The sequence below is a fragment of the Methylophaga sp. UBA3603 genome, assembly GCF_002375335.1.
In the GTDB taxonomy this organism is placed as follows: domain Bacteria; phylum Pseudomonadota; class Gammaproteobacteria; order Nitrosococcales; family Methylophagaceae; genus Methylophaga.
Map to the genome: position 1 here is coordinate 212,052 of NZ_DFMC01000002.1, position 57,671 is coordinate 269,722.

Genomic DNA, 57,671 nt, shown 5'->3' on the forward strand with positions numbered 1-57,671 from the left:
GGTTGAATAAGCAGAATGTCCTCTCTGAGGAGGCCCAGACACGTGCCATTGCCTGTTTGGAGCGATTTGGTGAGCGTATTCGCCATTTACCGGCAGGCAAGGTGAGGGTCGTCGGAACCAATACCTTACGCATCGCTGAAAACAGTCGTGAATTTCTTCGCAAAGCCCGTCAGGCCTTGGGGCATCCTATTGAGATCGTCACTGGTGAAGAAGAAGCCCGACTGATTTACATGGGCGTTTCCCGCTCACTGGCGTTTGATAACACCCGTCGCCTGGTCATGGATATTGGTGGGGGCAGTACCGAATTTATCATTGGCGAGGGCCTGGAAGGGCTACGCCGCGAAAGTCTGGAAATGGGCTGTGTCAGTTTCAGTCAACGGTTTTTCAATGATGGCAACGTCAGTCAATTACGTATGCAGGCGGCGTTACTCACTGCAGCAATCAAATTACGTTCTATTCAACGGCCTTATCAAAACCTTGGCTGGGTCGAGGCGGTAGGTGCTTCTGGAACCATTCGCACTGTGGCCAGTATTGTCACGGCGCAGAATTGGAGTGAAAACGGCGTTATCACGAATGAAGCGCTGGATAAAATCATTGCTCACATGGTGGAAGCAGGTCATCAGGATAAGTTTCAACTGGAAGGTTTGAGTCCTGAAAGGGCCAATGTGCTGGCCGGTGGTGTCGCGGTTTTGAAAGCCTCATTTGATCGGTTAAAAATTGATCGCATGATCGTCTCGGATGGAGCATTACGTGAAGGTTTGCTTTACGATCTGCAAGGTCGTATTCAACATGACGATGAACGTGATCGCACCGTAAACTCCCTGGCACGACGTTACCATGTAGATGAAGCCCATGCCGAGCGCGTCAGTAAAATGGCCACCGAATTATATGAGCAAGTGGCTGCTGAGTGGCAAATTAATACCGAAGAACAGTTACACCGTTTGCAATGGGCGGCCAAACTCCATGAAGTTGGACTGGAAATTTCGCATTATCAATATCATAAACATTCGTCTTATTTAGTAGCGCACTCAGATTTACCGGGTTTTTCCAGAGAAGAACAGCAGGCACTCGCAGCGATGGTACGAGGCCAGCGACGGAGTTTTCCACGTAAACATATCAAGCAGTTATCGGATGATATGCAGCAGGCTACGTTGCGATTAACGATTCTGTTACGTTTATCACTGGTATTCAATCGTGGGCGTAGTGAAAAAACCGATACCCATGTTGGCCTTAGTCTGCATCGTAATACTTTAATATTGACCCTGCCTTCCGGCTGGTTGGAAGAACATCCATTGACCGAAGCCGATCTATTGCAGGAAAGGCAGGAACTCAAGGAAATTGATATCCGTCTGAAAATTCGGGATTAAAATGGAATTTCGCCTCACAGCAACAGTCAATTATTTACAAGTGAGGGCAGGGTTATGTGGAAATCTCTATCGATAATGGTGTCAGCGGTGATGCTGGCGTCACCGCTTTATGCTGAAGAAATGCGTTATCAGAGCGAGACAGGTGATCACTTTACCATCAGTCAAACTCCGGATGGCAAGCACTGGGGCACGTTAATCATCAGCGACAGACACACGGCCAGTTTTGCCCATAATGAACTGATTCTGCTGCAAATTGATGATCAAACGCCCATCTCACTTGAACATGGAAACCTCAGCTGTGGCTCACCAGCTAAAGCAGAGCAAACCGTGTTTTATGATTTTTCAGAATCTGCCAGTGATTTACTGACAAAGGTTGACCCTCAGCCTTTGCCGAAGGGTTTTCAACAGGTCAGACAACGTGATGTGTTTACTTCAATCATGGCAGACCGCCGGGCTGAAACCGTTGATTTTCTGTTAAGCGATGTCACGCTTAATGCTCAGCAATTGCGCTCTGCAGCGACATTGAAATTCCGGTTTGTTACCGATGATGGCCAGCGTCGCCAGGCTACTTTCCAACTGCACTAATCCTTGTGACTGGCTCTAGGTCTAGGGTCTGAATGTTCAATAGACCCTAGACTTAGCAAGAGCCGGTGGAGTGAGCCTATTTGGCTTTTTTGGGCTTGACTTCGCCGATGGCACCATCAGCACGGGCTTTAAGGTAGGCATAAATTTGATCCATGCCTTCCATCACTTTTGGGTTACTTTCCCAAGCTGGCATCATGCCGATCTGTCCCATCTTGCCATGGCTTACCGTAGCAATGAATTCCTCCTTGGTGATGACGTTTAAACTATCCGCCAGATTTGGCCCTACCATTCCTTGTCCAACTGTGCCGTGACAGCGGGCGCACCAGTTGCGGTAGAGCTTATAACCATTATAGGTTTCACTATCCAAGAACTGTCCATCCGTGACGGTATACGGTTTATCTTCGGCAAAGCTAAGCGAGCTGAAAGCTAACACACCTGCCATCAGAATAAAAAAGCTGTGTTTTTTAACGTTTTGCATCGTGATTCTCCTTAGAAACAACCGATTACCAGGACATCGACAGTGTGACGTAAGCATTTCGGCCTACTCCCGGTATGCGATCACCAATGGCAATATCCGGATTGATTACCCGGTTATAGCCCCCCAAATGATCGTCATATCGACGATCAAAAACATTATTCACCCCAGCATAAACAGTAAGTTGCTGGGTAAACCGGTATTCGCCGGTGAGATTAATTAAACTGTAACCACTGGTTTTAGCTTCCTCATTTTCTGCTGAAACTTTTGATTGGGCGGCGACATTGACCAGTTCCACCCCAAGCTGCCAATCAAGTTCAACGTAGCTGAGCTGTGTGCGGGCCGTTAATGGTGCAATACGATAGAGGTTATCGCTGGTATCACGGCGTTCACCACGAACATAGCTTATTGTTCCATCCAGCTGCAAGTGATCATTCAAGGCGGCAAACCAACTGGTATCCACACCATAAAGCTGAGCATCCACGTTGCTGAACTGCAATGGTGTGCTATCACCCATCATGGTGCTGGCGGCAATCGCCAGCGGATCGGTGGCAGCGACACCTTGAATATAATCATTGATATGGTGGTAAAAAATTCGTGGTGACAACGCAAAATCGGGCTGATGCCAGTCCAGCCCCAGTTCAAATTGATAAGCTGTTTCTGGATCCAGATTAATATCACCCAGATAATTGTTGCCATCTGCCAGACCCGATGTGGATTGAAACGGTCCCCACAAATAACGTTCTTGATAACTAGGCGCACGCTGTTTGCGGGCCACACCCATTTGTAAATCCAGATCACTGGATAATTTACGGGTCAGGTTAAATGCCAGATCCACAAGATGTTCAGTCTGGTCACGATCCGCATCATTAAAGCGTTGCTGTAAGGCCAGCATGGCGCCCATTGGGCCATTCGCTGTCACAGCATCAGCATCCATATCGACCAGGCTGTAACGCACACCGGTCTGCATACGCCAGGCATCATTCAACTGACCATCCCACTCGGCAAAAAGGCTATAGCGATCGCGCTCTATATTATTGAAATTCTCGACCAGAAAAGCCGGGTTATTGGGGTTAAAGATAGTGGCATTATGCGTAGCATTATCGGCATCAAAGCCAAACATCCAGTCATCTTGCTGATAATGCAATTGATAGCCGTGGGAGATTACATCGGCATAGGTTTGCCTGTATTGCATCGGACTGACCGGCGCCTGTCGCAGACTGAAGTTATTCATCAGATGATCGGCATCTTGATAATTCAACCGGACGGAGACGAGACCACCATTGGTTAATTGCTGACTGATTTCGGCTTTATAACGCTCACCGCGGGCAAACAGAATGTCCATTGGCAATGCAGGCGTCCCGGTGTGGCCAGTATCATGGTGTTCGGCATCCAATGACATTTCCAATTCATCCGTTTGATAGCCATAGCCCAGAGCAAAACTGTCACGTTCATGTTGACTGGGTAGAATCTTACCGCCATCAAAGCGTTGATCATCGCCTTTGTCGCGGGTTAAGCCTAATTGAAGACGATGATTCTGGTTTGCCAATCCACCCAGAAAACCTAATTGGTAACTATCATTATTGTGCGCATAGCCCGAAGTCGCCTGACCATGAAATTCAACTTCATCACTGTTGGTAAAACCAATCTGTTTTTTACTGGCCTGAATGGTGCTGCCAATGGTTTCAATACCTGAGCTTACCGGCGCAATCCCACGGTATAAAGTGAGATTGTCGAGTTGTGATGCAGCAATATAGCTGAGTGGCGAATCCATACTGTTTGGCCCTGCCTGACTAATGCGTACACCATCAACCAGCGTATTTACCCGGTCACCAAATAAACCACGATATTGTGCGATACTGGTCAGCGGTCCATTGCGATTTATGTTGGCTCCCGGCAGTTTCTTCAGCCATTCAGCACTGTCACTACTGGCCTCAGCATGAGCAGGTAATTCCAAAGGAGTGCCTTCTCCGGCAGTACCTTGAACCGACATTTCCGGTAAGCTGAAATGCTCTGCCATCGCTGGCTGATTTAACGCCAGCAATAACGATGAGACTAAAATTGTTTTTTTGAACATAATCCTCTCCAAGCTGTTTAAAACTATTTTAGAAAAGGCTAATGGATGGGAAATGGGTTATTTGCAGAATCACTATGGCAAATCACACAATTATTACAGGGTTAAAATGTTAATCTGTCCGCAAGATGATTTTCAGGCCATATAAATGGATGCGCTCACAACTTCTTTAGTTACTGCTTTTCTGCTGGGCCTGTTCAGTTCGGCGCATTGCATTGCCATGTGTGGTTCGGTGATTGGCGCATTAACATTGACCTTGCCCGCCCATATTCGCGAGCAGCCACGCAAAATGCTGCCATTTGTTTTGAACTACAATATCGGTCGTATCCTGAGTTATTCCATTGCGGGTGGACTGGTCGGTCTACTTGCCTCTCCTCTGGCGCAAATCAATGGTTTGCCCTTTTTACGTTATCTGTCGGTTTTGGTGATGATTGGCATGGGCCTGTATCTGGCTGGCTGGTTTCCCAAATTTGCCCACGCGGAGAAAATCGGCGCGCCCATCTGGCGCAAGCTGCAACCCATTGGTCAGAAACTGTTACCAGTTCGCAGTCTGAAACAAGCCTTTTTATTAGGTGCGGTTTGGGGCTGGTTGCCGTGTGGTCTGGTTTACGCCGGGCTTGCCGTTGCTGCCACTACGGGTAATGTTGTGTATGCCGCATCAGTGATGCTGGCGTTTGGATTAGGTACTTTACCGGCGGTGATGGGGGCAGGTATGTTTGCTGGCATGCTGGCGTCATTGGCGCGTAATCAACTGTTTCGCAAACTGGCCGGTGCCATGATTATTCTGATGGCGCTATTGGTTTTACTCTGGCCACAGGGCGAACATCATCATGGGACGATGGAGTTGAATCCGGTCACTGATTCAGTAACAGATGATTCGTCTGACGGACATCAGCATTAAGGTGAGCATGCCCACATGACGACAGAAATGATCGGCCACTCTCCACAAATCACGCATATTCAGCGCGTATTGCCAATGATTGCATTAAGTGATGCCAGCGTATTGATATGTGGTGCGACCGGAACCGGTAAAGAGCTGGTCGCACAACGACTGCACCAGTTAAGTCGACGTGCTGATAAACCGATGGTTACTATTAATTGTGCCGCATTACCGGTGCATGATGCCGAAGTGGATTTATTTGGCCGGGCCAATGCGGATGGTGAGGTGATAGAACCGGGTCGCTTATTGGCGGCGCAGGGCAGTTCAGTGTTTCTCGATGAAGTTGATGCTTTGCCATTAACGGTGCAGGCAAAAGTACTGCGATTTCTCGAAGCCGGTGAATGCCAGCTGGCCGGCAGTCATAAGCTGCATCTTATTGATGCACGTATTCTGGCCGCTACCAGTGTGGATTTACCTGCCGAAGTCAAAGCCGGACGGTTCCGCGCTGATCTCTATTATCGTCTGCAGGTTGTGCCACTGGAATTACCACCGTTGAATCATCGCAGTGAAGATATTCCATTGTTATTAACCTATTTCGCCAAACAGTTTGCGGGCAACAATGCACCGTTGCGGTTTTCCAAAGAAGTGATTCAACAATTGCAGCGATATAATTGGCCCGGTAATGTGCGTGAATTATCGAACTTCTGCCAGCGCCTCAGTTTGTTACAACCGGGAAGCATGCTGCAACTCACCGATTTGCCCCCGGAAATGCTGCAAAATTCCGCTGTCACACCTCAGCAGTTCTCTATTCCACCAACCGGAATTGATTTGGCACAAATTGAACTTGATTTGATTGAACAGGCATTGGAAATGGCCGCTGGTAACCGCTCCAAAGCCGCAAGACTATTAGGCATTACACGCGATACCTTGCTATATCGTATGCAAAAATATGGCCTCTCAGACGACGCAAAATAAACTTTAGAGGTTGAATGTTTTTAAAAAGGGTTTTGATCCGACAAACTAACCCGCAGTCAGTGCGAAAAAAGCGCTTATGGTTTACAGTAGCGGCACGGCAATAAACGAGTAATCAAGCATGAAACAATATCTCGATTTACTTCGCGATGTGATGGAAAACGGAACTGACAAAGGTGACCGAACCGGTACCGGAACCCGCTCAGTATTTGGTCGGCAGGTGCGTTATGATTTGGCGGAAGGTTTTCCGTTACTGACCACAAAAAAACTGCATATTCGCAGCATTCTGCACGAACTTCTGTGGTTTCTCAGTGGCGAAACCAATATTCGTTATCTCAAAGAGAACGGCGTCTCGATTTGGGATGAATGGGCCACTCCAGAGGGTGAACTTGGGCCAGTATATGGCGCACAATGGCGTAACTGGCAAGGTGCTGATGGTAAAACCTATGATCAGATTCTGGCATTAGTCGAGGGGCTGAAAAGTAACCCCGATAGCCGTCGGCATATTATCAACGGCTGGAATGTCGCCCTGTTACCGGACGAAAAACAAAAGCCCTGGGAAAATGCCGCAGCAGGCCGAATGGCGTTGCCACCATGCCATGTTCTTTACCAGTTTTATGTCGCCAACGGCAAACTCAGCGCGTCGCTGTATATCCGCTCCAACGATTTGTTTCTTGGCAATCCTTATAACACGGCTTCATTAGCCTTTCTAACGCATATGCTGGCTCAGCAATGCGATTTAGATGTTGGCGAAATCGTGCTGAGTATTGGCGATGCACATATCTACAGCAATCACTTCGATCAGGTCGAAACGCAGTTACAACGTACTCCAGGTCCGTTGCCAAAACTGAAAATTCATCGAAAACCGGCCTCTATTCTGGATTACCGTTTTGAGGATTTTGAAATAGTTGATTATGTGGCACAGCCACATATTAAAGCGCCCATAGCGGTCTGAGATGGAAAAACTGACAAAACCACTCTATATCGTCTGGCAGGATGCGTTTCAGCAAGGCGAGCCGATCATTGATGAACAGCATCGTGGAGCGGTGGCGATAATCAATTCACTGCATTATTTTATTCAGCAGGGCTATGGGTTGCGAGATCTGATGCCTACCGTCAATGTATTGAAAAGCTATCTGAATTTTCATTTCAAAACTGAAGAAGGTATTTTGCACGCCTTGGAAAGCCCTTTGCTTAAGCAATATCGGCTGGATGAAGCAAAAATAATGGATGAGTTTGATATTCAATGCCGTCTGGGCTTGAGAGATAACGAACCGCAGATATTGCTGCTATTTCTCAAAGACTGGTGGCAGAACCATCTGAAGCTTCATAAAAAAATCACGCCATTTTTACAGAAATGGGAAGGTGATTACTGTCGTACAAGCTGATTTAGTACACTTTAACGTAGTTAATATTAATTTAAGTAAACAAGCTTAAGCTACGGGTTAATTGATAAATGTAAGGAACATAATAATGGCACAATCAACCTTAAAAGCTTATCCGGTATGGGATGGAGGCGTTCGTTTATTTCACTGGATAAATGTGCTGGCGATTCTGGGATTACTGGCAATTGGTTTAGTGTTGATGTTCAGTAAGGATTTGGGCGTTACTGATGATGGCAAAATCCTACTTAAAGCCACTCATATCTGGGTGGGTTATGTGTTTGTGATCAACTTACTGGCCCGATTTGTCTGGGCTTTTTTGGGTAACCGTTTCGCCCGTTGGAAAGCCTTTTTACCGTTTGGCAAAGTGTATAAAGCGCAATTCCAGGCTTATATGCAAGGTCGTAAAATTGGACAAAATGTGCATTTTCTCGGGCACAATCCATTAGGTCGCTGGAGCATTTTAGTGATGTTTCTGTTGATGATAGGCCAAGGCATCACCGGCCTGATGTTAGCAAGTACTGACTTATACATGGCCCCATTTGGTTCTCAAATGAAAGCCTGGGTCGCGGAGGATGAAGCGGCTATCGCGATTGTTCAGCCCTATGAAAAACAGGGTGTCGACCCCATCGCCTACCAGGAAATGCGCGATTTTCGGAAACCTTTTCGCACGCTGCATACCTATTTGTTTTATCTATTGATGTTGTCGATCGTGATTCATATCGCCGCGGTTATCGTTGAAGAAAAACGCAGACGTAATGGCCTGACCTCAGCGATGATTACCGGTGAGAAAGTCTTTAAAGAAAAACCCTTTGATGCGGATTAACTAAATCGTTAAGCCTTATGGCGACTGTTCAACAGTCGCCGGGCCCGGCGCTTTTGTGACCAACGGATCAAACCGGTCACAAATAATATCAGCGGTAAAAGGCCAGCAATAAACACCAGAATCCGGCCGGTCATGCCAAACACTTCACCGTTATGCAATGGATGTAACCAGTGCATGAATACATCACCACCAGTGTCTTGTTTAGTATCACGAATCCCTAAAATTTCCCCATTAATTGGATCAATCCACACCTGAGTTCGGGGAAAGCGCCGACTGGGTTCTCCCTCTTGATACAACGCAATTCGCCAGGCTTTTTGGTTATTTAATCCGGGCGTTTCAATCCAACGTAATTCCGCGTCAGGAAACCGGTTTTTGGCAATCTCAACAGCCTGATCCGCCGTAATTCGATCATCACTTTCGCCATGGTCTAATGCAATCTTCGGTGCAATGGTTAACGGTGAAAATGGCTTCACCAATATGGCCGTTTCATCAGGCAGAGCGAGTGCTGCCCCGGTCAGACTTAAAATCAGCAAAAACACTAATCCATAGCTGCCCGACAACACATGTAGATCGTAATTGAGTCGAGCTTTGCCAGAGCGAAGCTGCGGTTTTAATGCGTGTTTCAAGCCAGCCCAACCCGGCCACCACAGCCAAATCCCTGAAATAAACGAGATCAAAGAAATCAGCCCGATAATGCCGATAATGATTTTGCCAGGTTTTTCCAGCAGCAGACTGTAATGCAAATCGTAAATCCAAGTCATTGCATAATCGCCCCATAAACGGGAGCTGGTAACTTCCAACGTGACCGGATCAACTGTCAGCATCAATGGTGCGAAGTTTTTACCAACTGATTCAATCGGGGTGTAATAACGCGCCATAATTGGCCTGTCTGTATGCATCGGCTGTTCGATTCGCCAGGAATTTTGGCGCGTCGGATGTGCTTGTTGCAAGGCATCCAAAATATCCTGTTGGGCTGGCATCTTGTAAGGAACGCTGGTGGGTTCCATTTGCGGATTGAGGATTTGATCGATGTCCAGATAAAACACCAGAATACTGCCAGTCAACCCCAGCAATACCAGCACGGCGCCGATACTTAAACCGAGATATAAATGAATGCTCAGCCAGATGCGGCGGGCGTTTTTCATGGTGGGCTTTTATCCGAATGACGTAATTGATTCGCTGCCAAATATCGACAGCGAATCATGTGGGCCTAAAAGTCTACCTGAACCGAGCCATACACCGCACGACCATCGCCGGGGGAGTGCATGCTTTCGGTATTTAACCAAACGTATTCATAATCGCGATCAAATACATTTTTGAGTTCCATTGCCAGTTTTACTTTGCTGGTGAGCGCATAACTGGCCGAAGCATTGACCAACACATACTGACCAAATTTTCGTGTGTCATTGTCGACAGTCAGATAGTACTCATCTTGTGCGCTGACCCAGCTCGACAGTTTCAGTTTGGGGTTGGCCTGATAATCGATACCGGCATCAATTAAATAGTTCGGCACATGATCAATTTCATTGCCTTTAGAACCTGGTTTATCTGAGCCAGCTTTAAGTATTTCCGAATCCTGAAATGCAGCGGCAAACCATAACCCTAATTTTTCGGTGGCTTGTGCATTAAATTGAATATCGATCCCACGACGTTCGGTTTTACCAATATTCTCACTGTCATTATTGGCATCACCTAACTTTGTTTTGAACTCTCCCGAGGCAACCTGTTCCCAGAGTGCAACACGACCATTTAGCCAATCAGTTGGGGTAAATTTTAGCCCGATCTCCCAGCCTTCGTTAATAGACGCATCCAAATCTTCGGAGAAAACATTTTTCTGGTAGCTGGCTGCACCTGAAGCAACTTGAAACGTTTTACCCCAGTTACCATAAACCGCATAGCGGTCGGTCAGCGAATACACCGCACTGAATTTTGGCTGGCTGATATTGCCATAATCATTTATATCACGATGCACACCAGCATCGTTCAAGCTGCCGCGAACGGTATCCACCCGATAAGCTGGTACCAGTTTTAACTTTTCAGTCGGTTTATAAATGGCCTGAACAAAGCCGCCATAGATATCAAAGTCAAAGTTCTGATCCCGTGTCTGCGAGGTACGATTTCTAAAATCATCCACAATATAACGGCGGCTTTCATTGGCCTGAAACTCGGCGCTCAATCCACCCATCAAGGCGAACTCATGCGCCCAGCTCACTTCAGGCCTCCAGGTTAACGTACTTAAAGCGCCTTTATGATCTTCCTGGGTGATGCGTTCATTATGATTACCACCTGCGGCAAAGGTCACATAGCGATATTCATCAAGTTGATTCAGATAGGCTTTGGTATTCCAGAATAAGTTATCGCTGAGATCAACATCCAGATGTGCACTGAATTGATTCATCGAGCGATCCCCGCCATCAGGCGCATTGTGAGGACGAGATTGTTCTGGATCTTCGCGGGCTTCAAAACGGGTTAAATAACCTGCTTCTTCAGCATCGGCCTGACCATGACGGGCGATAAAACCAATCTGAGCGCGTCCGCTTTCCGGGGTATAAAACCATTTACCTGAAAACGTGCTTTTTTCAATATCACTATGATCACGATAACGATTTGAATCTAAATAACTGACGGCATAGTTTTGTGAAAAACCGTTGCTTTCAAGGCCACTTACAAATTGAACATGACGTGTGTCAAAGCTGCCGTAGCTGGCCCTCGCTTTGTTATAGTTGCCACCTTGTTGGGTCAGTATGTCGGCATTGCCAGCAATATTATGTAATCCGTATCGCGGGTCATTGGTGCCTCGAACGACTTCAATACTCTCAATTTCAAGTGGCGTCAGTAACTCCAGATAAGGCATGTTTCCTGAATTCTGGTTACTCGGAACGCCATCAATCAGCAATTTAACGGCATTAATTTCACCTTCACCATTAAAGCCTCGAAACGAGATTTTTCCGGACTCATTACCCATCCCATATTGTGTGAGCATCACACCGGGCATTTGATCAAACAACTGCCAGGTGTAATTCACGTTTTGATCTTCAATGCGATCCTGGCTTAATACATCAACCGATGTAGAGAGATTACGAGAAGTCAGAGGACCGATATTGTCTGAAGACACCACCATACTGCCCAGACTCAAGCTGGCATCATCCAGCAAATTGGGCGTTTCGGCATATACGCCATTAGCATAAATGACAGCTAGAGCAATGCTAAGAGGTTTGAGCGTTTTGCTTATCGTCATGATGTGGGTCACGTCTTATAAATGGTTAGGTTTTAAAAAACCAAAAGCATAACGATCTGATTGCCAACAAAAATGGGTGATATGCATTAATGGTGTGGCAAAAGCCACAAATGGGGCTTAACAATGCCCCAATTCAGCCAATGATGTAGTTTCAGCATCACCAACAATAATATGATCCAGCACCCGAATATCCACCAGCTCCAAAGCACTGCGTAACCGTTTGGTGATCTGAATATCCGACTGACTCGGTTCAGCCACACCGGAAGGGTGGTTATGAGCAAAAATCACTGCCGCCGCATTGTGCTTCAATGCCTGCTTCACCACCTCACGCGGATACACACTGGCACCATCAATCGTGCCCCGAAATAACGGTTCAAAACTGATTAACCGATGTCGGGTATCGAGAAACAGACAGGCAAATACTTCATGTGGAAAATGTCGTAACTGACGTTGCAGATAGAGTCGGGTAGTGACTGCATCAGTAAACGCATTACCTCGAGTCAGAGTTGATTCAAGATGACGCCGACTCATCTCCAGCACCGCTTGCAACTGCACAAACTTCGCTGTGCCCAAACCATGCTGCTGACAAAAGCTATGATGATCTGCTTCAAATAAAGCTCGTAAACCACCAAAGTCGGAAAGTAGTTTTCGAGCTAAATCGACAGCCGAAATGCCGGTCACACCAGTTCGAAGAAAGATTGCCAAGAGCTCTGCATCCGATAATGCTGCGGCCCCTGATTGAAGCAGTTTTTCACGCGGCCGTTCATCTGCCGGCCAGTCCTTGATTGCCATGATTCGCTCCCTGCGATTTTAGATTTTAATGAAGCTTAAATTTAATGATGGAGAATCATAAATACAAATGAGATTGATGATTCTGTGAACTGGTACGAGTAGTTGTGGTGATTGGGATAAAGCAAGTATCTCCTCCAAATCACCAATAATTAATCGTTAATGATTCACGATTAATTTTTTCGGTTATAGTTAACCAGCTATAAGAGATTAATTTTCAATCACTTAACAAAGGCAGATGGATATGCAAAATAATTATGATCCATTCACATTAATAATTATTATGAGGTCGCAGACCTCATTAACAGACTGTTATAAGGCATGGATGACTTTTCGTAACGGCACAACATCCGCTTTCGACCTTACTCGGTTCTCTTGATGCATCCGGAGCAGCCTATGCGATTAAGCCTTCTCAGAACACTGGGTTACTTCACCGACGGGCTCTGGACAGCCTGGGGCGGACGGGAGCGGATTGAAGCCAAACAGCTCCGAAACCTGCGGCGTCTCGTGGAAAAGGCGCGGCGCGACTCTCCGTTGTTTCAGCGGCTTTACACGGATGCGCCACCATCGAGCGAGGTCGAACTGCGCGATTTGCCGGTGACCCGCAAACCCGATCTCATGAGGGAATTCGACGACTGGCTCACAATTCGTTCCCTTTCCCTCGACAGGGCGCGCGAACATCTCCGCGACATCCGGAAGGTTGGCGTGCCCATCGACGACGTTGCCGTTTTCCAGACCTCCGGGACATCGGGCGAACCGGCTGTCATCGTGCTGCCCTCATCGTTCGTGGAATATTACTTTGGGATCATGATGGCCCGCTTCGAACGTTACCATTGGAAGCTCCTCCGGGACGTCCGCAAGCTCGGCGTCAGGGTGACGATCACTGGAGGGAACGGCCATTTCGCCGGAAACGGGCTCAACAAATTAGTGCACCGGCTAAATCCGGCACTGGCGCGGGGCTTAGGATTGAACTTCATCGAGGCCGAGCAGCCGATCGATCGGCTCGTTGGCAAGCTCAATGCGATCCCGAACGTCGCCTGGATCGTGACCTACCCCAGCATGCTCACTATCCTCGTCAGGGAAAAGGAGGCCGGGCGACTGCGGATCGCGCCTGCGCTTTTCAGTGTCGGTGGTGAAACACTTTCGGACGATTTGCGCGAGCGGGTCGGGCGTGCCTTCCCCTCTCTGAAATACGGCATTGCCGATTACTATGGTTGCACCGAGTGCCTAGCGCTTTCGTTCGAATGCAGCCACGGGCGCAAGCATGTGAACGAAGACTGGGTCATACTGGAGGCGGTCGATGAGGCGATGCGGCCCGTCCCCGACGGAATACTGTCGGCAACTGTGCTGCTGACCGTGCTCGCCAACGAAGTCCAACCCTTCATCCGATATGATCTCGGCGACTGTGTTCGATTCTACGAGGACTCCTGCCCCTGTGGGTCGCCGTTCCGCAGTTTTCAGGTTGAAGGACGTCAGGCGACTCTTGTTCGTGTGGGTCAGGTGACGCTGTCGCCGCTCGTCTTCGATCTGGAGCACGCCCATGCCCAGCGTGTCCAGTTGGTCCAGGCCGGCGAGAGAGATTTCGAGGTGCGGATCGAACTAGCCGATGAGGCGGTTGCAGGGCTGGTGTTCGAAGAAGTCATCCAGTCGGTGAAACGGGTATTTCGCGATAACGGCCTGAGTGACGTCACGGTCCGGGCAAGCCAGGCGCCTCCCGAACTCACCGCGAGTGGCAAATTCCATGAAGTATTGCCTTTGCGAGACTCCAATTCGCGGTCATGACCGACGAGGATCCATGCTGCATCACGTAAGAGGTCGCGGTGGTGGGTGGTACAAGCTGCGGTAAGACCGCGATTGCCACAATATGCGAATGCCTTTAGTCTCAATGCAATTCGGCCGAATACTTTCGGATTTGATCGTGGAGGCTCAACTCATCAGGGCCGGTGACTCTTGTCGGTCGAAGGACGATGTTCAGAGGATTGCGATGGTGCCGTATAACAAGCCGTTGCAGCCGATCCTCGCAAACGGGCTGCGCCCGGTCGCTCGGCCGGCTGAACGGTGACGTTAGAGCTATGAAAACATTCACGTCTGTGCAAATAGCAGCTTTTAGGGGAGCCATGATGGCACCACTTGTTGTATTTCCAGCGGCCCTGCTTTTGATGCTCGGCACAGCACTGGTTGAATTCGACCTAAAGCAGGTTGGCGACGCATTTTCCACCTTTTTTCTTGTAGGGGGCTGGAGTGCCGCCATCGCTTACGTTGTGGCATTTTTATACGGCATTCCGATATGGCTTATCCTGTGGAAGCTTAAAAGGCTGAATATAGTCTGGCTTTCGGGGTGCGCGCTTCTCCCAGCGTTTGTGCTGCTAGCTGTTACCAGGGACGTCGGTCTTTTGCTTATGGTAGGGTATTTTTCACTCTCGGTTAGTACTGCGGGGTGGTTTATTGGGCGTCGGTCCATCGGTGGGATCTAACAAAGCCATCAAATTCGCTCCCTTCGGTCGCCCGACGCTCGCAAGCTCGCGCGGTTTATGGCGACATTAGGCATACGCATGGAACTTATACCTTACATAGGCCTTGGGTTAGTTGTTTTAATCCTTCCCTTAGCAATTTTTAGTGGAATCCTTTTTTTAATTTGGAAAAAGGTTCCATTTGGAAAGTATGTTTCGGCTTTATTATTGGTAGGCTTTCTGTTCGTTGTTGTTACCGCCATTTGGCCAATGGATTCATTTTACAAGGACGAGCTCCAAAATAATGCGGGATTGAGACTCGACGATGGGTACGAAGTCCTTGCCAAGAGTTCGTCTTATCCAGATATGCACGGGGACTATTATTCTGAGGCCGTTTTTCGTGTTTCAGAGTTAGATCTATCAACTCTGACTGGCGACGTAGCCCCCATAGGGCAGTGTGTAGTCCCGAGAATGGCAGAACCATTCTTGCCTTCACAGAAGGGTGCTATAAAGTGTTGGGGAGCTAACCGGAATATTGATGAGTGGTTCCAATTAATCTACTTTCCCGATAGTGGAATTCTATACTACAGGTTTGATCAAACTTAAATGCCTAACAAAGCCAAGCACAATCGCCCATGCAAAAAGCGCATGGGCTGGACCTCGCTATCGCTCGGCCTGTGTTGGCGGCGTAGGTTATCAAGGGGTCAGCCAACTTGATTTTCTAACATTCCAAACGTGAATTAGAGTTTTTATCCTTTAAACTTTACTCTGAACCTAAAGATTCCTAGGTCTTATTATGAGAAAAACAGTGTTTTATCTATCTGCCATGATAATTGCCTTTCTTACGGCTAATCTATTGGCTTGTGCTCAACCTTCTGGTCTACCGAATTTCGATGAAAATGAGCCTTATTCAAGCGTTCGATTGAAAATGTTAGAGGCTGGCTGGGAGCCCTTTCATGCCCAAGATGCCGATACTTGTATCGAAGGTGACTTACGCTGTGAGGGTCGCCCAGAAATGCAGGTTTGTGCCGGCACGGGAAAGGCAAATTGTAAATTTTTATGGAAAAAAGAAGAAACAATCACGGCAATATGCACAATTGGAGAGGTTGCTGTTTTCGATAGTTTTTGCGATTACACAAGTATTAATTAGATTTTTATCTTTGGATTAATACTCTGATCTGACATATTCAACCGACTCACGATGAACTATCAAGGGGCCAGCAAACTTGATTTCAATCAGTCTCTTTATCATTGTCGATTGAAGGCACAAGAGTTTTAAACTGCTACTTCTAGTTAATTCAGCTCAGTTGAATTTTAAGGAACAAAAGTGACAACGCTTACAGAGTTGCCAAAGAATTTACCTACACCAACTGATGATGGTGGCTGTAATCATCTTTTCGGAATGACAGTGCCATCAATTGAATTAGTGGCTACCAATGGAATGATGGTCAATTTAGCTGAGCAAAACGGCTATGTAGTTGTTTATTGCTATCCCATGACCGGCAGGCCTGACCGTGACTTACCTGATGGTTGGGATCAAAATCCTGGGGCAAGAGGTTGTACACCTCAATCTTGTGCTTTTAAAGATCATCATCACGAACTTGATATGTTGGGAGCTTCAGTCTTTGGATTAAGCACACAATCATCAAGCTATCAACAGGAAGTAGCTGAGCGTTTACATCTCCCATTTCTATTACTGAGCGATGAATCATTAAAATTCTCTAGTGCTTTAGCTTTACCGACGTTTCAAATAGATGGAATGGTATTGATCAAACGTCTTACTCTTATTATCAAAGCTGGGAGGATAGAAAAATTTTTTTACCCTGTATTTCCACCTAATGAGAATGCGGAACAAGTAATTAATTGGCTAAGAGTAAACGCAGAAGAAATCAAAGGCCAGCCAGAGTCGGAGTAATTCTCGTGTGAATATAGGCATTTACATATACGACAACGCCGAGGTACTGGATTTTTCGGGACCATTCGAAGTTTTCTCGACGGCTTCACGCCTATGTAATGGCGATACTCCTTTTAATGTTTTCCTGGTAAGTGAAACCGGGAATATGGTTTCTGCCAGGGCAGGGTATTCAGTTTTACCGAGCTATGGATTTCAAAATCATCCGGAGATTGACGTTCTAGTTGTTTCAGGCGGGGGTCATACGGATGAAATGAAAAAACATCACGTCATTGATTGGATTTCTAAACAATCACGTAAAGCATCCATGGTTGCTTCGGTTTGTACTGGCGTATTTCTACTGGCACAGGCTGAAATACTTAACGAGCATAAGGTGACAACGCACTGGGAGGATGTTGCTGATCTAAGGAAGTTGTTTCCTCGGTTGAAGGTTGTCGAGAATGTTCGCTGGGTAGATGAGGGGTCAATCATCACGTCAGGCGGTATATCAGCAGGAATCGATATGAGTCTCCATTTGGTCAGCAAGTTGCACAGCAATGACCTAGCTGAAAAGACAGCAAGACAGATGGATTTTGTATGGACAAAGAACGCATAAAACCTGCGTCTACTGCGACGGGCTCTATGTTATTTGGGTAGAGTAAAAACTCACAATCATCTGAGACCAAACTTCGGTTATTAATTATTATGAGAAAACAGGCCTCTTTACCAGACTGTTATGAGCATATTCATGAATGATCCAATAGCGATAGATAAAGTATTCGTACAGCTGCCAAACGAACCTTTGCGTGAGGTTACCATCCAGGTGGGGCGCCCGTTTAAGGATCCCGAATATCCCGATGAATGGCTATGCCCAGCCTCGCTGGAGCCTCTTCACTCGAACTTACTGCCTGCACGTTCCAACTCGGCTTTTCAATCACTGTGTCTGGCTAACGCCCGGGTACTGAATTTATTACATGAAGTTGTGGAGAAAGGTGGTTCGGTGTGGCTGGAGCCAGGTGCGTCTTTTCCGTTTGAGGCATATGCTTTCGGGGTAGCCGTAAGCTTACCTAATAGTTATAGTCGATGAGGGTTGCTTGGTGATTTAACAAGCTAAGGTGCCAGCAAGCTGGATAATTTTAGTCGATTAAAATTTTAATCAAAAATAGGACTAAATAAAAACCGAAACCCGACAAAGTAAGGAAGCATGATGCAAAACAAAATTGCTCTCTATGGTGCTGGCAATGTTGGTGCCACTACGGCTCACTGGTTAGCTCAGAAAGAATTAGGTGATCTCGCATTATTTGATATTTATGAGCAAATTGCCAAGGGCAAAGCACTGGATTTAATGCAGTCCGGACCGGCAGCGGGTTTTGATGCGAAGATTACCGGAAGTAATGATCCTGAAATCATTGCTGATGCCAATATTGTGGTGGTTTCTGCCGGTGTGCCACGGCGTAAAGATCCTGAAACCGGTAAGTATCCGGGGCGCGATGAGTTAATAAAAATCAATCAGGTGGTAATGGAGCAGGCGTCAGAGAATATTAAACGCTATGCGCCGGATAGCATTGTGATTGTTGTCACCAACCCTATTGAAGCGATGTGTCATGTAGTAAAAGAAGTCACAGGCTTTCCCAATGAACGCATTATTGGTCAGGCGGGAGCTCTCGATACCACTCGTTATAAAGCGTTTATTGCGATGGAGTTGGGTGTTAGCGTTAAAGATGTAAATGGTCTGGTAATTGGCGGTCATGGTGATGCGATGGTGCCGTTGCCTACCCATACTACTATTTCCGGTATTCCTATTCTGGATTTGATCAGCGAAAAACGTCTGGAAGAAATTATTCATCGAACAGCGCATGGTGGGGGAGAGATCGTAAATCTGCTGGGTTATAGCAGTTATTACGCAGCTGCAGCTGCTACAGCCCAGACCGTAGAGTCGATATTGAAAGATCAAAAACGGCTTATTCCCAGCGTTGTTTATACCCAAGGTGAATATGGTTACACAGATTTATTTATCGGTCTGCCCGCTATTTTAGGGTGTAAGGGCGTAGAAAAAATCATTGAACTCAATTTGGATTTTGATGAAAAAGCCAAACTCGAATATTCAATGAACTCCGTGAAAGATGTTGTTGCTTTGTTAGGTTATAACTAATTCATAAAAGTGGGGAATACAAGAGAGAGTGTCAGAAGTATTAACAGAGCGAAAATCAAATTATCTGCAAACTTGATTAAAAGATGCAGTGTCAAAAATCACTACCAGCTTAAGAATGAATAAATTTTTATCTTTGAATTATCACTCTGATTATAGGTTTTAACCGCCGCCAGCAACGTAAGGGGCTCTATGCCAAAAGATGACGTCACGCCGCATTCAGCACAAACATCGTCTGACAATAATCGTGGGCGGCAAGCCAGCAAGCCGCCTGAAATCTCCTGGCGAGGATGGTGGGATATCGGTCGGCGAGTCATCACCAATGTGAATCGCCACGATATTTCATTGCTGGCAGCCGGTGTGGCGTTATTTATGATGTTGTCTATCTTCCCGGCACTGAATGTAGGGGTTTCGCTTTTTGGGCTTTTTGCATCTCCAGAAAATATCATTTCTCAAGTGGAGCCGTTTCGGCAGCTTTTACCCGAACAAGCATTCAGTATCTTTACCGATCAGCTTACCGAGCTTACGAATACCGGTGGAGCGGCCTTTAATGTAACGCTGGTCTTATCTCTGTTGGTCTGGCTATGGGTGGCGCGCAAGGGCGCTATGGCGGTCATTAAGGCTTGCAATATTATTTATAAAGAACAGGAAAAGCGCCCTTTTTGGAGCCTACTGGTGGTGTCGCTTTTATTTACGGTTGTGGGTATTTTCAGTGTGGTGATGTTAGCGTTGCTCGCCATTTTGGTGCCCATCGTACTTGGCGTGATCCCCTTGGGCGAAACGTTAGAATCCCTTTTAAGAACATTGCGTTGGCCAATTCTGGCGATGTTATTCATTCTGGTACTTGAGTGCGTTTACCGTTTCGCCCCCAATAGAAAAGATCCGAAGTGGCGTTGGGTCAGTGTTGGTGCGGTCATTGCGACTTTACTTTGGCTTTTGGCTTCTTTCGGTTTCACGGCCTATGTGCAAAATTTTTCTAATTACAATGAAACCTACGGTGCGATTGGCAGTGTGATCGTTCTGATCTTCTGGTTTTATATCAGTGCCTTTGTCGTGCTGCTGGGGGCCGAAATAAATGCCGAGATGGAACATCAAACAGAAGTTGACTCAACGGTCGGGGAAGACAAGCCAATGGGCAAACGCGGTGCATATGTAGCTGACACGGTCGGAGCTGAACCATCAGAAGAGAAGCAGCAATAAACGATATTGATATTTGGAGCCGAGTAAGAACTCACCATCATCTCAGACAGGATTTGAATTATTACTCCGGCCCCAGGTTTTCGTTAGGCCAACGTATCTGTCAGTTAATGAAGAAAGGTGAGTTCATATCTTTGCTCGCCTCAGCCACCACATCCCCATCAAACAGTTTGACGCTCAGACTGGTGTTTGCAGTCTTGGCAAAATCGGCCAACATGCCTTCGGCATAGGCTCGGGCGCTCTCAACAGAATCGAATTCGTAGAAACCGCCGACGGAATGGTTGTTGATACCGCTTAACCAGGTTTTGCTTCGCATACCCGGTACGGTATGCATAACTTGATTGATCTCCGTCCACAGGTCTTTGGTGAAAGGCGCGGATAATTGAAGCTCGGCATAGAGAAAAACGCGGCTTGGTTGGGTCATAGTAGGCTCCTTGTTTAACTATTTTGGGTTAGCGTAATAACTCAAAATCAGCTTAGAATGTATTTTAATTATTACGCCTAACCCACATTTTTCGCTCATTTTTCAGTTCGATCTAATTATCGGGTTTAGTTTCGGCCAGCGATTACACCACCATCCACATCCCAAATGGCACCGGTTACCCAGCTTGCATCACTGCTAAGCAGGAAGTTAATCGTCCTGGCAACATCTTCGGCAGTACCGATCCTTCCAATCGGATGAAAGCTATCGAATGTCGCAAGCGTTTCATCGATTTCACTCGGTTCAATGAAGGATTCGTAAATGGGAGTCTTCACAACCGCTGGTGAAACGGCATTGACACGGATATTCTTATCGGCCAGTTCCATCGCCATATGCTGCGTTAACGCATGTAAACCGGCTTTAGCCATGGAATATGCCGATGACGGTGTGGCTTTGATGGCTTGTTTTGCCCACATTGAACTAACATGCACAATAGAACCTCCACCATTTACGGCCATGTTTTTGGCGACAGCTTGAGAGATGAAGAATGTCGCACGGTTCAAGTCCATGTAAGCGTCGTAATCCTTGCCCTCATGTTCTAGGAAGGATGTTGGTTTGAACTTGCCCGCCGCATTTACAAAATATTGAATATGTCGGTCATGATTTGCCACAAAATCAATAACGCGTTGTACGTCGCTGGCTTCATACAGGTTTGCCTGAAGGGTTTGAATGTGTCCCAGTCCAAAGAGATCATTCTTGGCCGCTTCCAATTTCGAGGATGAGCTGCCAATAATTAGCGTATGAGTGCCGCGTTTGAGCAACTGCTTTGCCGTCGCTAAACCCATTCCGCTGGAACCGCCTACGATCAAAGCCAAAGGGCTGGTCATGTTTTCCATCTGATTACCTCCACAGGTAAATATTAAGGTGTGGACATAGGTTATGAAATTCGTAGACTATTGAAAATTAGGCACAAATTGGTGCGGTAGGTACTTTTTGGTACATCTTGATGAAAGCAAAGGGAAAAATATTTTTGAGGAAATCAGCCCCCGAGAAAAGTGCCCGTATGGTTGAGACCATTTACGGTTGCAAGTGGTCTCTGACGGTTTATCAACTTCTGACAAATGGCATCAACCGGCCTGGTGCAATGGTTCGTAACGTTGAAGGCTTAACCACCAAAGTGCTCAATGAATGCCTGAGAAAGAATGCGGAATTTGGTATTTTGGAACGTGTAAACTACAACGAGACGCCACCACGGGTTGAATATAAAGTCACTGAGTTCGGCACCAAATTTCTGCGTATTCTTGATGAGCTTGAAAAACTCCAAAGCGAAATTGAATGTGACATATAACAAGGCAATGCAAGTGAACGGAAGATAATTAAAGCGTGCAAAGCCAAAAAGATAATGGAGTAAAAGCATACAGCCGCAATTTATCCTGTTCTGCCCGAATAATTTCTGGCGATAAAGGAAGGTAATGCAATGGTGCTGCTAATGATTGGTCTTCATTCAGCGTCCATTTTATAAAATCTCTTATTTCAGTGACGATGCTGGGTATTTGATACTTTTTCCGTATTAATGCCCAGGTATATGCGACGATTGGTAGGCCTATTCTCCGCTTTTTCTTTTCCAGACTTGTGACCTTTAAGCCAAGGCGCTGAGTAAAGTTGAATTCAACTTAGCCGAAACTATTGATGGTAATTGCCAGGCGTTGGGTCAGTTAGACTTTCTACTTGAGGCTTTCGCGTTCGGGGTAGCCGTAAGCTTATCTGAAAGATACAGCCGATGAGAACGTTTATCTCGATGAATTTAAGGTACAGCAGATTTGAATTTGCAAAGAGTTCAGGACTTATTTTTCTTATCTTCTTTTAATGCTTGTTGAACCGTGGTGACCGGAAAAAATAAACGCAGCGGTTTTTCCTTAATCTGTTCCCATAGGCTGCTTAGCAAGACTGGAAAACGACTTATTTGTGTGCCGCGGGAACGTAATGCGACCATCAAGGCGAGTGAAAAGCTGACCCAGAGATTAACAAAACCTATCAATAATACGTAAAACAAATGGATTAAAAATTCCACTAAGCCCATCTGGGTGCTCAAAGCGCTGTAGCCTAAATTGGCAGATGAAAAAGCCACATGACGTATATCCAGTGGCAAGTCCAGCAAATAGCCTATATAGCCAGTCGTCCCCAGCAATACCCCAAAAAAGAAATTACCAGCTAGCGAGCCGTAATTTTCGTGCATATACTTTGCGAATTTATCCCGGCGTTCTTCTTTTAACCATTGTAATAATCGATGTTGCTGAAGGCGCATTTCTAACTCGAGATAATCCGCTCGATTATCAAAATATCCGGCAATAATCCCTGAGCAAAACAACCACACACCTGCAATTGCAGCATAAAACAGGGCGAGACCCTCGAAGGGGGCAATCGCATGCAGCTGGTAACTGACAGTCGAGGCATCTAGTAAAGGACTATCGGTGAACATAAAGAAACTGAATGCAATCACTGCCGCCAGCAAAATGGCTGTTGAAAGATTGCCCCAAACGGCTGCCCACTGAGACCGATTAACATCAATTAATAAGCTGGCTAATTTGCGATGAGCAGCACGTCCGTTTTCACCTTGTTCTACTTCACTGGCAAAACTGGCTGCTGTCATTGCAGGTTGTTTGGTGGCAATGGTGAAATGTAAAAGATGGATAAGGACAAACCCGAGACCATAGTTCAGGCTGGTGAGTACTGTTTCTTTTAATGGACTGAAGCCCATGTTCACGATACTGATTTTTAACAAAGCCATTAACGCAATAATAAAACCCGCACCGGCCGCTGATCGGAAAAGCGCATAAAAGGAGCTTTTACCACGGCTGATGTAATGTTCGCCATGATCACTTTTGTTTTCAGTAATACTACGGGAGAGCATGGCAAGACTGTTGCGCATCAAGGCGTAGAGACTGTTCTTGTCAATGGCCGAAACAATCAATGATTGCCAGAGCGCCAGACTTTTACGTTCTACTTCTATTGTTTCTGTGGTGGTTAAAATGGACATAATTTGTTCAATACGCCCCAGCGTCTGTTCAAGACGTTCTAGCAAATGTGCCACCGAGACTGAGGAGCCTGCTGCCCCGGCGCCTTTCCGTCTCAAGCGTGAGACCTGTTCGCGACATTGATCCAGCATTACCCAAATATGTTCGGGATCATAGGCCGGAAGTTCAGGTTCCTGAATACGGTCGAATTCCGTTTGTGTAAACAGGCGCAGTTCACGTTGCAGACCAATAAAGGCAGAGTCAATATCGATCAATCGCCGATCCATCCGAATCAATTCAGGTTCAAGTTCTTCGGCTGCAACCCAGATACCCAGCATTTCAACTGCATAAAGACATTGTTGGCGAAAATGTTTGACGGCGGTATTCAATGTCTCAGGTGTCGTGTGATCAACAAGGATTTGATACAGACGCAGCCATTGATCGTTGGTAATAGTGTCTAGCCATTTTTTATCTGATTGACGGTGAAACAGGAGAGTCAACACCCCTCTTGAGCTTTCGCGATCAATGGGGGGCGGATTAACTTTGTCATAAAGACGGGTCATGAACTCATTAAATACACCCCGCCGGGCAAAAATTCCTAAACTCACCAAAGCCGGATACAGGTTTAATTCAATTAGCCAGCTATGAAACTGCTGACCAAATTCTGCTCTCAGTTCTGGATTCGCTTCGATCATCTCCATAATGTCATCCAGTCGCTTTGATGCGTTTTCTGGATCGGTCTCTCTTAGCTGTTCGATGATGTCGATCAAAGCATCTAACAGTGGAGCCTCTTGTTTTAGGTCATGCATGAGACGTTCAGCGTTGAAATTGCTTGCCATTAAAATCGTTACTCGTTGAAAGAGGGGATTAAGTCATTACAGCTTAACAAAACCAGCATGATTTAACTGTTCTGTTCATATGAAGAAAAATTCATATCGGGAGATAAGAGAGGGGACAAAGTGTTATTGGTCGAGCTGGCATAAGCCAGCGCTAATGTGCTGGACGAAAGCTCCAAAGAGCCAGAGAAAATTGATATTTGCTTCTGACTCTTTGGTTCACTCGATAGTATACAGCCCCAACTTTTCCTGTTCTGCCTGAATAATCTCTTTCGATAAAGGAAGGTAATGCAATGGAGCTGCTAATGATTGGCCTTCATTCAGCGTCCATTTTATAAAATCTCTTACATCACTGCCGATGCCAGGGGTTTCATATTTTTTCCGTATTAATGCCCAGGTATATGCGACGATTGGGTAGGCCGATTCTCCCTCAGGATCAGCAATGGATGAAACGACTTGCTCTGCTTCTGAATAAAATTCATCGACGAGTCCTATGTCGCCCGTCTCGTTATTGGGCAGAACAAATTTTCCGCTTTTGTTTTCCAGACTTGCGACTTTTAAGCCAAGGCGCTGAGCAAAGCCGAATTCAACGTAGCCGATGCTATTATTGGTAATTGCCAGGCGTTGGGAGACTCCTTCGTTACCTTTTGCTTCCATTGTTTTTCCGGGCCAGTCCAGTTTTTTTGTTGCTCCAAATGTTGTTTTCCAGGCTGGGCTAACCGTCGACAGATGATTGGTAAACGCAAAGGTTGTACCACTGCTATCGGAGCGTGCAATGACCTGTATAGCACTGTCAGGTAAATTGATATCAGGGTTTACTTCAAGTATTCGTGGATCATTCCAGCGGGTGATTTCACCAAGAAAGATATCTGTATACACATTTCTTGGAAGTTTGAGTGTGTCAGTCAGACCCTCTACGTTATAAGCAATACTGATCATGCCGGAGGTGACGACGATTTCTTCAAAATTCTCATTTAAGCGAGCTGCTTCCTTTTCATTAATTGGCGCATCGGTTGTCCCGATATCTGCATCACCCGTTATAAACTGCTCAATACCTGCACCACTGCCTATCGAATGGTAGCTAAACTTTGTGCCCTGCTCATAGGTCTGCAACACTTTTTCAAATAATGGGGAGGCGAAGGTCGAGCCTGCAATGATTATTTCAGAACGGTTGTCATTAATCTCTGATATTTCAGCGGGATCATTGTTGGAGTCACAGGCGGTAAGGCTTAATGACACTAGCGTAACTGCAAAATAGATAATGGATGTAATCAAACGATTCATTGTATTTCCCTTTAACATCAATAGGTTCATGCTGTTTATCTGGTTCAGCTAACGTTTAGCATGTACTGGGAAGATACATATGTATTATTACATATATATGTAAATCCATATATTTTAGAGCGCTGATATATCCTGATGCGCTCAAATACATAGCAAATCCACGATTTGCTTATCGTTATGAGTCAGAAAGATGTATTGAGGTACGAGGGTGTTTGGGGAATGCCTAAGCTAATTGCCTATTGAAAATTCATCAAATAACTGAACTTCCGATGCTGGATCCGCGGTATCGAAAACATAGCTTTTCACCGTGCCGGTGCCTGTATCCAGAATCGAGAACGTGGTGAGTTGGTTACTGGAAACAAATGGTAAGGCTGGAAGTGTCTTATCTATTAAGCTCATTGGGCTGAAAAGGCTGGGTTGGATCATCTGTCGTCCATGAGGATCGCCATTGGCAGCGTAATTCGCCGGATCCCAACGTGAGTTTTCTGAATTCAACTCTATCCAGAAGTTGGCTTTGCTGTTGCGATTGTTTTGTTGATATGTGTCGGTTGGATCATTGTAATAAGCCCCTAGTGTATTCCCGACATTGGAGGTTTCCAGATAATGCATATTGCCGACTTTTGTGCGGTTCCATAGATGTGAGTGACCGATTTGCACCAGATCAACCTGGTGTTTAAGCAATAATGGTTCAATATCTCTAAGCCAAATATCGTCTTTAAGTAGATATTGATAACGTATTTCACGGATGTTGGGCAGCTTAGGCAATACGGTGTTTTGCCAATCTTGCGGGCTGATGGGAAAAGTTAGCTCGGTCAGTATTTCGATATTGTTTTCATCTGTTTCTACCAGTTGCATCAGTGGATTTGCCAGCACCGGTACAACATTATCGCCCAGTCCAAATACCCCTTGATGAGCGAGTACAACTTTGTATTTTGCCTCTTTAAATGCATCAGAATGCAACACACTTTCAAGCCATTGGTATTGCTCTGACTGGGTATCAAAACGCTCGAACATAAATTCGCCAAAGCCCCATGCATCAGGAGTTTGCAACTCGGATAAGGCTTCTACAAACTTGCTGCGATGCTGACCGCTTACATTCCATGATCGCCAAATCCGTGAAACATTCATCGAAATCAGAAAAACGTCCCCAAACGCCATGGCGTAATATTCTTTACCACCGGGACTGTCGTCCGGAAAGGTAAAAACATCCAGATAAGTTTGCTGATTATGCGAATTATCCTGAATCCATTGTGCTTTGCGTTGAGGATCATTGTCGGGATTGATTTGCTCTTTAAGCTGCTCATAAGCGATTTCGGCATACCAGCGCGGTTGAGGATCATTAAAGCTATTGTTCATTCGGTGATCAGATTGCTGAGGGAGAAAACGCCCCATCACTTCATGATTACCGATAGCAGCAAATAGTGGGACATGTTGCAAAATTTCACCGCCGTTGTAGACCGCGTCGGGTTTGAGTTGTTGATAGCGTCCCTGCAGCGTCGGGAAAAAGGGTGGTGCACCGTCTTCGAGTTGATCAAACCATTCCGATGCACGATCGGGGATATTGACCAGATCACCGGCAAAGAAAACCGCATCGGGTAGACCGATTGTTTCCACCACTTTCTGATAGTTGGCTGGAGAGTTGGTTTTTGATTGCAGATCCGAGGTAAGTAGAATTTTCAGTGGCGTATTTTTTTCTGGCAACGGCGTAAGGCTATAGCTGTCACTGAGAAGAACCTGTCCCTCATCGGTTATGCTTTTCACCTGATAATTCAGCCGCACACCGGCCCTGAGTGACGATGCTGTCGCTTCATGGCGGTAGACCTTTCTCAGTGTAAGAGTTTGATAATCCCTACCGGGTTGGGATGAATCTGCATCCTCAAACATGCTGGTCATCTTGGTGGTTGTGGCATCAGCAATCAGTCCATCACCATAGTGCAGTTGATGGCTTTGCCCGGCAAAGTTGGTAAACCAGACCACATTGACTGAATCTGCCGTGGGCAGTTGAAGAAAAGGATCGCTCAGAAAATCGCTATTTTCTTCGATGCTTTCCGGTACTTTTTTGACCACTGCTACTCCTGACGCATGAAATCCTGATAAAAAAACGAAACCCGTGATGATAAGACACAATTGAAATAACTTTGTCGTCAACATCCTGCGCGCTCTCAGATAGAGTGTAAGTGAATTTTTCTATCGAGTATCGTTAAAGCTCGTTACCAAAGGATGATCAGGAGTTGATTTGGCTAAAATTTTTTTGTAATGACTCTTTCAACCATTGAAATAACGAATGTGATTTTTGAACAGCACTACAGTCATCAAGTATTCTTTCTCAACAAAACAGGCGTCATGAGCGACGCAGTTCAGATGGATTTGATATAGATAGATAGGCCAAGCTAAAGGGAGCGTTGCTAAATGAAATTGTTTATTGCTGACAAACCTACTCAACGTCGGCATTTGGGATTATGGCTGCTGACATTGTTGATTGTTGTGTTGGTTGGTATGGGCTTTTATCACGTCTACAAACCGCTACCTCCCGGGTTGGATATTTTTGCCTCCGAGCGCTCTGCTACCGATGTGCAGTTTTTGGCGGACAGAACGTTTACCAGCACGGATGGTGAACGCCATACCGATCAACAGATATTCGATGCCATTTTTGAGATGATTGCCGGTGCCCGTCGATTTGTGCTGGTGGATATGTTTTTATTCAACGATTTTCAGGGCCAGCTGTCGGAGACACACCGCCCTCTCTCTGACGAACTGACAGATGCTCTGATTGCCCAGAAAAGGCGCTACCCGACGCTTGATATACAGGTTATTTCCGATCCACTGAATACTCTTTATGGTGGACGCCCTTCGCCACATTTTGCTCAACTTGAAGCGGCAGGTATTTCTGTCACATTGACCGATTTAACTCGCTTACGCGATAGCAACCCGGCATATTCTGCCTTCTGGCGTCTGTTTATTCAGCCCTTTGGTAATGATGAAGGGGAACTGTTGCCCAATCCTTTTGGGGAGGGACGGGTTTCGCTGCGGAGTTATCTTGCCATGCTTAACTTCAAAGCCAACCATCGCAAACTGATCATTGCCGATGATGGGACGCAACTTTCAGCATTGGTTACTTCTGCCAATCCTCATGATGGTAGTAGTGCTCACGGTAATGTGGCGTTGCGGTTTAATGGGGCCGCAGCCTGGGATTTGTTTGACAGCGAAGCAGCGGTGCTGGAGTTTTCGGATGCCCCCGTTCCAATACCTGAAGTAGCACAGATATCAGAGGCGAGCAGTAACGGTCTTACCGTTCAGGTGGTTACCGAACGCTCTGTTGAGCGAGCCTCAATTGAGATGATTGATGGAGCCGGGTCTGGCGATAAGTTGGATATGGCGATGTTCTATCTTTCTGACCGAGACATAGTAAACGCACTCAAGCGGGCGGCAGAGCGCGGCGTGAGCATGAGGGTTTTGCTGGATCCCAATAAAGATGCCTTTGGTCGGAAGAAAAATGGTGTACCTAATCGTCCTGTGGCCCATGAACTAGTAGAAGCGGGCATTACCGTGCGCTGGTGCAATACGCATGGCGAGCAATGTCACGCAAAATGGCTGATGCATCGAGGGGGTGATGACCAAAGTGCAATGATGCTTGGCTCAACCAATTTAACCCGTCGCAATCTGCATAACCTAAATCTTGAAACCAGTGTGGTTCTGCGTGGATCTGCTGAGGCTGAACCTTTGCAGCGCGGCCAGAATTGGTTTGAAGAGCGCTGGAATAACAGGAATCAGCGAAATTACAGCGTAGGTTATACCCAGTATGCCGATGAACGAATCTGGCCGCGTATGCTTTATCGCATTATGGAAGCCACCGGAATCAGCACTTTTTAAGTTTCTCTCTGCAAAAGCAAACTAAATCGGCTTTTTTTAAATGGACTTACATTTGCAAACACCAATCAAAGTGAGTAAATCAGACTTGGCTTTCTCTTGACGCCTTATATTTCAGCACTCCGCGGGCTTTCGGAAAGAGTGTAGAGCAATTTTTCTAAGGGATATTGGTAAAGCGTATTGCCAAAAAAATTAAAGAAGAATTTTGATCAGCTGTAAGTTGAAAACGCAGGCAAATTTACATCCTTAAAAAAACCACCGCTAAACCGGAGGATAATGATAGTAACATCGGTATCAGTACACGTGTGCCCAATCCAACGGTTCCGATGCCAAGAGCCAGACTTGCTTTGAAAAGATTGTTAACCATAGCGGCGATAATAATTGCTAACACTGCAGTAGCCGCCATTAAATCCTCACGTGCCATGCGGGTCAGGGATAAGGTAATAGCATCCACATCTGTCAGTCCGGAAATAGCAGCCAGTAGAAAGACTCCTGCATCACCCATCACATTTTTCAACCATTCGCCGAGCAATAAAATCACTACCAGTAATAAACCAAAAAGCAGAGCAGAGCGTAGTTCCAGTGGATTCTGCCCTTGAGGCTGACTTACGTTAACTGAGCCGGAGTGTTGCCACCATATCAGTGCAGCTGAGCCATAAAGAAGGCCTCCCATTACGATGACAGGTATCAGCAACTCTTTCAGCAACGGTGGATAAATCAGTGCAGCATAAAGCAGAATGCGTGGGAACATAGTGCCGCATGCAATGAGGATTCCTGCGGCCAGGAGCGGGCTTAGCTGACGTGAGTTTGACTGTCTTGAAAGGCGTGAAAAATGTAAAGTTAGCGCAGTTGATGAGCTGAGACCTGCAAACAGGCTGGTAAACATGATACCGCGTGTCGAACCACCGAAACGCATAGCAAAATAACCGATGAAACCAATTGCAGCGATGAGCACCACCATCCACCAGATTTCTCTGGGATTGAGTACATCGCCCGGCCCAAACCCTTCGTTTGGCAATAACGGCAGCACCACCACGGAAATCAGCAGAAGTTTCAGTCCTGCGTCCAGTTCATTGGCTTCCAATGTTTTCAGAAAACGATGAATAGATTCTTTGTTATCTAGAATCGTTGCAGTCACAACTGCAGCGGCAGCTGCGATCACAGGTTGTCCGGCAACTACCAGCGCACCAAAGCAAAATGTCAGTACCTGACCCACCCAACTGGTAATACTGAAATCTTGCTGCTGTCGGTTTTGCATCAAAAACCCGGCAAGTCCGGCCAATGCAACCATAACCAACAATATTGCAGGTACCCAGTTACCCAATTCGCGGCCGAGTTGAACTGACAGGCCACCAAGCAAACCAAGGAGCGCGTGCGTGCGAATTCCTGCAACGCGTTGTCCTGCTGCTTTATCACGGGCGAGCCAACCACGTTGTAATCCGATTAAGGCACCCAGAGCTAGAGCAATACCGAGAGCAAAAAGGTCCTGGCTGACTGCGCCGAGAAAATCACTCAGTTGGTACATTAAAATAATTCCTGATTAATGACTGACAAGCATTATAAGCATCAGCTGGTACTCTTTAGTAAGCATTGTAATAATAATTAACAGTAATTAAAGATCAACGAATCCAAATAAAATCATGGGAATGCAATGCTTAAATTAAGATCCGTAAAATTGATTTACCGAAGATAACTTGTCAGTATAAATCCACAACTTACTTTGTTTCGCTTATTAAGCTAAAGCCTGAGCAACCAAAAGGAGATGTTATGGATATCGACTTTACCGGTGAATATTTGGTTAATGATCAAGATGTGACGTTTTATGCCATAGTCAATAATCAGACGGTGGCATGTATTGTTTCTACAGCGGCCCTTGATGAGTTGGCTGACCCGGATGATGAGATGGATGCTGAAACCGTGTTTCTGGAGCATCAATATAAATTTGAAGAGATTGCTGAGGGATTGATCCTCAACCATAAAGTAGTTGATGGCGAACTACATATTGATCGGGGTGAGTTGTAATTATTCTGTTTAAGGTTCACTGGCTCCGGGATTATTCGTTTTGAAAAAATCTGCCAATTGCCAAGAAGATGATGCGTTTGCATTGCTGAATGAGGTTCGTGGTTGTCGGATTTGTGCTGAGAAGTTGCCGGTTGAGCCACGACCCGTTTTGCAATTTCATCCTGCTGCACGAATTCTGATTGCCGGGCAGGCCCCAGGCCGAAAAGTACATGAAAGCGGAATTCCGTTTGATGATGCCAGCGGTGATAGATTGCGAGCCTGGCTTGGCATATCACGCGATGTTTTCTACGACGAACAGCAGGTTGCTATTCTGCCCATGGGATTTTGCTATCCGGGGACGGGTAAGTCAGGTGATTTACCACCCCGACCGGAATGTGCTCCGACGTGGCGTGACGACTTGCTGTCCAAATTGGAAAATATTCAATTGACCTTGGTGGTTGGCCAATATGCTCAGGCTTATCATTTTGCTGATAATAAGGCCTCACTCACCGAAAAAGTCTTAGCATGGCATGAACTATGGCCACACGTTGTGCCTTTGCCACATCCAAGTCCGCGCAATAATCGCTGGTTGAAAAACAATCCATGGTTTGAACAAACGTTATTACCGGATTTACGTCATCGGGTGGCCGAAGTTTTATCCGACTCGCAAGAGGCTACATAAGCTGGTCGTGGGGGAAATGCAAAACGACATAATTGAATGTTATATATAGTCGAGAATCGACGATTTTATATATGAATTTGCAGATTTCTGCATGCTCCGGTTCTATTTAAGAGGTAAAGATGATGAAATCGCTACCAGACAATGTTGTTGCATATAAACGCACGCCGGAATTTGATGAGAGCTCTATCCCCACCGGTTTACTGAACAATCACCAAACCAAGGAGGGCGTATGGGGAAAGATTGTGGTTGTAAGTGGAAAATTGCTTTATACCATTCAGGATCCATTCGAAGAAATCCTGTTGGATTCAGATAAATATGGTGTGGTGGAGCCCGCTGTTTTGCATCAGGTAAAACCGATTGGGCATGTCGATTTTTTTGTCGAGTTTTACCAGTAATGAGTATTACAAGTCCCTTTAACCAAAATTATTGTCGGCAAGATCGCATAACAGCGGATAATTGGTTGGTACTAGGGTTTATTAATTGGAGACAACAAAATGAAAATACTGGCATTAGTGGTAAGTCTGTCAGCTGCATTAGTCCTCACCGGCTGTGCAGTGAAAACTTCCGGTGTTAAAAAAGTTGGCCCTGATACCTATACGGTTTCAGCTGACCATCTGAATGCCTCCACGGCAAAAGCTTCTGTTCTTGAACAAGCTGGTGAGTATTGCGTCAGTCAGGGAAAAGAGCTACTGGTCACTAAAACCCTGAAACGGCAAAAGGTGAAATATTTTTATGATGTAACTTTCCTGTGTCTGGATGAAGGTGACCCACGGTTGGTAAGTCCGGAATACGAAACTACGGTTGAGCCGAGATAATCACGGCTATTCGTCATTAACAAATCCGGCAGATCGAATCGTTCTGTCGGGTTTGGTATGAAAGAGGTTAGATAGCAATCAGCCTCATTTTGCTCTATGGTTAACACAATGAAGTGATGTATTTGCCTCCGCATTTCTTGCGTCCATTTTCCCTCGCTTGATATACCCTGTTTTGCTTAAGCGTCGTTGATAAACCGCAAAAACTTTTCCGATACTTTAGCGCTGAATGTACTGACCGTGACGTGGTTATTTACAGCTCAATAAACTTTTAATGGAGAACTAGAATGATCGTAACGTTTAGCACCAAGGCTTACGCCGATATCACCATGTTTGGTGATGTGGCCAAAGATATGTTGAAGATTATGGGGCATAGCGGCACCATTCCAGGCGCCTTTCAGCCGCAGGACTTACCATCGGCTTTATCAAAACTGCAAACAGCGGTTGATTCCAGTAAAGCAGCTGAGCAGGATCCTCAAGATGGTGAATTTAAACCGGGCCTGTCACAAAGAGCATTACCGTTAATTAATCTGTTAAACGCAGCAATTGATGCCAATGCCGATGTTATGTGGGAAGGTAAATAAAACTATTCACAATTTTCTGGATTAACGCACCTTAACCTGTCAGAACGGACGAAACGAATAAGATCAATAGGCCCTGATATTTTGTGCGGTATGATTAACCTTTATTCGATATAACGATTGGCGTTAAATCAGCCAGCAGACGGGGAGTCATATCGTGGAACCGGCTTATTTTATTTATGCTTTTGCAGGTGGATTGCTGGCGATGATTTTACGCCTGCCACCACTGGCAGGATTTCTTGCCGCCGGTTTTTTACTCAACTATTCGGGTTATGAGCTAACACCAACGCTTGAGGCCATCGCCAGTCTTGGTGTGACCTTATTATTGTTTACCATTGGACTTAAGCTCAATATTCGCACCTTATTGCAATCTGAAGTATGGGGAGTGGCAAGCTTACATATCACCCTCTCAAGTCTGTTATTTGTAGGATTCCTCGGCTTACTCAAGTTCGGTGGTATTTTGCTGATGCAATCTACCGACTGGACAGCGATAGTGATTCTGGCCTTTGCCTTGTCATTTTCCAGTACGGTGTTTGCCGTTAAAGTCCTCGAAGAGCGCAGTGAAACCCAATCGTTTTATGGCCGCGTAGCGATTGGTATTCTGATCATGCAGGATATTTTTGCAGTGATTTTTCTCTCTGCCACTACGGGCACGATGCCGTCAGTTTGGGCTTTAGGTCTGTTTTTACTGATTCCGGCTGCCCCTTTTTTAAGACAATTACTGGATCGCCTTGGACATGGCGAAATGCAGGTATTGTTCGGCTTTGTGCTGGCACTGGTGGTAGGTTATAAGCTGTTTGAAATGGTGGGCTTAAAAGGTGATTTGGGTGCATTGATTATGGGTGTTTTGCTGGCACCGCATAAAACATCAGCCAATCTGGCGCGTTCTTTATTCAATATTAAAGAGTTGTTTCTGGTCGGCTTTTTTCTATCGATTGGTCTGACCGCTTTACCCAGTTGGGAGCATGTTGGGCTGGCGTTGCTGTTATTAGTGCTGTTGCCGTTGAAAACCTTGTTGTTTGTGCTCATGTTCCCACGGTTCAGGTTGCGTATCCGTACCTCGGTGTTAACCTCACTCACCCTGACCAATTATTCGGAATTTGGTCTGATTGTGGCTGCATTGGCGATGTCTGAGGGCTGGCTCAGCAATGATTGGATGGTGATACTTTCTTTATCTGTTGCCATGAGCTTTGTAGTGTCAGCCATTTTGAACAACTACAACGAGCGGATATATCAGCTAAGCAAGTGCCGATTAACAGAGGTGCCGACAGACCAGTTACATTTGCATGATAAACCAATTGAATTGAATTCAACTCAGGTAGTTATTTTGGGAATGGGTAAGATCGGTCGTGGGGCGTATCAGCGTTTGCAGCAAAAATACGGCTTAAAAGTACTCGGTGTTGATAATGATCAAAATAAAATCAGTCGTTTAAATGAGCGATTCAGGATCGTGGAAGGCGATGCTGTTGACTCCGACTTTTGGAATAAATTGCTGATGAGCGATCAGATACAACTGGTGGTACTGGCCATGCCGCATCATGCCGGTAATGTGTATGCGCTTAAACAACTGAGAGGACGTGACTTTAAAGGCCATGTTGCAGCCATTGTGGAATATCCCGATGAAGTTGAGCGTCTGAAGAATCTCGGTGCTGATGAAGTATTTGAAGTCTATGAAGGCGCAGGTTTATCGCTGGCGGATCAGGCAATGCAGAGGATTGAGATTAAAGACTAATTTGGACTTGTGGGCTGCTTAAAAGCAGCCCTGCCATTTTAAAGATTTTTCTCTATTTCCAATTTGACCGTTTGGCTTGCTGGAGTTTTTCATAGCCTGCCAATAACGCATTATGTCGTTCAAACCCTTCCAGGCTGAGGCCGGGGCAATGCAGATTGTGGAATAGTTTTTCACCTTCGACGATTTGAATGCCATCATCGACATTTTGCTGACCATACATTAATGCCAGGCCTTTGGTGTATTCAGCGTAATCACGTTCATCATCCCATTTGATTTCCAGCAGTGCTTTCAGACAACGGTAAAATAAAATATTCTGCTCGCTGCCCTGATCCAAAGCCAGACACCAGTCAATCCAGTCAATTGCTTCTTCATCTTCCAATGCCAGATAGAGCATGGCTTTGAGTTCGCCAAGACGAATATCTGCCCATAAAGTGCCGGGATCTGCGGCCAGCCCGATAAACGGTGCGACGGGAGTTTGATCGTTATAACCGCCTTCATCCAGGCGATCCAGAATATCCTGCCATTGTTCCGGGTCACCATCTTTCAGAGTCAGGAAATCCTCGCGGAATAATGCGCCTTCATTATTGTTTTCCCACACCAGTTCATCAACGGGATAAATATCCGACATGCCCGGCACCAGAATCCGGCAGGCGTAAACATCAAGGTGACTGTAATCGGCAATGTAGATATCAAATCCAAGTTGATGGATTTTATCGGTCAGGAATTTGAATTCGTCAGCGGTGGCATCATCATAATCCCAGTCGAAGAAATCATAGTCCGGTGTTTCACGGAAAAAGTCGTTAGAGATATAACCGCTGGAATCGATAAAGTGCATTTCCAGATTGGCGGGGGAAGCGACTTCATCGAGATCAAATGTTGGTGGGTGGAAAACATCCAGCTGATCCAGACCGCGTCCCTGTAATAGCTCTGTGACAGTCCGTTCCAGCGCCACTTCAAAACTTGGATGTGCCCCAAACGAGGCAAATACTGACCCGTCTTTAGGATTAATCAGTGTGACGGACATTACCGGAAATTGACCGTCCAGAGAGGCATCGGCCACTTTTAAGTGATAGCCATGATCACGCAGTTCCTGTAATGCCTGTTGGATTTTTGGATAACGGTTTAATACTTCATCCGGTACTTCGGGCAGACAGATACCTTCAGCAATAATTTTGTTTTTCACATAGCGTTCAAAGACTTCGGATAAGCCTTGAACCCGGGCTTCATTCTGGGTATTACCGGCCGACATACCATTGCTGACGTAAATATTGCCGATAAGGTTGACTGGAATATAACGAACTTCGCCATCACCAAGGCGTTGATAAGGCACTGCACAGATACCGCGTTCGCCATCGCCGGAATTGGTATCAAACAACATGTCCGGGGTCAGTTCATTTTCCGGATCAAAATATTTCCACAGGCTTTCATCCATCAAGCCTTCGGGCATTTCATCACTATCCATGTCAAACCAGCGTTCGTTGGGATAATGCACAAATTCACTATTGCTGTGATGTTCGCCCAGATAGAAGTCGGCAAAGAAATAATTGCAGCTGAGCCGTTCGAAATATTCACCCAACGCACTGGCAAGACAGGCTTTTTCGCTACTGCCTTTGCCATTGGTAAACATCAAAGGACAGGTTTTATCACGGATATGGACTGAATAAACATTGCTGACCGGGTTAAGCCAGGATGCTTCTTCGATATCAAAACCAAACGACTTTAGTTTGGCCTGCATGGTGGCGATACTGGTTTCCAGATCGCTGTCTTTGCCTTTGATAAATGTTTTCTCAGTCATGGTGGATTCTCACTTGGATAAAAAAGCCCCCAATAACGGGGGCTCTTTCAATTAGCCGATTTAGAATCACATCTTAACAGTTCGGCAGATTTAGATTCTGACTAGTTGTCTGGAGGTCAAACGTATAAAACGAATCGTTTTATTTGCGACCCAAAGCCAAAAAGCCACCAACGACTACCGCAACTGCGCCACCGATGATGTACCACATGGTTTCATCAGTAAAACGCCCAGTGAACGTTTCGGTCACTTGATCGCCCAATGATTGTGAGGCATTAAAACCAAATACCAACAAGATAATGCCGATAACTACTAAAATTATGCCTAAAAGCTTTTGACCACCCATGTTCTCTCTCCTGTTAGCGATTTATTTTTTTAAGTTCTCCATGGGTGTTCTGGTAAGTCACAAACGCCGATTGTTTCAACGCCTGCACGTGCAACCAGATCATCATTTTCAACCGAGCTGCCACTTACCCCAATCGCACCTGACATAAAGCCTTCAACATCAACGATTGGCACACCGCCTGGAAAAGTAATCATGCCATCATTTGAATGTTCGATGCCATATAAAGGCTGACCCGGTTGAGATAATTGACCGATTTCACCACTGGGCATACCAAAATACACCGCCGTACGGGCTTTTTTGATAGCAATATCAATACTGCCAACCCAGGCATCATCCATACGATAGAATGCTTTCAACGCGCCACCGGAGTCAACTACAGCAATACACATACGGGTGTCAGTTGATTCAGCTTTTTTGAGGGCGCCATCAATCGCTTTTTTAGCCGCTTCTGAAGTAACGTGCATGGTTATCTCCTTAATTGAGTTGCTGGATCAGAAACTGTTGAAAAAGTATTTTTTCAACAACTATATTTCATGGAGAAAATAGGACCCAGACAGGGTTTAAGATTTATATTGAAATCTTAATTTTAATAAATGCCTTTCTACTGTAAGCGGCCTCGATATAAACGCAATAACATAAGTCAAAACCCTTGATAACTATTGATTACAGGAAAAGTCTATGAAAGCAGTTTTTTTACTAGTGATGATATTAACGAGTGTATTTATTAATCAGGCAATTGCAGAAGATCGGCGTTTAATCCAGCAACAACTTGATGAAGCTTGTGAAACGGCAAGGTTGGAAAAGTTGGCGCCTATCCGGGAAAAATATGCAGCAGAGTGCGTTGCTGAGTGGGATCGCAGCCAGCAATATTGTGATCGTTTCTATAGCGATTATGGTAATAAGGGGGGCGACCAGCCGGTATTGTTTTATGATTTACCGGAATGCGAGAAAGCCTGGAATTACCAGCAACGATATCGCAGTGCAGATTAAAGCCAGCTTAATGGAACACCTTGTATAACGAATTGGTTAAACAGTTTTGTATAACAGCCTGTAAAATTTAGCGCAATTTATTTGTTCAGGGAATCAGAGTGGAGCAACGCGGTAAGGAACATTTTATTGGGCTGGAATGGCTGCGGTTTTTGCTCGGTTTATATATCGTTGTTTTTCACACGTTACATACTTATAAACTCAAAGAAAAAGCCCCCTGGTTGATGGATATGGTTGGTGTGGGTTTTTTTGCCACCAGCAGTTTTTTTGTATTGTCCGGATTTCTTTTAGCGCATGTTTATTGCCGAAACGGTGAACTACGCGAAGCAGCGACCAGCTTTTGGGCAAAGCGCTTTTCTAACTTATATCCGCTACATGTTTTTTCATTGCTGCTCACGTTTTCGGTACTGACCATTATCAATTATCTGGGCCTTCCTCCAGATGATGTGAAAGCCACAGTACGGTTTGTGGTGTATGACACAAATGTGGATTTGGGTGAAGCAGGACGGGCATCAATTGAACATTACATGAGTAATAGTGAGTTACTAATTAATTCGTTGTTGCAGATATTCATGTTGCAGGCCTGGAACCCTTTTTATCTGACGTTTAACGCGCCATTATGGTCAATTTCGACGTTGTTTTTCTTTTATCTGACTTTTCCTTTTGCTGCGCCGTATCTGATGCGGGTAAAACATAAAATTCTGTGGCTTTCAGCATTGATGCTGATTTACCTTATTCCACCTCTATTGGTTATTTGGAATGGCGATTACGGTATGCCATTTACTGGCATGTTACATCGCATGCCGATTATTCGTATTCCAGAGTTTTTTGCTGGCATTCTCTGCTATGCCCTGTTTCGTCAGCTGCGAGATAGTGGGCGTGATCCACAATTCATGATGCGAATCCTGATGGGGTTGTTTGTCATGCTGTGTTTTCTCGGCGCGATATGGCTGCTTAGAGGCGAACGTTACTGGTATTTCCTTCTGCATAACGGTTTGTTATTGCCGGCACAGCTGATGTTGATTTATCTGTGCGCTTTAGCAGGAACGCCACGCAATGAATGGTTTAACAACTGGTCACGTCGGCTGGGTGCAGCATCATTGCCATTGTTTGTATTGCATGTGCCTGCCTTTGTATTATTTTCCCGATCAGAAAAAATACTTAATGTACTGTCGATTGAGTGCTTGCAGAACTGGAACAGCTGCGCGGTTCAGGCAAGCGAACAAAGCTTATCGATTTGGTTTTATCCATTGTTCCTGCTGCTGACCGTTATCTTGTGTATCTGGTCAATGGAGCACGCGGTGGTGCCTACCCGTAAGTGGATATTAAAACGGTTGCCATTTACGGCAATCAAGCAATCCTGATTTTTTATGTGCCAATGGCGGCCTGATTCTATGTATAAGCAAAATTCATTTTCAGTCACAACAGAGGCAGTTATGAAAGATCAACAGACCCTAACAAATCGCTCAGGACGTTCATCCACATTTTTCAGTCGGTTTGTTGCCATCAGCTTGTTGATGATCTCAAGCAGTCTTTATGCCTTTTCACTCGACGATGTCGCTGAAAAAGCTCAGGCACTGGTCAAACAGGACTATGTCAAACCACAAAGCAATCTGCCCGCAGAGTTCAGTCAGATGCAGTTTGCCGATTACATGAAAATCCAGCCAAGAGCAGAGCAATTTCATTGGAAGGAACAGCAAACGCCATTCCGACTGGCGTTTTATCATCAAGGAATGCACTTTAAAGTGCCGGTAAAGATTAATGAGATCCTACCTAATGGCATGACGGAAATTAACTACGATCCGGAAAATTTCTCTTTTGGTGATTTAACTTTTGAAAAAGCCACCACGGCGAATCTGGGGTATGCCGGTTTTCGTGTTTTATATCCCATCAATAAAGCGGATAAATACGATGAAATCATGAGTGTGTTGGGCGCGAGTTATTTCAGGGTGATTGGTGAGGATCAGGTTTATGGTCTCTCGGGGCGAGGGATGAATATTGATACTGCGGTTGCTGATGATATTGCAGAAGAGTTTCCGGAATTTCGTGAATTCTGGATTCAGCGTCCCCAATCCGGTGAAGAGAATCTGGTGATTTATGCATTGCTGGATTCGCCTAGCGCGACGGGAGCTTATCGTTTTGATTTACAACCAGGCACCGATACCGTGCTGGATGTCGAAGCAAAAGTGTATTTGCGTAAAGACGTTCATGAGCTAGGTCTGGCGACACTTACCAGTATGTTTTTATATGATGGCCGACAACCACCGAGCCAGCATAATTTCCGCCCACAAATTCATGATTCGAACGGGTTAGCCATTCATGCTGGAAACGGGGAAAGGATTTGGCGTCCGCTGAATAACCCGGATGGGGTGTCTGTGAGTACTTGGCAGGTCGAAAACCCGAAAGGCTTTGGTTTGTTGCAGCGCGGCCGTGAGTTTTCGCGCTTTCAGGAATTGGATGATTTATACCATTTACGACCAAGTGCCTGGATTGAAACCAAAAGTGCCTGGGGTAAAGGTCGCATCAAATTGATTGAATATCGCACAGCAGATGAGACTAATGACAATATCGGGACTTTCTGGATTCCGGATAATCTTCCGCCGCTGGGGGAGCCGCTAGAAATGTCTTATCGGATCCATTGGACGCTGGATGAGCCGTCATTGGCAGACCCCAATATTGCCTGGGTGTCACAAACATTACGTTCTGCAGGTGAAGACAAACAAGCCAATCTGATTCGTGATTTGGATGAAACCATATTATTGCAAGTGGATTTTGAAGGACCGGTATTGACAGAGCGGGGTGAACATCAAGTACCAGCAACACAAATCAGTATCAGTGAGCATGCCGAAATTTTAAGCAGCCACTTACGTTATAACCCAGCCACCAAAGGCTGGCGTTTAATGATGCGTACGCAGATTCATGATCCAAATAAAGTGGTAGAAATGCGTGCCGCGCTGGTCGATGAACATCAGCAACCCTTATCCGAAACATGGAGCTATCAGATTCCTGTTGGCTATGCTGTAACCCGCTGAAAAAATTACTAGAAGGCTCAGCCCAGCATAGACAAGTGATTTGTTTTACGGTGACTAATTTTGCGCTAACAAAAACAATCACTTGTCTGTACTCTAAGGCGTAAAAAGCGTATGCTGTGCGCCCTTTATCACTGACTGATTTTATGGCCGGAAAACTTTTTATCAGAACCTTTGGCTGCCAGATGAACGAGTACGACTCGAACAAGATGGCCGAGGTGCTTGCTGCGTCACATCAATTGGAAACAACCGATATCGCTGAAGATGCCGATGTGTTGTTGCTTAATACCTGTTCGATTCGTGAAAAAGCTCAGGAAAAGGTTTTTCATCAACTGGGTCGCTGGAAGCGCTGGAAAGATAAAAAACCACATCTGGTGATTGGGGTTGGCGGTTGTGTGGCCAGTCAGGAAGGTGAGGCGATTCGTAAACGTGCGCCTTATGTCGATCTGATTTTTGGACCACAAACTCTGCATCGACTGCCCACCATGTTGGACGATGTCAGAAAAAATAATAAACCGGAAATTGATATTTCGTTTCCGGAAATCGAAAAGTTCGATAATTTGCCTGCGCCAAAAGCCGATGGCCCAACAGCATTTGTTTCCATCATGGAAGGTTGCAGCAAGTACTGCACATTCTGTGTTGTGCCGTATACCCGGGGTGAAGAAGTCAGTCGTCCAGTGGGTGCTGTGTTACGAGAGATTCGACAACTGGCCGCCCAGGGCGTGCGTGAAGTCAATCTGTTAGGACAAAACGTTAATGCCTATCGCGGTATTATTGAAGATGATGAAACCGCTGATCTGGCGTTATTGATTCACTATGTCGCAGCAATTGAAGGTATTGAGCGAATTCGCTTTACTACCTCGCATCCGGTGGAATTTTCCGATTCATTGATCGAAGCGTTTGCCGAAATTCCGGAATTGGTCAACCACCTGCATTTACCGGTGCAGTCCGGCTCAGATCGAATTCTGGCGATGATGAAACGCGGCCATACTGTTGCGCAATATATTGAAAAAATTGAGCGGGTCAAAAAAATCCGTCCGAATCTGAGTATGTCGAGCGATTTTATTGTCGGATTTCCTAATGAAACCGAAGAAGATTTCAACGCGACGATGGCGTTGATTAATCAGATAGGTTTTGATCACTCTTTTAGCTTTATATACAGCGCACGTCCTGGTACACCAGCAGCGATGTTTAATGATTCAGTTTCTGATGAAGAGAAAAAACAGCGTCTGCAAATTATGCAGGATCGTTTACGTGAGCTTGAAAATGCTGTGAGTGAATCGATGCTTGGTACGGTGCAACGTGTCTTGGTAGAGCGTGCTGCACATCGCGATGCCGGTGAAATCGCCGGCAGAACTGAAAATAATCGGGTCGTCAATTTCCCCGGTGATATTGCGCTGGTGGGCAAGTTTGTCGATGTGCGTGTCACAGAGGCACACACCAACTCCTTGCGAGGAGAACTTCTTGCTGATAGCGTTATCCTCTAACTCCTTTTTGGAATCTAAGTTGTGGTCACTCCAGCTGTTACAGTTGACACGATAAGCTTTGAATTAAGTCCTGCGGATAATCCCCGCCTAGCCAACCTATGTGGTCATCTGGATGAACATATCCGGATGATGGAACGTGGATTTGGTGTGGAAATCAATAACCGTGGTGGCAAGTTCCAGATCATCGGTAAGCCGGATATTCTGGCTGAAGTACAGGATGTGATACATGCCTTGTATGCTGACACCGCCCAATCTGTTCTGGAACCGGAACAGGTACATCTGGCGATTCGTGAATCGGGTGGCACTGAAACCACCGGGTTTGAAGAAGAAAAAGAAGTTACCATCAAAACCAAACGCGGCCTGATTAAGGCGCGGGGTGAAAATCAACAAGCCTATTTGCGCCGTGTCATGACCCATGACATCAACTTTGGTGTTGGACCTGCCGGTACCGGTAAAACCTATCTGGCGGTTGCCTGTGCGGTAGAAGCGCTGGAACGCGACTTTGCCAGACGTATTGTGCTGGTCAGACCGGCGGTTGAAGCCGGTGAAAGACTTGGTTTCCTGCCAGGTGATCTGGCCCAGAAAGTGGATCCATATTTACGGCCTTTATTTGATGCGCTCTATGAAATGCTGGGTTTTGAACGTGTTGCCAAACTGATTGAACGCAATGTGATCGAAGTAGCGCCACTGGCATATATGCGTGGCCGTACTTTGAATGAATCGTTTATTATTCTGGATGAAGCACAAAACACCACGGTTGAGCAGATGAAAATGTTTCTGACCCGTCTGGGATATAACTCGACAGCGGTGATCACCGGCGATATTACCCAGGTGGATTTGCCGGGTTCCACCCGTTCAGGTCTACGTCATGCCATTGAAGTCTTAAAAGATATTGAAGGCATTGGCTTTACTTTTTTCCAGGCAAAAGACGTGGTGCGTCATTCCTTGGTGCAGAAAGTTATTCTGGCTTACGAAAAGGCTGAAACAAAGTCGTGAACGTCATTATCGATTTGCAGCAGGCAACTGATGCAGATGTGCCATCTGAACAACAATTTCAACTCTGGGCCAGTGCTGCGCTGGCGGAAGTCAACGAAGACTGTGAATTAAGCATTCGCCTGGTCGATGAAGCCGAAAGTGCCGAATTGAATAATGATTATCGCGGCAAAAACTATCCGACCAATGTTTTATCATTTCCCTTTGAGTCACCTGTGCCGCTAGAACCTATGTTGTTAGGTGATCTGGTGCTGTGTGTTCCGGTAGTAGAGCGTGAAGCTGCCGAGCAAGAGAAAACCATAAATGATCATTGGGCACATTTAATTGTGCATGGCTGTTTGCATTTACTTGGCTATGATCATATTGAAGACGATGAGGCAGAATTAATGGAATCGTTGGAAATTAAAATTTTACACAAGCTTGATATTAACAATCCTTATACAGAGCAGAGGGTTACATCATGAGTGAGGGACGACCGAGTCGCTCAGACAGTCCAGTTTCCTGGGTGCGAAAATTAAGTAATCTGTTCCTGGAACCTAAAGACCAGGAACAGTTGATTGAATTACTACGCAATGCTTCTGAACGGCATATTCTCGATGCCGAAGCTTTGTCGATTGTCGAGGGCGCTTTGAGCGTCTCACAGATGCAAGCTCGCGACATTATGATTCCGCGTTCACAGGTGGTGATGGTTTCTCGAGATGCGCCACCGGAAGAAACACTTAAGCTGGTCACGGAAACATCGCATTCACGGTTTCCAGTGATTGATGATGATCGTGATGATGTTATCGGGATTCTGCTCGCCAAGGATTTGCTGGCGGCAGTGGTCAGCTCTGGTGAGTTTAATTTTGATCTGCGTGAATTGTTACGTCCAGCGGTGTTTATCCCTGAAAGTAAGCGTTTAAATGTTCTGCTGCGTGAATTTCGTGCCCGTCGTAATCATATGGCAATCGTTGTGGATGAGTATGGCGGTGTTGCCGGCATGATCACCATCGAAAATGTTCTTGAACAAATTGTTGGTGAAATTGAAGACGAGCATGATGTGGATGATGATGCGCCGATTCTGCAACGTGATGACAATACCTTCACTGTCAAAGCATTGACCCCGGTAGAAGACTTTAACGAGTATTTTGAAACCGAGTGGAGTGACGATGATTTTGATACGGTTGGCGGCCATGTAGTGAATCAATTTGGTCATCTGCCCGGCCGGGGAGAGCAAGTCACAATTGGTGCACTGGAATTCACCGTGTTACGTGCAGATAAACGTCGAGTTCATTTGTTACGTATGGTGAAGTTACCCGAAGAAACTGAAAGCGAAAGCGAAACAGAATAATGACAACTTCCAGGCAGATGGCTTGGCAAGGCGCATTTGGCAGTTGGGCAGCATTATTGGCCGGTGCCATCCTGCCACTGAGTCTAGCCCCTTTTCACTATTACCCATTGGCGGTGTTGAGCCTGCTTGTGCTGTTTCTCAGTTGGCAAGGTGTCAGTCCTCGCCAGGCGTTGTGGCGAGGCACGCTGTTTGGTACCGGTATGTTCGGTGTAGGGGTTTCCTGGGTTTTTGTGGCTATCCATGTTTTTGGACAGGCCAGCATAGTGCTTGCAGGTTTGCTGACCGCATTGTTTGTGGTTGCTCTGGGCTTCATGATCGGCGTATTGGGGTGGGGGTTAAAACGCCTGACTGGTCCAGCATTATCCAGCAAAGATTTCCTGATATTACTGCCCAGCAGTTGGCTTTTGTTTGAGTGGTTTAAAGCCTGGTTTTTGACAGGATTTCCCTGGCTGGAAGTGGGTACCGGACAAATTGAAGGCCCACTTGCCGGTTTTATTCCGTTAGTTAGTGTTCACGGTGCCTCCTGGCTGGTGGCATTGACCGCCGGTAGTCTGGCAATAGTGGTTTACCAGCGTAAATGGATATTTCTCATTTTGCCCGCAGTGATTTGGGGCAGCGCTTTTTCCCTGCAATCGGTTGAATGGACCAAACCCATTGGTGAACCGGTTAAAGCAGCCTTGATTCAAGGCAATGTGCCGCAGGACATTAAATGGGATCCCCAGCAGTTACGTAATACATTGCAGTTATATGCTGATCTGAGTCGAGAGAATTGGGATGCAGAGGTAATTGTCTGGCCTGAAAATGCAGCAACAGCGTTTTATCACCAAATAGATGAAGGTTATCTCGAACCATTAGGTCGCGAAGCACGTTCGCAGAATACCGATATTATTCTCGGGCTGCCGGTGTTGGATGAAAATGGTGAAGATTATTACAACAGTATGGTCAGTCTGACCGAAACACCGGTGTTTTATCACAAGCGTCACTTGGTTCCATTTGGTGATTACGTTCCTTTTGAAACCCTGCGTGGATTGATCAAATTCTTTGATTTACCGATGTCAGCGTTTGTGCCGGGCGCTTCCGATCAACCGCAAATGATGTTGGCAGGCCATCCGGTCGGGGTGTCTATCTGCTATGAAGATGCCTTTTCATCTGAAGTTCGTGAAACTGTACCGGCAGCAACCATGTTGATTAACGCCACCAATAATGCCTGGTATGGTGATTCTTTCGCACCGCACCAGCATTTACAGATCTCACGAAGCCGGGGATTGGAGACCGGGCGGCCGATTTTGCGGGTCACAACTAACGGGATTTCAGCGTTTATTGATTATAAGGGCGTTATTCAGCAACAAAGTCCTCAATTTGAACTGGCTGTACTGAAAGGTGACATTCAACCCAGAGAGGGAGTCACTCCCTACGTGCGTTTCGGGCAATGGCCATTATGGATTTTAACTTTGCTGATGCTGACTTTGTGGGCGTATTATCAGTATTTTTATCGGCGTAAAGAGTCTTAATCTTCCATGCAATTAATGACTATCCAGCGCATTCTGGGCATTTTACTGAGCCTGTTCAGTATCACTATGCTGCCACCTGTGCTGGTTTCATGGTGGTTTAACGACGGCGCTGCTACCGCCTTTCTGACAGCGTTTGTGATTCTGGTCAGTACTGGTTTGCTGTTATGGTTACCTGCGAGAAAACACCGTAAAGAGTTGAAGATCCGCGATGGATTTATCGTGGTGGTAATGTTCTGGATTGCTTTGGGTTTTTCCGGGGCATTACCGTTTTATCTGACCGAATCACCCGCGATGAGTATTACCGATGCGGTGTTTGAGTCCATGTCGGGTTTAACCACCACCGGGGCGACGGTTCTGGTTGGTCTGGATACGCTGCCAGAAGCCGTATTGTTTTATCGTCAGTTTCTGCAGTGGTTGGGGGGGATGGGGATCGTGGTATTGGCCGTTGCTATCCTGCCATTATTAGGCGTCGGTGGCATGCAGCTGTATCGTGCAGAAACACCTGGTCCGATGAAAGACGCCAAATTAACTCCACGTATTACCGAAACCGCAAAAGCACTCTGGTATATCTATTTGAGCCTGACGATCGCTTGTGCCATCGCCTATTACTGGGCAGGTATGTCATGGTTTGATGCCATTGGCCATAGTTTTTCTACCGTCGCCATAGGCGGGTTTTCCACCCACGATGCCAGCATGGGTTTTTTTAACAGCGCGACGATTGAAATGATCGCGGTGGCTTTCATGCTGGTTTCAGCAATGAATTTTTCATTACATTTTCTCGCCTGGCGCCATCGCACTCTGATGCATTATCTGCGAGACTCAGAGTTAAAAGTATTTTTAAGCATCATGTTCGTTATCTCGCTTATAACGGCAACTTATCTGTATTTCACCGGCACCTTTGATGATGGTTGGACCGCTGCTCATCATGGTATTTTCCAAGCGGTTTCCATCGGTACCACCACTGGTTTTACCACTACCGATTATTATTTGTGGCCAGGTTTTCTGCCAATTTTATTATTGATGACCAGCTATATCGGTGGCTGTGCTTTTTCCACAGGTGGCGGTATTAAGGTGATTCGCGCGATGCTGCTGTTTAAACAGGGATATCGTGAAGTGTTAAGGTTGATTCATCCTAACGCTGTATTTGCCATTAAAGTGAACGGTAAAGCGCTACCCCCCAAAGTTGTTGGTGCGGTCTGGGGCTTCTTTGCCTTGTATGTTTTCTGTTTCAGTATCATGCATCTTTTATTGATGGCCACTGGCCTTGATGTGGTGACGTCGTTTTCTGCTGTAACCGCTTGTTTGAATAATCTTGGGCCGGGACTGGGGGATGTCGGGGCAAATTTTGGACAGATTAATGCCCCATCAAAGTGGATATTATGCGTTGCCATGTTATTAGGTCGTCTTGAAATCTTCACCTTGTTAGTCGTGTTAACCCCGGCATTCTGGCGTCGATAATGTCTGATAGTCAGCAAAAATGGGATCAGCGCTATCGAACAGAGATTGCTGTTTATCCTGAGCCTGCTCTGGTGCTTACTCAAAATCAGCATTTACTGCCTGAGCAGGGAATAGCGCTGGATTTGGCGTGTGGTTTAGGTGCCAATGCCTTGTTGATGGCCAGTCTGGGGTTACAGACTCACGCATGGGATATCAGTTCTGAAGCTTTGGCGAAACTGAATGCAGAGGTTCAACAGCGACAGTTACAGGTTATTACTGAGCAGCGGGATGTGAGTGTGGCAGCGCCTGACAATTCGAGCTTTGATGTCATTGTCGTCAGTCAGTTTCTGGAGCGCAAACTTTGCCCGAAACTTATCAATGCGTTAAAGCCCGGGGGCTTACTTTTTTATCAAACCTTCTGTCGCGATAAGGTAGATGGTTCCGGTCCGCAGAATCCCGAATTTTTACTGGCAGATAATGAACTATTAAATTTATTTACGAGTCTGAAATTGAGAGTTTATCGAGAAGAGTCGACACTTGGAGATACTTCCATGGGGTGGCGAAACATGGCGATGCTGGTGGGACAAAAGTCATAATAAAAATAAATACTTAATAGGACTTGCTGAAAAGTCGCCGGATCAGTAGAATTACGCGGTTCAGAAAGGGCAAACATAAAAATCGTGTTTGTCGGGCAAACATCATTATTGGCGAGAACAGATATGAAAGCGGATATCCATCCAGATTATAGCGAAATCAATGTTACCTGTAGCTGTGGTAACAGTTTCAAAACCCGTTCAACACGCGGCAATGACCTGACGCTGGATGTATGCTCAGAATGTCATCCGTTCTACACCGGCAAACAGAAAATGCTGGATAGTGCTGGCCGTGTTGATAAATTCCGTCAAAAATACGGAAAATAATCTTGCGGGCTTAAGCCGAAGATACTAATGAACATCATCAACATTACATACAAAAGCCTCTGTCGATTGACAGGGGCTTTGTTATTTCTGGGCCTTTTATCCGGCTGTGCACAAAATCCCGTGACAGGTGGCCAGGATTTTGTGATGATCAGCGAAAATAAAGAGCTTGAGATGGGCCGCACTTACCATCCTCAGATCATTGAACAATATGGTCGTTATGAAGATGAAGCGTTGCAGAGATATGTTCAGGATGTCGGACAAAGACTCGCTGCAGTCAGTCATCGGGATGATTTGGTTTATCGCTTTACTGTTTTAGATTCACCGGTTATCAATGCGTTTGCATTACCTGGTGGGTATATCTATATCACTCGGGGAATGATGGCCTATCTGAACTCCGAAGCTGAGCTTGCAGCCGTTCTCGGGCATGAGATTGGTCATGTAACTGCTCGCCATGGCGTGCGCCAGCAAAGTGCAGCCCAGGCAGCAAGTTTAGGATACACACTGGGAGCAATACTGCTTCCGGGGTTACGCACGGCAGGTGCCCAGGATCTGTTTAATGTGTTTGGTGGTGCTTTACTTAGTGGTTATGGTCGCGAACACGAATTAGAGTCTGACAGGCTTGGTGCCGAATACCTGGCCCGTTCTGGCTATCCTTCAGAGGCCATGATAGAAGTTATTGGTGTATTAAAAGATCAGGCAACTTTTGCCGAAGCCGAGGCTAAAAAACAAGGCCAGGATTATCAGGGTTACCACGGTCTGTTTGCTTCTCACCCAGATAATGACACTCGGCTGCAGGAAGTTGTTAAGGCGGCTGATAAATACAAAACCACTGTTCGAGAAGATGAAGGTACTGAGCGCTATCTGCAGCGTATCGATGGCATGGTGTTTGGAGACAGTGAATCTCAGGGTATTCGCTCTGGTCGAAATTTCTATCATAGTGAAATGCAGTTTGCATTGAGTTTTCCGCAGAATTGGCATATTCAGAACAACCCTTCCAGTCTTCGTGCAACCGCGCCGCAAGGGGCCGCTATTATTGAGATGGGAGCTTCCGATCTTAATCGTAAACAGACCCCCGCTGAGTTTATTAGGGAAAGGTTGAATATTAAAGATTTGAAAAATGGGGAGCCGCTCTCCACTAATGGCTTACAGGGTTATACTGGTTTGACCGTAGCTGAGGGCAAGCCTGTTCGAGTGGCGGTCATATATTTACGAGAGCAAGCGTTTATTTTTATTGCGACCACCAAATCGTCAGGAGATTTCCATAAATTTGATCCGGCGTTTCGTGAGACGGTGATGAGCTTCCATGCTATGCGTCAGGATGAACAGCAATTCGCCGAAGCACAGCGTATCGAAGTGGTCAAAGTCGATAGTAACGATAGTTATTCCAGCTGGGCGGCCAAAACACGAATCAGTAATAGTCCGATGCAGCAATTGCGGCTATTGAACGGCGATTATCCAAATGGTGAACTGAAGCCAGGACAATTGGCCAAGCGTGTTCGTTAACTGAGAATTGCAGTGCGCTGATTGACGTTCAGCATCCAATTAAGTATCTCCTCAATTACAATTTGAACCACATATCCTCAATTGGGTGTCATCATTGTTGCCAATTTATTGAGCTGTCATTCTGCCGGCAGTTGTTAGCATGATAGTGTTTTCCATTTGCCATAGTTTGGTTAGCTTTTCATAGCCACTACCCGTTATTTCCCCTACGACCTTGGAAATACCTTATTTAGAAACTACAGCGACATATCCACCTTGTTGAACAAAATGAGTCTCCACATTAACTGGCGACTAGTTTCGTGTCTGCCAAAGCGGAAATTGAGTGGGATACATGCATGTATCCCACAATCACTCTTGTCCTACATTGATTGATGTTTTTTCAGCCCACAACAGAGGTGGCTAAGAAAGAGTAACAGACCCTAGAACAGCTCTATCAGAGAGTCATCCTGTTCAGTGGATGTGGCACCACTGCCGCCACGCATTGCCGGAACATTATCTTTACGGAAAGTTTCGTAGATTGCTTCGGTATCGCCGGGACGTGCCAGTAATCCAGTTTCAGGGTCGATGCGAACAGTGACCATATCAACAGGTTGTTCAAAGTTTTTCTCGGGCACATCTTCAAGTGCAACTCGCATAAAATCAATCCACATTGGCAAAGCTGCACGCCCGCCTGTTTCATAGCGGCCTAAAGTGCGGGGATTATCAAATCCAACCCAGCTTATGGCAACCAGATCGGGATTAAAGCCATTAAACCAAGCATCCAATTGATCATTGGTTGTACCGGTTTTACCAGCCAGGTCACCGCGATTTAAACTTAATGCCTGACGACCTGTACCAAATTTCACTACATCACGCAGCATGCTGTTCATTATGTAAGCATTTTGCGGGGTAATGACCTGCTTGGCGGGATAAAAGCCTAACAATTCAGCTTGCATCAGGGCTTCTTCTTCACTGATATCAGCTGCGGGTATGGCACAGCTGTCGCAGACTTTCTTGGGTTTGGTCTGCATCAGGATTTCACCAGCAGTATTTTCAACCCGGGAAATAATATAGGGATCTATCAGGTGACCACCATTTGCCAAAGTAGCATAAGCTCTTGCCATATCAATTGGTGCTGCATTACCACTTCCCAGTGCAATAGATAGATTGGGTGGAACCTGTTCAGGCTGAAACCCGAAACGTTGTACATAATCTACTGTATAGGCAATGCCGATATCTCTTAACAACCTTATTGATACCAGGTTTCTTGAATGAGTAAGTGCTTCTCTCAGACGAGTTGGGCCAAAAAATCGACCACTGTAATTTTCCGGACGCCAGACATTTTCCAAACCGGGGTCATCAAATACCACCGGTGCATCGTTGATCACGGTAGCCGCGGTATAGCCTTTTTCCAGCGCAGCAGAGTATACAAATGGTTTAAAGCCAGAACCCGGTTGACGTTTTGATTGCACTACCCGGTTAAACTTATTCTGAAAGAAATCAAATCCGCCCTGCAGGGAGGTGATTGCTCCATCCTCAGAAGCAAGAGAAATCAGGGCTCCCTGGACTTCCGGTATCTGTGTCAATTGCCATGAATTCTCTTCCAGCTCCCGCACATAGATGATATCGCCAACCGCCAATACGTCGTCGATAGTCTGTGGTTTTTTGCCCATGCTGTTAGCACTGAGTTGTGGCTGAGCCCAACTTACTGCGGCAAACGGTAACTCTATTTGGCCCAAGCGTTTTACAAAAACCTGGGCAATATTATCTTCTATACTTAATACCAATGCTGGACTGAGGGCACCAATAACTGAATAATCCTTAAGGAACAGTTCTGAAGCTGCCTGATCCGGTAATTCGCTTAACTCAACCTTGGCAGCCGGGCCGCGATATCCATGTCGTTTATCATAAGCCAGTAATGCATCCTGCAGAGCTTTAGTGGCAGCCTGCTGATGTTTGGCTTTAATCGTCGTAAAGACCCTAGTACCGTTTTCATAGATCTCTTCGCCAAACTGCTCAATCAGATAGGTACGGACCATCTCCGAAACATAGGGAGCATAGACTTCTATTTCACGTCCATGATAGCGGGCACTTACTTCTTCTTTTATTGCTTCTTGATATTCGGCCTGAGAAATAAACCCGACATCTAGCATTCTACTGAGCACATAATTACGGCGGTCCAGCGCTCTTTGTGGGGCGGTAATAGGGTTAGTCGTCGAGGGCGCTTTTGGCAGACCGGCTATCATTGCCATTTGACCCAACGTTAACTCGTCCAGCGTTTTCCCATAATAGACTTGAGCCGCTGCACCAACACCGTAAGAGCGGTGACCAAGAAATATTTTATTCAGATATAAGGTGAGAATTTCTTCTTTGGATAATGTGTTTTCAATTTCCAGTGAAAGAAAAATTTCATTGATTTTGCGCAAATAAGTTTTTTCATTGCTTAAGAAAAAATTCCGGGCAACCTGCATGGTAATGGTACTGCCACCCTGTGTTTTTTCACCCGTGAGTGCCAGCGAATACGCTGCACGAAGCAAGCCTTGATAATCCACTCCCGGGTGTTCAAAAAATCGGTCATCTTCCGCTGCCAGGAAAGCTTCTATGAGTTGAGTGGGGAAGTCCTCATAAGCGACCGGAATGCGGCGCTTTTCGCCAAACTCGGCCATCAAAAGACCTTCTTCACTAAAAATACGTAAAGGAATCTGCAACTGAATCGTGCGCAACGATTCCGTGCTAGGTAGCTTGGGTGACAGAAATAGATAGACTACAGCGATAAACAGTAGACCAGCTATCAAAAAGGTAAAGGCCCATTTAAAAAGGCGTGACACAAGTCGCGACATTGGATTATTTCGTTCGCAAAAAATAAAACCGTAGAGTATATATAAACATCCTAATAAAGCCAGTTAATGACTTTTTGGGAAGATGTCACAGTTTTAGTTGTTGACATCCTAGTAACTGTTAATAAACTACTTTAACTTACAAGTGTAAGTGTACTGCACACATCATTTCGATGGAATTGGGGCGATGCATGTTTGGACGTAAGAAATCCCCTTTACTAGGGATAGACATCAGTTCTTCGGTTGTGAAGCTGCTAGAACTAAATAAACGCGGTGATCGTTATACCGTCGAATCCTACGCAGTGGAACCGCTTCCTGTAAATGCTGTGGTAGAAGGTCGTATTGAAAACAGCGACGAAGTTGCCGGTGCGATACGACGTGCTATAAAGCGTTCAGGCACGAAGTCCCGAGATGCTGCAGTCGCGGTTTCGGCAAATTCTGCTATCACCAAAGTTGTTTCCTTTCCTTCCTCCATTTCAGAACGCGACATGGAAGAAAACGTGATGCTGGAAGCTGAAAACTATATTCCCTATCCACTGGATGAAGTGCGTCTGGATTTTGAAATATTGGGTCCTTCTGCAGCCGATGCTGATGCAGTAGATGTATTGTTAGCCGCTTCGCGTCGTGAAAATGTTGATGCTCGCACCAATGTGCTGGAAAAAGCTGGTCTCAAACCCCGGCTGGTCGATGTTGAAGCCTATACTGTTGAAAATGCCTTTTCTCTTATCGCCAGACAATTACCCAATCAGGGTAATGGATTAACGGTTGCTGTTGCCGATGTCGGTGCAAACGTTACTACCTTGCACGTGCTGGTCAATGGCAAAATTGTATTTACCCGCGAACAAACTTTTGGCGGCCGGATGCTTACCGAAGATATTGAGCGTTATTATGGAATGTCTTATCAGGAAGCGGGCCGTGCCAAAAAAGATGGCAGCCTGCCGGATGACTACGCGCCAAAAGTACTTGAGCCTTTCAAACGTTCCATGGCTGTAACCATCACTCGAGCCCTGCAGTTTTTCTTTTCAGCTTCAAGCCAGTACCAATCAATTGATCATATTATTCTGGCAGGAGGCTGCGCCTCTATTGAAGGTGTCGATAAAATTGTTGAGTCAGAAACAGGCACCTCGACGTCAGTAGCCAACCCTTTCACTGATATGGGGCTGGGTACCCGGGTCAAGGTGCAGGCATTGAGTAATGATGCGCCCTCGATGATGATAGCGTGTGGGCTGGCCATGAGGAGTTTTGACTAATGGCACATATCAACCTTCTCCCCTGGCGCGAAGAAAAACGCCAAGAAAGACAGCAGCAGTTCTTTATTGCGATGGGGCTGACATTAGCTCTCGCCATTATCATTTTTGCTATTTTCAATAGCCATATGAACAGTTTGCTGGATAAACAGAATCAGCGTAATGCTTATTTGCAAAAAGAAATTGCCATTTTGGATACGCAGATTAAAGAAATCCAGGATTTAGAAAAACAACGTGATCGTTTGCTGGCCAGAATGCGGGTTATTCAGGATTTGCAGCAGAGCCGTCCTAAAGTTGTAAAAGTATTTGATTCTATTGTGAGAACTGTACCAGAAGGTATTCATCTTCAAGTTTTAAGCCGCGAGGGCGATAAACTGATTGTGCAGGGCGTGGCACAGACTAATGCCAGAGTATCCGTATTTATGAATCAACTCGATAATGATCCAGAGTTCACCGAATCAACACTTCGCGTTATTCAGCGTACATCCTCCCGTGATGATGCAATTCGTCAATTCACTCTGGAAGTGACTGAATCCAAACCTGAAACGGATGAGGAGCTATAGTCGTGGATATCCCTTCAGTTAATGATATTGATTTCAATGAAAGTGGCGAATGGCCTCTGATTGGAAAAATCGTTGCCGGATTGCTGATTTTTGCAGTGATTTGGGGCGCTGGTTATTACTTTATAATCAAAGATAAGCGCGTCGAATTGGCGCAACTTGAACAAACAGAAACAGAACTTCGCACAAGCTTTGAGATAAAACAAAGCAAAGCCGTTAATCTTGAAGCATATAAAGAACAGATGAAAGAAATGGAATTGTCATTTGCTTCCATGTTGCAGCAGTTACCCCGGAAAAGTGAAGTGGCTGATCTGCTGGTAGATATTTCCAGAACCGGTTTGGTAAATGGGCTTGAATTTGAACTATTCAAACCGGAAGAAGAACGGCCAATTGATTTTTACATTGAATTGCCGATCACCATGCGTGTAACTGGCACGTACCATCAATTTGCTGAATTTATTAGTGGGATAGCGGCCTTACCGCGTATTGTGACACTGCATAATTTCAAAATGGGTCCATTGACCAGCGATGGGAATATGACCATGGATATTACGGCCAAGACCTATCGTTACTTTGACGAGCAGGGTAATTAATGATGAACATATCCATAGTTATCCATTCATTGATTCAGAAGATTCTTCTGCTTTCCATGGCATTTATGCTCGTGGCCTGTTCACAACCAAAAGACGATCTGCAAGCCTATGTTGCCGAAGTAAAAGCACGTCAAGTAGTTGATATTCCTCCCATTCCAGTGATGAAGCCTTACGAAAAATTCAGTTATGCTGCTGCTGAGTTACGTGATCCATTTGTTCCAACCGTCATTGATGTTCCCGAACCGGAACCGGAGCAAGTGGTTGATAACGGCATTCAACCTAATGAAAACCGGATGAAGGAAATTCTGGAAAATTATTCGCTGGCTGATTTGCAATATGTCGGCACCCTGGAACAAGACAGTTTATGGGCATTAATACGGGCTCCAGACAGTACGATACATCGTGTGCAAATTGGTAACTATATGGGTATGAACCATGGCCAGATTGTTGCGATCAGTGAAACACAACTGACATTAAAAGAGATCGTTCCTGAAGGAAACGGCTATAACGAGCGTGAGACGACAGTACCCGTCGTAGAGATAAATTAAGGGCCAAACAATGATGAGTATATACGGAATGAAAATCACTCGGCGTCAAGCCTTCACCAACATCGACAAGAATTTTATGGAGCGGTGGCGGTCGAGTCTGGGTTTGCTTTCATTATTGTTCGTCAGCAGTTTTGTTTCAGCAAATGAACTGCAATCCTTGGATTATTCAGCGTTATCGGGTAACAAAGGTGTTGTCACGTTAACTTTTTCCGAAGCGGTTGAAAAACCAGAAAGCTTTGCTACCGATGAGCCCGCACGGATCGTTCTGGATTTCCATGGTGTAAGCAATAAACTGAATGAAACCACCCAGCAGATAAATAATGGTCAGACCCGAAGTATTGCTACCGTAGAAGCAGGTGAACGTACCCGGATGGTTATTAATTTGCTTCGAAAATTACCTTATGAAATTGAAGTAGAAGGGAAGATCGTCAAAGTTTTCCTTAATGAAAACAATGGGCAGATTGCAAAAGCACCACTTCCAAATACAACTCCGTTAGCTGCTCCAGATATTAATTCGGTGACGGATATCGATTTCAGACGCGGCGAACAAGGCGAAGGCAGATTAATATTGCAGTTAAAAAATGAAAATACTGCTATGGATATTCGTCGTGAAAGTGGAGATTTGATTGTAGATTTGCCTGGGGTTGACTTGCCCGACCAATTGAAACGCAAACTGGATGTAATGGATTTTGCGACCCCGGTGAATTTGATTGAAAGTATGCAAACACGCGATGGGTCCAGGTTGGTGCTTACAACTACTGGCAAGTTTGAACATCTGGCTTACCAATCTGGCGATAAGCTGGTTGTTGAGGTAAAACCAGTTGCAGAACGAACTACAGCTGAGACCACTGAAAATGAATTTGGCTTTGAAGGTGAGAAGCTGTCGCTGAATTTCCAGAATATTGAAGTTCGTGCCGTTTTACAGTTACTGGCTGATTTTAACGGTATGAATCTGGTGACCAGCGACACAGTGACCGGCAACTTAACCCTGCGTTTGAAAAATGTACCTTGGGATCAGGCATTGGATATTATTTTGAAAACCAAGGGTCTGGGTATGCGTCAGAATGGTA

General features: G+C 45.8%; 56 protein-coding genes (2 of these 56 cut by a window edge). 41 read left to right on the top strand and 15 right to left on the bottom strand.

What is annotated here, in order from left to right:
• Positions 1–1,367 carry the 3' portion of an exopolyphosphatase gene (ppx, locus tag B4F66_RS01595; RefSeq protein ID WP_292358336.1) on the top strand. Its footprint begins 139 nt before the window's first position, so 1,367 of the gene's 1,506 nt are visible here — the last part of the coding sequence; its start codon lies beyond the left edge, outside the window; it ends in the stop codon at positions 1,365–1,367.
• A 54-nt stretch (positions 1,368–1,421) separates the two neighbouring features.
• On the top strand, positions 1,422–1,952 hold the full coding sequence (locus tag B4F66_RS01600) for a hypothetical protein (protein WP_292358334.1): 531 nt from the start codon (positions 1,422–1,424) through the stop codon (positions 1,950–1,952).
• A 76-nt stretch (positions 1,953–2,028) separates the two neighbouring features.
• Here B4F66_RS01600 and B4F66_RS01605 read toward each other — a convergent pair whose 3' ends face one another.
• Both B4F66_RS01605 and B4F66_RS01610 read right to left on the bottom strand, forming a co-directional pair.
• Positions 2,029–2,430 (bottom strand): c-type cytochrome, encoded by a 402-nt coding sequence (locus B4F66_RS01605; RefSeq protein ID WP_292358332.1) that lies wholly within the window; start codon positions 2,428–2,430, stop codon positions 2,029–2,031.
• Between the two features lie 25 nt (positions 2,431–2,455).
• Positions 2,456–4,504 carry a TonB-dependent receptor gene (locus B4F66_RS01610; RefSeq protein ID WP_292358330.1) on the bottom strand — a complete coding sequence of 683 codons (2,049 nt, stop codon included), beginning with the start codon at positions 4,502–4,504 and terminating at the stop codon, positions 2,456–2,458.
• Positions 4,505–4,649: 145 nt separating this feature from the next.
• On the opposite strand from B4F66_RS01610, the gene B4F66_RS01615 reads away from it, so the two are divergent.
• The 5 genes from B4F66_RS01615 (at position 4,650) to B4F66_RS01635 (ending at position 8,561) form a co-directional block, all read left to right on the top strand.
• On the top strand, positions 4,650–5,402 hold the full coding sequence (locus tag B4F66_RS01615; RefSeq protein WP_292358328.1) for a sulfite exporter TauE/SafE family protein: 753 nt from the start codon (positions 4,650–4,652) through the stop codon (positions 5,400–5,402).
• Positions 5,403–5,417: 15 nt separating this feature from the next.
• On the top strand, positions 5,418–6,356 hold the full coding sequence (locus B4F66_RS01620; protein ID WP_292358327.1) for a sigma 54-interacting transcriptional regulator: 939 nt from the start codon (positions 5,418–5,420) through the stop codon (positions 6,354–6,356).
• 118 nt (positions 6,357–6,474) lie between these two features.
• Positions 6,475–7,308, top strand: coding sequence for a thymidylate synthase (locus B4F66_RS01625; RefSeq protein WP_292358325.1), 834 nt, complete (start codon positions 6,475–6,477; stop codon positions 7,306–7,308).
• Position 7,309: 1 nt separating this feature from the next.
• Positions 7,310–7,741 carry a bacteriohemerythrin gene (locus tag B4F66_RS01630; RefSeq protein WP_292358323.1) on the top strand — a complete coding sequence of 144 codons (432 nt, stop codon included), beginning with the start codon at positions 7,310–7,312 and terminating at the stop codon, positions 7,739–7,741.
• 85 nt (positions 7,742–7,826) lie between these two features.
• Positions 7,827–8,561 (top strand): cytochrome b/b6 domain-containing protein, encoded by a 735-nt coding sequence (locus B4F66_RS01635; protein ID WP_292358322.1) that lies wholly within the window; start codon positions 7,827–7,829, stop codon positions 8,559–8,561.
• Between the two features lie 8 nt (positions 8,562–8,569).
• Here B4F66_RS01635 and B4F66_RS01640 read toward each other — a convergent pair whose 3' ends face one another.
• The 3 genes from B4F66_RS01640 to radC all read right to left on the bottom strand — a co-directional run bounded on the left by B4F66_RS01640 (position 8,570) and on the right by radC (position 12,591).
• Positions 8,570–9,706, bottom strand: a complete 1,137-nt coding sequence (locus B4F66_RS01640) for a PepSY-associated TM helix domain-containing protein (protein ID WP_292358320.1) — start codon at positions 9,704–9,706, stop codon at positions 8,570–8,572.
• 65 nt (positions 9,707–9,771) lie between these two features.
• Entirely contained in the window at positions 9,772–11,799 is a 2,028-nt protein-coding gene (locus B4F66_RS01645; protein ID WP_292358318.1) for a TonB-dependent receptor, read from the bottom strand.
• A gap of 117 nt (positions 11,800–11,916) precedes the next feature.
• Positions 11,917–12,591: a RadC family protein gene (gene radC, locus B4F66_RS01650; protein WP_292358316.1), complete on the bottom strand. Its 675-nt coding sequence runs from the start codon at positions 12,589–12,591 to the stop codon at positions 11,917–11,919.
• 393 nt (positions 12,592–12,984) lie between these two features.
• On the opposite strand from radC, the gene B4F66_RS01655 reads away from it, so the two are divergent.
• The 9 genes from B4F66_RS01655 (at position 12,985) to B4F66_RS01695 (ending at position 20,278) form a co-directional block, all read left to right on the top strand.
• Entirely contained in the window at positions 12,985–14,370 is a 1,386-nt protein-coding gene (locus B4F66_RS01655; protein ID WP_292358314.1) for a phenylacetate--CoA ligase family protein, read from the top strand.
• 335 nt (positions 14,371–14,705) lie between these two features.
• Positions 14,706–15,062 (top strand): hypothetical protein, encoded by a 357-nt coding sequence (locus B4F66_RS01660; RefSeq protein ID WP_292740751.1) that lies wholly within the window; start codon positions 14,706–14,708, stop codon positions 15,060–15,062.
• 78 nt (positions 15,063–15,140) lie between these two features.
• The gene (locus B4F66_RS01665; protein WP_292358311.1) at positions 15,141–15,644 is read left to right on the top strand and encodes a hypothetical protein; all 504 of its coding nucleotides are present in this window, start codon (positions 15,141–15,143) and stop codon (positions 15,642–15,644) included.
• Positions 15,645–15,834: 190 nt separating this feature from the next.
• Positions 15,835–16,188, top strand: a complete 354-nt coding sequence (locus tag B4F66_RS01670) for a hypothetical protein (protein WP_292358310.1) — start codon at positions 15,835–15,837, stop codon at positions 16,186–16,188.
• 177 nt (positions 16,189–16,365) lie between these two features.
• Entirely contained in the window at positions 16,366–16,953 is a 588-nt protein-coding gene (locus tag B4F66_RS01675) for a peroxiredoxin (RefSeq protein WP_292358308.1), read from the top strand.
• A 7-nt stretch (positions 16,954–16,960) separates the two neighbouring features.
• Positions 16,961–17,545: a DJ-1/PfpI family protein gene (locus B4F66_RS01680; RefSeq protein ID WP_292358306.1), complete on the top strand. Its 585-nt coding sequence runs from the start codon at positions 16,961–16,963 to the stop codon at positions 17,543–17,545.
• A 132-nt stretch (positions 17,546–17,677) separates the two neighbouring features.
• The gene (locus B4F66_RS01685; protein ID WP_292358304.1) at positions 17,678–18,016 is read left to right on the top strand and encodes a hypothetical protein; all 339 of its coding nucleotides are present in this window, start codon (positions 17,678–17,680) and stop codon (positions 18,014–18,016) included.
• 117 nt (positions 18,017–18,133) lie between these two features.
• Complete coding sequence (mdh, locus tag B4F66_RS01690) at positions 18,134–19,081, top strand: malate dehydrogenase (protein WP_292411499.1); 948 nt, start codon at positions 18,134–18,136, stop codon at positions 19,079–19,081.
• Between the two features lie 189 nt (positions 19,082–19,270).
• Positions 19,271–20,278: a YihY/virulence factor BrkB family protein gene (locus B4F66_RS01695; RefSeq protein WP_292358300.1), complete on the top strand. Its 1,008-nt coding sequence runs from the start codon at positions 19,271–19,273 to the stop codon at positions 20,276–20,278.
• A 100-nt stretch (positions 20,279–20,378) separates the two neighbouring features.
• Here the strand turns inward: B4F66_RS01695 and B4F66_RS01700 are convergent, their stop codons facing one another.
• Both B4F66_RS01700 and B4F66_RS01705 read right to left on the bottom strand, forming a co-directional pair.
• On the bottom strand, positions 20,379–20,699 hold the full coding sequence (locus B4F66_RS01700; protein WP_292358298.1) for a YdhR family protein: 321 nt from the start codon (positions 20,697–20,699) through the stop codon (positions 20,379–20,381).
• Between the two features lie 125 nt (positions 20,700–20,824).
• On the bottom strand, positions 20,825–21,583 hold the full coding sequence (locus B4F66_RS01705; RefSeq protein ID WP_292358297.1) for an SDR family NAD(P)-dependent oxidoreductase: 759 nt from the start codon (positions 21,581–21,583) through the stop codon (positions 20,825–20,827).
• A gap of 143 nt (positions 21,584–21,726) precedes the next feature.
• Between B4F66_RS01705 and B4F66_RS01710 the strand changes: the two genes are divergently transcribed.
• Positions 21,727–22,044 carry a winged helix-turn-helix transcriptional regulator gene (locus tag B4F66_RS01710; RefSeq protein ID WP_292358295.1) on the top strand — a complete coding sequence of 106 codons (318 nt, stop codon included), beginning with the start codon at positions 21,727–21,729 and terminating at the stop codon, positions 22,042–22,044.
• 489 nt (positions 22,045–22,533) lie between these two features.
• Here B4F66_RS01710 and B4F66_RS01715 read toward each other — a convergent pair whose 3' ends face one another.
• The 3 genes from B4F66_RS01715 to B4F66_RS01725 form a co-directional block, all read right to left on the bottom strand.
• Complete coding sequence (locus B4F66_RS01715; RefSeq protein WP_292358293.1) at positions 22,534–24,519, bottom strand: site-specific recombinase; 1,986 nt, start codon at positions 24,517–24,519, stop codon at positions 22,534–22,536.
• A 246-nt stretch (positions 24,520–24,765) separates the two neighbouring features.
• Positions 24,766–25,830 carry a phosphate ABC transporter substrate-binding protein PstS gene (gene pstS / locus B4F66_RS01720; RefSeq protein ID WP_292358292.1) on the bottom strand — a complete coding sequence of 355 codons (1,065 nt, stop codon included), beginning with the start codon at positions 25,828–25,830 and terminating at the stop codon, positions 24,766–24,768.
• 228 nt (positions 25,831–26,058) lie between these two features.
• Positions 26,059–27,897 carry a metallophosphoesterase gene (locus B4F66_RS01725; RefSeq protein ID WP_292358290.1) on the bottom strand — a complete coding sequence of 613 codons (1,839 nt, stop codon included), beginning with the start codon at positions 27,895–27,897 and terminating at the stop codon, positions 26,059–26,061.
• Between the two features lie 342 nt (positions 27,898–28,239).
• Here B4F66_RS01725 and B4F66_RS01730 point away from each other — a divergent pair, with 342 nt between their 5' ends.
• Positions 28,240–29,700, top strand: coding sequence for a phospholipase D-like domain-containing protein (locus B4F66_RS01730; RefSeq protein ID WP_292358289.1), 1,461 nt, complete (start codon positions 28,240–28,242; stop codon positions 29,698–29,700).
• Positions 29,701–29,935: 235 nt separating this feature from the next.
• Here the strand turns inward: B4F66_RS01730 and B4F66_RS01735 are convergent, their stop codons facing one another.
• Complete coding sequence (locus B4F66_RS01735; protein ID WP_292358287.1) at positions 29,936–31,222, bottom strand: MgtC/SapB family protein; 1,287 nt, start codon at positions 31,220–31,222, stop codon at positions 29,936–29,938.
• A 242-nt stretch (positions 31,223–31,464) separates the two neighbouring features.
• Between B4F66_RS01735 and B4F66_RS01740 the strand changes: the two genes are divergently transcribed.
• The 6 genes from B4F66_RS01740 to B4F66_RS01765 all read left to right on the top strand — a co-directional run bounded on the left by B4F66_RS01740 (position 31,465) and on the right by B4F66_RS01765 (position 35,505).
• Positions 31,465–31,719: a DUF1488 family protein gene (locus tag B4F66_RS01740; protein WP_292358285.1), complete on the top strand. Its 255-nt coding sequence runs from the start codon at positions 31,465–31,467 to the stop codon at positions 31,717–31,719.
• Positions 31,720–31,759: 40 nt separating this feature from the next.
• Positions 31,760–32,380: a uracil-DNA glycosylase family protein gene (locus B4F66_RS01745; protein ID WP_292358284.1), complete on the top strand. Its 621-nt coding sequence runs from the start codon at positions 31,760–31,762 to the stop codon at positions 32,378–32,380.
• 119 nt (positions 32,381–32,499) lie between these two features.
• Positions 32,500–32,775: a TehB family protein gene (locus B4F66_RS01750; protein WP_292402858.1), complete on the top strand. Its 276-nt coding sequence runs from the start codon at positions 32,500–32,502 to the stop codon at positions 32,773–32,775.
• Between the two features lie 99 nt (positions 32,776–32,874).
• The gene (locus B4F66_RS01755) at positions 32,875–33,195 is read left to right on the top strand and encodes a hypothetical protein (RefSeq protein ID WP_292358280.1); all 321 of its coding nucleotides are present in this window, start codon (positions 32,875–32,877) and stop codon (positions 33,193–33,195) included.
• Between the two features lie 284 nt (positions 33,196–33,479).
• Entirely contained in the window at positions 33,480–33,776 is a 297-nt protein-coding gene (locus B4F66_RS01760) for a DUF1840 domain-containing protein (RefSeq protein ID WP_292358278.1), read from the top strand.
• A gap of 154 nt (positions 33,777–33,930) precedes the next feature.
• Positions 33,931–35,505: a cation:proton antiporter domain-containing protein gene (locus B4F66_RS01765; protein WP_292358276.1), complete on the top strand. Its 1,575-nt coding sequence runs from the start codon at positions 33,931–33,933 to the stop codon at positions 35,503–35,505.
• A gap of 52 nt (positions 35,506–35,557) precedes the next feature.
• Here the strand turns inward: B4F66_RS01765 and ycaO are convergent, their stop codons facing one another.
• The 3 genes from ycaO to B4F66_RS01780 all read right to left on the bottom strand — a co-directional run bounded on the left by ycaO (position 35,558) and on the right by B4F66_RS01780 (position 38,107).
• Positions 35,558–37,300: a 30S ribosomal protein S12 methylthiotransferase accessory factor YcaO gene (gene ycaO / locus B4F66_RS01770; RefSeq protein ID WP_292358274.1), complete on the bottom strand. Its 1,743-nt coding sequence runs from the start codon at positions 37,298–37,300 to the stop codon at positions 35,558–35,560.
• 139 nt (positions 37,301–37,439) lie between these two features.
• Positions 37,440–37,643 (bottom strand): DUF3185 family protein, encoded by a 204-nt coding sequence (locus B4F66_RS01775; protein ID WP_292358272.1) that lies wholly within the window; start codon positions 37,641–37,643, stop codon positions 37,440–37,442.
• Positions 37,644–37,672: 29 nt separating this feature from the next.
• Positions 37,673–38,107 (bottom strand): GlcG/HbpS family heme-binding protein, encoded by a 435-nt coding sequence (locus B4F66_RS01780; RefSeq protein ID WP_292358270.1) that lies wholly within the window; start codon positions 38,105–38,107, stop codon positions 37,673–37,675.
• A 214-nt stretch (positions 38,108–38,321) separates the two neighbouring features.
• On the opposite strand from B4F66_RS01780, the gene B4F66_RS01785 reads away from it, so the two are divergent.
• From B4F66_RS01785 to B4F66_RS01840, 12 genes are all read left to right on the top strand, one after another.
• Positions 38,322–38,633, top strand: coding sequence for a hypothetical protein (locus tag B4F66_RS01785; RefSeq protein WP_292358268.1), 312 nt, complete (start codon positions 38,322–38,324; stop codon positions 38,631–38,633).
• A 98-nt stretch (positions 38,634–38,731) separates the two neighbouring features.
• A complete protein-coding gene (locus tag B4F66_RS01790; protein WP_292358266.1) occupies positions 38,732–39,994 on the top strand; it encodes an acyltransferase family protein in 1,263 nt (420 codons plus the stop codon).
• 72 nt (positions 39,995–40,066) lie between these two features.
• A complete protein-coding gene (locus tag B4F66_RS01795; protein ID WP_349676189.1) occupies positions 40,067–41,662 on the top strand; it encodes a glucan biosynthesis protein G in 1,596 nt (531 codons plus the stop codon).
• A gap of 143 nt (positions 41,663–41,805) precedes the next feature.
• On the top strand, positions 41,806–43,146 hold the full coding sequence (gene miaB, locus B4F66_RS01800) for a tRNA (N6-isopentenyl adenosine(37)-C2)-methylthiotransferase MiaB (RefSeq protein WP_292358264.1): 1,341 nt from the start codon (positions 41,806–41,808) through the stop codon (positions 43,144–43,146).
• A gap of 21 nt (positions 43,147–43,167) precedes the next feature.
• The gene (locus B4F66_RS01805) at positions 43,168–44,142 is read left to right on the top strand and encodes a PhoH family protein (RefSeq protein WP_292358262.1); all 975 of its coding nucleotides are present in this window, start codon (positions 43,168–43,170) and stop codon (positions 44,140–44,142) included.
• Entirely contained in the window at positions 44,139–44,603 is a 465-nt protein-coding gene (gene ybeY, locus B4F66_RS01810) for an rRNA maturation RNase YbeY (protein WP_292358261.1), read from the top strand. Before B4F66_RS01805 ends, ybeY begins: the two co-directional genes overlap by 4 nt.
• Positions 44,600–45,469, top strand: a complete 870-nt coding sequence (locus tag B4F66_RS01815) for a CorC family transporter (protein ID WP_292358259.1) — start codon at positions 44,600–44,602, stop codon at positions 45,467–45,469. Before ybeY ends, B4F66_RS01815 begins: the two co-directional genes overlap by 4 nt.
• Entirely contained in the window at positions 45,469–46,980 is a 1,512-nt protein-coding gene (lnt, locus tag B4F66_RS01820; protein WP_292358257.1) for an apolipoprotein N-acyltransferase, read from the top strand. The genes B4F66_RS01815 and lnt overlap by 1 nt, the downstream gene beginning before the upstream one ends.
• A 6-nt stretch (positions 46,981–46,986) precedes the next feature.
• A complete protein-coding gene (locus B4F66_RS01825; protein WP_292358255.1) occupies positions 46,987–48,438 on the top strand; it encodes a TrkH family potassium uptake protein in 1,452 nt (483 codons plus the stop codon).
• Positions 48,438–49,013: a class I SAM-dependent methyltransferase gene (locus B4F66_RS01830; protein WP_292358253.1), complete on the top strand. Its 576-nt coding sequence runs from the start codon at positions 48,438–48,440 to the stop codon at positions 49,011–49,013. The genes B4F66_RS01825 and B4F66_RS01830 overlap by 1 nt, the downstream gene beginning before the upstream one ends.
• 123 nt (positions 49,014–49,136) lie before the next feature.
• Positions 49,137–49,337 carry a 50S ribosomal protein L31 gene (rpmE, locus tag B4F66_RS01835; RefSeq protein ID WP_014705308.1) on the top strand — a complete coding sequence of 67 codons (201 nt, stop codon included), beginning with the start codon at positions 49,137–49,139 and terminating at the stop codon, positions 49,335–49,337.
• Between the two features lie 27 nt (positions 49,338–49,364).
• A complete protein-coding gene (locus B4F66_RS01840) occupies positions 49,365–50,840 on the top strand; it encodes a M48 family metalloprotease (protein ID WP_292358251.1) in 1,476 nt (491 codons plus the stop codon).
• A 416-nt stretch (positions 50,841–51,256) separates the two neighbouring features.
• Here B4F66_RS01840 and B4F66_RS01845 read toward each other — a convergent pair whose 3' ends face one another.
• Positions 51,257–53,656: a penicillin-binding protein 1A gene (locus B4F66_RS01845; protein ID WP_292358250.1), complete on the bottom strand. Its 2,400-nt coding sequence runs from the start codon at positions 53,654–53,656 to the stop codon at positions 51,257–51,259.
• A gap of 188 nt (positions 53,657–53,844) precedes the next feature.
• On the opposite strand from B4F66_RS01845, the gene pilM reads away from it, so the two are divergent.
• The 5 genes in view from pilM to B4F66_RS01870 are tightly spaced (at most 28 nt apart) and all read left to right on the top strand, a layout consistent with a single transcriptional unit that may run on beyond the window.
• Positions 53,845–54,903, top strand: a complete 1,059-nt coding sequence (gene pilM, locus B4F66_RS01850; protein ID WP_292358248.1) for a pilus assembly protein PilM — start codon at positions 53,845–53,847, stop codon at positions 54,901–54,903.
• Positions 54,903–55,463: a PilN domain-containing protein gene (locus tag B4F66_RS01855; RefSeq protein WP_292358246.1), complete on the top strand. Its 561-nt coding sequence runs from the start codon at positions 54,903–54,905 to the stop codon at positions 55,461–55,463. Before pilM ends, B4F66_RS01855 begins: the two co-directional genes overlap by 1 nt.
• Before the next feature lie 2 nt (positions 55,464–55,465).
• Complete coding sequence (gene pilO, locus B4F66_RS01860; protein ID WP_292358244.1) at positions 55,466–56,053, top strand: type IV pilus inner membrane component PilO; 588 nt, start codon at positions 55,466–55,468, stop codon at positions 56,051–56,053.
• Positions 56,053–56,601, top strand: coding sequence for a pilus assembly protein PilP (locus B4F66_RS01865; protein ID WP_292411505.1), 549 nt, complete (start codon positions 56,053–56,055; stop codon positions 56,599–56,601). Before pilO ends, B4F66_RS01865 begins: the two co-directional genes overlap by 1 nt.
• Positions 56,602–56,629: 28 nt before the next feature.
• A protein-coding gene (locus tag B4F66_RS01870; protein WP_292358241.1) for a type IV pilus secretin PilQ crosses the window boundary here: on the top strand, positions 56,630–57,671 show its 5' portion. Its footprint extends 1,094 nt past the window's final position; the window shows 1,042 of its 2,136 coding nt (coding positions 1–1,042); its start codon is at positions 56,630–56,632; its stop codon lies off the right edge, out of view.

What these genes read in the sequence shown, in the direction of transcription:
- B4F66_RS01700 (WP_292358298.1), bottom strand. Translation starts at nt 20,699, where the DNA reads ATGACCCAACCAAGCCGCGTTTTTCTCTATGCCGAGCTTCAATTATCC.
- B4F66_RS01775 (WP_292358272.1), bottom strand. Translation starts at nt 37,643, where the DNA reads ATGGGTGGTCAAAAGCTTTTAGGCATAATTTTAGTAGTTATCGGCATT.
- B4F66_RS01615 (WP_292358328.1), top strand. Translation starts at nt 4,650, where the DNA reads ATGGATGCGCTCACAACTTCTTTAGTTACTGCTTTTCTGCTGGGCCTG.
- B4F66_RS01610 (WP_292358330.1), bottom strand. Translation starts at nt 4,504, where the DNA reads ATGTTCAAAAAAACAATTTTAGTCTCATCGTTATTGCTGGCGTTAAAT.
- B4F66_RS01750 (WP_292402858.1), top strand. Translation starts at nt 32,500, where the DNA reads ATGATGAAATCGCTACCAGACAATGTTGTTGCATATAAACGCACGCCG.
- pilM (WP_292358248.1), top strand. Translation starts at nt 53,845, where the DNA reads ATGTTTGGACGTAAGAAATCCCCTTTACTAGGGATAGACATCAGTTCT.
- B4F66_RS01640 (WP_292358320.1), bottom strand. Translation starts at nt 9,706, where the DNA reads ATGAAAAACGCCCGCCGCATCTGGCTGAGCATTCATTTATATCTCGGT.
- B4F66_RS01735 (WP_292358287.1), bottom strand. Translation starts at nt 31,222, where the DNA reads ATGTACCAACTGAGTGATTTTCTCGGCGCAGTCAGCCAGGACCTTTTT.
- B4F66_RS01730 (WP_292358289.1), top strand. Translation starts at nt 28,240, where the DNA reads ATGAAATTGTTTATTGCTGACAAACCTACTCAACGTCGGCATTTGGGA.
- B4F66_RS01780 (WP_292358270.1), bottom strand. Translation starts at nt 38,107, where the DNA reads ATGCACGTTACTTCAGAAGCGGCTAAAAAAGCGATTGATGGCGCCCTC.
- B4F66_RS01705 (WP_292358297.1), bottom strand. Translation starts at nt 21,583, where the DNA reads ATGACCAGCCCTTTGGCTTTGATCGTAGGCGGTTCCAGCGGAATGGGT.
- B4F66_RS01665 (WP_292358311.1), top strand. Translation starts at nt 15,141, where the DNA reads ATGGAACTTATACCTTACATAGGCCTTGGGTTAGTTGTTTTAATCCTT.
- B4F66_RS01760 (WP_292358278.1), top strand. Translation starts at nt 33,480, where the DNA reads ATGATCGTAACGTTTAGCACCAAGGCTTACGCCGATATCACCATGTTT.
- B4F66_RS01600 (WP_292358334.1), top strand. Translation starts at nt 1,422, where the DNA reads ATGTGGAAATCTCTATCGATAATGGTGTCAGCGGTGATGCTGGCGTCA.
- B4F66_RS01740 (WP_292358285.1), top strand. Translation starts at nt 31,465, where the DNA reads ATGGATATCGACTTTACCGGTGAATATTTGGTTAATGATCAAGATGTG.
- ycaO (WP_292358274.1), bottom strand. Translation starts at nt 37,300, where the DNA reads ATGACTGAGAAAACATTTATCAAAGGCAAAGACAGCGATCTGGAAACC.
- B4F66_RS01830 (WP_292358253.1), top strand. Translation starts at nt 48,438, where the DNA reads ATGTCTGATAGTCAGCAAAAATGGGATCAGCGCTATCGAACAGAGATT.
- miaB (WP_292358264.1), top strand. Translation starts at nt 41,806, where the DNA reads ATGGCCGGAAAACTTTTTATCAGAACCTTTGGCTGCCAGATGAACGAG.
- B4F66_RS01630 (WP_292358323.1), top strand. Translation starts at nt 7,310, where the DNA reads ATGGAAAAACTGACAAAACCACTCTATATCGTCTGGCAGGATGCGTTT.
- B4F66_RS01655 (WP_292358314.1), top strand. Translation starts at nt 12,985, where the DNA reads ATGCGATTAAGCCTTCTCAGAACACTGGGTTACTTCACCGACGGGCTC.
- B4F66_RS01625 (WP_292358325.1), top strand. Translation starts at nt 6,475, where the DNA reads ATGAAACAATATCTCGATTTACTTCGCGATGTGATGGAAAACGGAACT.
- B4F66_RS01620 (WP_292358327.1), top strand. Translation starts at nt 5,418, where the DNA reads ATGACGACAGAAATGATCGGCCACTCTCCACAAATCACGCATATTCAG.
- B4F66_RS01605 (WP_292358332.1), bottom strand. Translation starts at nt 2,430, where the DNA reads ATGCAAAACGTTAAAAAACACAGCTTTTTTATTCTGATGGCAGGTGTG.
- B4F66_RS01645 (WP_292358318.1), bottom strand. Translation starts at nt 11,799, where the DNA reads ATGACGATAAGCAAAACGCTCAAACCTCTTAGCATTGCTCTAGCTGTC.
- B4F66_RS01695 (WP_292358300.1), top strand. Translation starts at nt 19,271, where the DNA reads ATGCCAAAAGATGACGTCACGCCGCATTCAGCACAAACATCGTCTGAC.
- B4F66_RS01715 (WP_292358293.1), bottom strand. Translation starts at nt 24,519, where the DNA reads ATGCATGACCTAAAACAAGAGGCTCCACTGTTAGATGCTTTGATCGAC.
- radC (WP_292358316.1), bottom strand. Translation starts at nt 12,591, where the DNA reads ATGGCAATCAAGGACTGGCCGGCAGATGAACGGCCGCGTGAAAAACTG.
- mdh (WP_292411499.1), top strand. Translation starts at nt 18,134, where the DNA reads ATGATGCAAAACAAAATTGCTCTCTATGGTGCTGGCAATGTTGGTGCC.
- B4F66_RS01845 (WP_292358250.1), bottom strand. Translation starts at nt 53,656, where the DNA reads ATGTCGCGACTTGTGTCACGCCTTTTTAAATGGGCCTTTACCTTTTTG.
- B4F66_RS01670 (WP_292358310.1), top strand. Translation starts at nt 15,835, where the DNA reads ATGAGAAAAACAGTGTTTTATCTATCTGCCATGATAATTGCCTTTCTT.
- rpmE (WP_014705308.1), top strand. Translation starts at nt 49,137, where the DNA reads ATGAAAGCGGATATCCATCCAGATTATAGCGAAATCAATGTTACCTGT.
- B4F66_RS01840 (WP_292358251.1), top strand. Translation starts at nt 49,365, where the DNA reads ATGAACATCATCAACATTACATACAAAAGCCTCTGTCGATTGACAGGG.
- B4F66_RS01785 (WP_292358268.1), top strand. Translation starts at nt 38,322, where the DNA reads ATGAAAGCAGTTTTTTTACTAGTGATGATATTAACGAGTGTATTTATT.
- pstS (WP_292358292.1), bottom strand. Translation starts at nt 25,830, where the DNA reads ATGAATCGTTTGATTACATCCATTATCTATTTTGCAGTTACGCTAGTG.
- B4F66_RS01865 (WP_292411505.1), top strand. Translation starts at nt 56,053, where the DNA reads ATGATGAACATATCCATAGTTATCCATTCATTGATTCAGAAGATTCTT.
- B4F66_RS01635 (WP_292358322.1), top strand. Translation starts at nt 7,827, where the DNA reads ATGGCACAATCAACCTTAAAAGCTTATCCGGTATGGGATGGAGGCGTT.
- B4F66_RS01815 (WP_292358259.1), top strand. Translation starts at nt 44,600, where the DNA reads ATGAGTGAGGGACGACCGAGTCGCTCAGACAGTCCAGTTTCCTGGGTG.
- B4F66_RS01795 (WP_349676189.1), top strand. Translation starts at nt 40,067, where the DNA reads ATGAAAGATCAACAGACCCTAACAAATCGCTCAGGACGTTCATCCACA.
- B4F66_RS01755 (WP_292358280.1), top strand. Translation starts at nt 32,875, where the DNA reads ATGAAAATACTGGCATTAGTGGTAAGTCTGTCAGCTGCATTAGTCCTC.
- B4F66_RS01685 (WP_292358304.1), top strand. Translation starts at nt 17,678, where the DNA reads ATGAATGATCCAATAGCGATAGATAAAGTATTCGTACAGCTGCCAAAC.
- B4F66_RS01825 (WP_292358255.1), top strand. Translation starts at nt 46,987, where the DNA reads ATGCAATTAATGACTATCCAGCGCATTCTGGGCATTTTACTGAGCCTG.
- lnt (WP_292358257.1), top strand. Translation starts at nt 45,469, where the DNA reads ATGACAACTTCCAGGCAGATGGCTTGGCAAGGCGCATTTGGCAGTTGG.
- B4F66_RS01855 (WP_292358246.1), top strand. Translation starts at nt 54,903, where the DNA reads ATGGCACATATCAACCTTCTCCCCTGGCGCGAAGAAAAACGCCAAGAA.
- B4F66_RS01660 (WP_292740751.1), top strand. Translation starts at nt 14,706, where the DNA reads ATGATGGCACCACTTGTTGTATTTCCAGCGGCCCTGCTTTTGATGCTC.